The 55611-nt window shown below is 62.3% G+C and carries 60 protein-coding genes and 1 pseudogene (2 of these 61 cut by a window edge); 29 read left to right on the top strand and 32 right to left on the bottom strand.

Annotation, left to right across the window (positions count from 1 at the left end; translation table 11 throughout):
- Window positions 1–565 carry the 5' portion of an SH3 domain-containing protein gene (locus KYX69_RS23200; RefSeq protein ID WP_367280200.1) on the bottom strand. 200 nt of this gene lie to the left of the window's left edge, so 565 of the gene's 765 nt are visible here — the first part of the coding sequence; the start codon lies at window positions 563–565; its stop codon lies off the left edge, out of view.
- A gap of 107 nt (window positions 566–672) precedes the next feature.
- Between KYX69_RS23200 and KYX69_RS11655 the strand changes: the two genes are divergently transcribed.
- The 4 genes from KYX69_RS11655 (at window position 673) to KYX69_RS11640 (ending at window position 10728) form a co-directional block, all read left to right on the top strand.
- Entirely contained in the window at window positions 673–2499 is a 1827-nt protein-coding gene (locus KYX69_RS11655; RefSeq protein WP_300497416.1) for an AAA family ATPase, read from the top strand.
- Window positions 2496–3140, top strand: coding sequence for a 4Fe-4S single cluster domain-containing protein (locus KYX69_RS11650; RefSeq protein WP_367280199.1), 645 nt, complete (start codon window positions 2496–2498; stop codon window positions 3138–3140). The genes KYX69_RS11655 and KYX69_RS11650 overlap by 4 nt, the downstream gene beginning before the upstream one ends.
- 191 nt (window positions 3141–3331) lie before the next feature.
- Entirely contained in the window at window positions 3332–9415 is a 6084-nt protein-coding gene (locus tag KYX69_RS11645; RefSeq protein WP_300497414.1) for an AAA domain-containing protein, read from the top strand.
- Window positions 9412–10728: a hypothetical protein gene (locus tag KYX69_RS11640; RefSeq protein WP_300497412.1), complete on the top strand. Its 1317-nt coding sequence runs from the start codon at window positions 9412–9414 to the stop codon at window positions 10726–10728. The genes KYX69_RS11645 and KYX69_RS11640 overlap by 4 nt, the downstream gene beginning before the upstream one ends.
- Here KYX69_RS11640 and KYX69_RS11635 read toward each other — a convergent pair whose 3' ends face one another.
- Window positions 10729–11364 carry a thermonuclease family protein gene (locus tag KYX69_RS11635; RefSeq protein WP_300497411.1) on the bottom strand — a complete coding sequence of 212 codons (636 nt, stop codon included), beginning with the start codon at window positions 11362–11364 and terminating at the stop codon, window positions 10729–10731.
- A 74-nt stretch (window positions 11365–11438) separates the two neighbouring features.
- Here KYX69_RS11635 and KYX69_RS11630 point away from each other — a divergent pair, with 74 nt between their 5' ends.
- Window positions 11439–12428, top strand: coding sequence for a hypothetical protein (locus tag KYX69_RS11630; RefSeq protein WP_300497408.1), 990 nt, complete (start codon window positions 11439–11441; stop codon window positions 12426–12428).
- 29 nt (window positions 12429–12457) lie between these two features.
- Here KYX69_RS11630 and KYX69_RS11625 read toward each other — a convergent pair whose 3' ends face one another.
- Genes KYX69_RS11625 through KYX69_RS11615 form a run of 3 tightly spaced genes read right to left on the bottom strand, consistent with a single transcriptional unit; the run spans window position 12458 to window position 13862 of the window.
- Window positions 12458–12844 (bottom strand): nuclear transport factor 2 family protein, encoded by a 387-nt coding sequence (locus KYX69_RS11625; protein ID WP_300497405.1) that lies wholly within the window; start codon window positions 12842–12844, stop codon window positions 12458–12460.
- A gap of 53 nt (window positions 12845–12897) precedes the next feature.
- Window positions 12898–13377, bottom strand: coding sequence for a carboxymuconolactone decarboxylase family protein (locus KYX69_RS11620; protein ID WP_300497404.1), 480 nt, complete (start codon window positions 13375–13377; stop codon window positions 12898–12900).
- A 29-nt stretch (window positions 13378–13406) separates the two neighbouring features.
- Complete coding sequence (locus tag KYX69_RS11615) at window positions 13407–13862, bottom strand: carboxymuconolactone decarboxylase family protein (protein WP_300497401.1); 456 nt, start codon at window positions 13860–13862, stop codon at window positions 13407–13409.
- Window positions 13863–14026: 164 nt separating this feature from the next.
- On the opposite strand from KYX69_RS11615, the gene KYX69_RS11610 reads away from it, so the two are divergent.
- Complete coding sequence (locus tag KYX69_RS11610) at window positions 14027–14962, top strand: sigma-70 family RNA polymerase sigma factor (protein ID WP_300497398.1); 936 nt, start codon at window positions 14027–14029, stop codon at window positions 14960–14962.
- On the opposite strand, the gene KYX69_RS11605 is transcribed toward KYX69_RS11610, so the two are convergent.
- The 5 genes from KYX69_RS11605 to alr all read right to left on the bottom strand — a co-directional run bounded on the left by KYX69_RS11605 (window position 14927) and on the right by alr (window position 18683).
- The gene (locus KYX69_RS11605) at window positions 14927–15295 is read right to left on the bottom strand and encodes a group III truncated hemoglobin (RefSeq protein WP_367280198.1); all 369 of its coding nucleotides are present in this window, start codon (window positions 15293–15295) and stop codon (window positions 14927–14929) included. The two genes, KYX69_RS11610 and KYX69_RS11605, sit on opposite strands and share 36 nt — an antisense overlap.
- A 114-nt stretch (window positions 15296–15409) precedes the next feature.
- Window positions 15410–15721, bottom strand: a complete 312-nt coding sequence (locus KYX69_RS11600; protein ID WP_300497393.1) for a hypothetical protein — start codon at window positions 15719–15721, stop codon at window positions 15410–15412.
- 198 nt (window positions 15722–15919) lie between these two features.
- Window positions 15920–16267, bottom strand: a complete 348-nt coding sequence (locus tag KYX69_RS11595) for a RidA family protein (protein WP_300497391.1) — start codon at window positions 16265–16267, stop codon at window positions 15920–15922.
- A 20-nt stretch (window positions 16268–16287) separates the two neighbouring features.
- The gene (locus KYX69_RS11590; protein WP_300497389.1) at window positions 16288–17544 is read right to left on the bottom strand and encodes a D-amino acid dehydrogenase; all 1257 of its coding nucleotides are present in this window, start codon (window positions 17542–17544) and stop codon (window positions 16288–16290) included.
- Entirely contained in the window at window positions 17541–18683 is a 1143-nt protein-coding gene (alr, locus tag KYX69_RS11585) for an alanine racemase (RefSeq protein WP_300497386.1), read from the bottom strand. Before alr ends, KYX69_RS11590 begins: the two co-directional genes overlap by 4 nt.
- 120 nt (window positions 18684–18803) lie before the next feature.
- Here alr and KYX69_RS11580 point away from each other — a divergent pair, with 120 nt between their 5' ends.
- Window positions 18804–19250: an Lrp/AsnC family transcriptional regulator gene (locus KYX69_RS11580; RefSeq protein WP_367280197.1), complete on the top strand. Its 447-nt coding sequence runs from the start codon at window positions 18804–18806 to the stop codon at window positions 19248–19250.
- Here KYX69_RS11580 and KYX69_RS11575 read toward each other — a convergent pair.
- Window positions 19203–19661 (bottom strand): hypothetical protein, encoded by a 459-nt coding sequence (locus tag KYX69_RS11575; protein WP_300497384.1) that lies wholly within the window; start codon window positions 19659–19661, stop codon window positions 19203–19205. The two genes, KYX69_RS11580 and KYX69_RS11575, sit on opposite strands and share 48 nt — an antisense overlap.
- A 260-nt stretch (window positions 19662–19921) precedes the next feature.
- Here KYX69_RS11575 and KYX69_RS11570 point away from each other — a divergent pair, with 260 nt between their 5' ends.
- Together KYX69_RS11570 and rnk are read left to right on the top strand one after the other, a co-directional pair.
- Entirely contained in the window at window positions 19922–20254 is a 333-nt protein-coding gene (locus KYX69_RS11570) for a hypothetical protein (protein WP_300497382.1), read from the top strand.
- Between the two features lie 201 nt (window positions 20255–20455).
- Complete coding sequence (gene rnk / locus KYX69_RS11565; protein ID WP_300497379.1) at window positions 20456–20875, top strand: nucleoside diphosphate kinase regulator; 420 nt, start codon at window positions 20456–20458, stop codon at window positions 20873–20875.
- A 74-nt stretch (window positions 20876–20949) separates the two neighbouring features.
- Here the strand turns inward: rnk and KYX69_RS11560 are convergent, their stop codons facing one another.
- The 4 genes from KYX69_RS11560 to KYX69_RS11545 all read right to left on the bottom strand — a co-directional run bounded on the left by KYX69_RS11560 (window position 20950) and on the right by KYX69_RS11545 (window position 23967).
- Window positions 20950–21129, bottom strand: coding sequence for a hypothetical protein (locus KYX69_RS11560; protein WP_300497377.1), 180 nt, complete (start codon window positions 21127–21129; stop codon window positions 20950–20952).
- Complete coding sequence (locus KYX69_RS11555) at window positions 21126–22046, bottom strand: cation diffusion facilitator family transporter (RefSeq protein ID WP_300497375.1); 921 nt, start codon at window positions 22044–22046, stop codon at window positions 21126–21128. Before KYX69_RS11555 ends, KYX69_RS11560 begins: the two co-directional genes overlap by 4 nt.
- Complete coding sequence (locus KYX69_RS11550; RefSeq protein ID WP_300497372.1) at window positions 22043–22492, bottom strand: hypothetical protein; 450 nt, start codon at window positions 22490–22492, stop codon at window positions 22043–22045. The genes KYX69_RS11555 and KYX69_RS11550 overlap by 4 nt, the downstream gene beginning before the upstream one ends.
- Before the next feature lie 524 nt (window positions 22493–23016).
- The gene (locus tag KYX69_RS11545; protein ID WP_300497370.1) at window positions 23017–23967 is read right to left on the bottom strand and encodes a DMT family transporter; all 951 of its coding nucleotides are present in this window, start codon (window positions 23965–23967) and stop codon (window positions 23017–23019) included.
- 436 nt (window positions 23968–24403) lie between these two features.
- On the opposite strand from KYX69_RS11545, the gene KYX69_RS11540 reads away from it, so the two are divergent.
- From KYX69_RS11540 to KYX69_RS11525, 4 genes are all read left to right on the top strand, one after another.
- Window positions 24404–24601 carry a hypothetical protein gene (locus tag KYX69_RS11540; protein ID WP_300497368.1) on the top strand — a complete coding sequence of 66 codons (198 nt, stop codon included), beginning with the start codon at window positions 24404–24406 and terminating at the stop codon, window positions 24599–24601.
- 11 nt (window positions 24602–24612) lie between these two features.
- Entirely contained in the window at window positions 24613–25095 is a 483-nt protein-coding gene (locus tag KYX69_RS11535; RefSeq protein ID WP_300497366.1) for a hypothetical protein, read from the top strand.
- Window positions 25092–25916 (top strand): uroporphyrinogen-III synthase, encoded by an 825-nt coding sequence (locus KYX69_RS11530; protein ID WP_300497363.1) that lies wholly within the window; start codon window positions 25092–25094, stop codon window positions 25914–25916. The genes KYX69_RS11535 and KYX69_RS11530 overlap by 4 nt, the downstream gene beginning before the upstream one ends.
- Before the next feature lie 66 nt (window positions 25917–25982).
- A complete protein-coding gene (locus KYX69_RS11525; protein WP_300497360.1) occupies window positions 25983–26987 on the top strand; it encodes a rod shape-determining protein in 1005 nt (334 codons plus the stop codon).
- A gap of 126 nt (window positions 26988–27113) precedes the next feature.
- Here KYX69_RS11525 and KYX69_RS11520 read toward each other — a convergent pair whose 3' ends face one another.
- Window positions 27114–27332, bottom strand: a complete 219-nt coding sequence (locus KYX69_RS11520) for a hypothetical protein (RefSeq protein ID WP_300497358.1) — start codon at window positions 27330–27332, stop codon at window positions 27114–27116.
- Between the two features lie 71 nt (window positions 27333–27403).
- Window positions 27404–28015, bottom strand: coding sequence for a uracil-DNA glycosylase family protein (locus KYX69_RS11515; RefSeq protein ID WP_300497355.1), 612 nt, complete (start codon window positions 28013–28015; stop codon window positions 27404–27406).
- A gap of 132 nt (window positions 28016–28147) precedes the next feature.
- Here KYX69_RS11515 and KYX69_RS11510 point away from each other — a divergent pair, with 132 nt between their 5' ends.
- Together KYX69_RS11510 and KYX69_RS11505 are read left to right on the top strand one after the other, a co-directional pair.
- On the top strand, window positions 28148–28951 hold the full coding sequence (locus KYX69_RS11510; RefSeq protein WP_300497352.1) for a MarR family winged helix-turn-helix transcriptional regulator: 804 nt from the start codon (window positions 28148–28150) through the stop codon (window positions 28949–28951).
- Window positions 28944–29486 (top strand): DUF488 family protein, encoded by a 543-nt coding sequence (locus KYX69_RS11505; protein ID WP_367280196.1) that lies wholly within the window; start codon window positions 28944–28946, stop codon window positions 29484–29486. The genes KYX69_RS11510 and KYX69_RS11505 overlap by 8 nt, the downstream gene beginning before the upstream one ends.
- A 92-nt stretch (window positions 29487–29578) precedes the next feature.
- Here the strand turns inward: KYX69_RS11505 and KYX69_RS11500 are convergent.
- A pseudogene (locus tag KYX69_RS11500) lies at window positions 29579–29839 on the bottom strand (helix-turn-helix domain-containing protein); the annotation flags it as partial.
- Window positions 29840–30071: 232 nt separating this feature from the next.
- Between KYX69_RS11500 and KYX69_RS11495 the strand changes: the two are divergent.
- Complete coding sequence (locus KYX69_RS11495) at window positions 30072–30311, top strand: hypothetical protein (protein WP_300497350.1); 240 nt, start codon at window positions 30072–30074, stop codon at window positions 30309–30311.
- Window positions 30312–30831: 520 nt separating this feature from the next.
- Here KYX69_RS11495 and KYX69_RS11490 read toward each other — a convergent pair.
- The 5 genes from KYX69_RS11490 to KYX69_RS11470 all read right to left on the bottom strand — a co-directional run bounded on the left by KYX69_RS11490 (window position 30832) and on the right by KYX69_RS11470 (window position 36078).
- Entirely contained in the window at window positions 30832–31380 is a 549-nt protein-coding gene (locus KYX69_RS11490) for a thermonuclease family protein (RefSeq protein ID WP_300497348.1), read from the bottom strand.
- Window positions 31381–31670: 290 nt separating this feature from the next.
- On the bottom strand, window positions 31671–32522 hold the full coding sequence (locus KYX69_RS11485; RefSeq protein ID WP_300497346.1) for a hypothetical protein: 852 nt from the start codon (window positions 32520–32522) through the stop codon (window positions 31671–31673).
- Between the two features lie 65 nt (window positions 32523–32587).
- Window positions 32588–33904 carry a hypothetical protein gene (locus KYX69_RS11480; protein WP_300497344.1) on the bottom strand — a complete coding sequence of 439 codons (1317 nt, stop codon included), beginning with the start codon at window positions 33902–33904 and terminating at the stop codon, window positions 32588–32590.
- Between the two features lies 1 nt (window position 33905).
- Window positions 33906–34637, bottom strand: a complete 732-nt coding sequence (locus tag KYX69_RS11475) for a hypothetical protein (protein WP_300497341.1) — start codon at window positions 34635–34637, stop codon at window positions 33906–33908.
- Between the two features lie 100 nt (window positions 34638–34737).
- Window positions 34738–36078 carry a hypothetical protein gene (locus KYX69_RS11470; protein WP_300497339.1) on the bottom strand — a complete coding sequence of 447 codons (1341 nt, stop codon included), beginning with the start codon at window positions 36076–36078 and terminating at the stop codon, window positions 34738–34740.
- Window positions 36079–36286: 208 nt separating this feature from the next.
- On the opposite strand from KYX69_RS11470, the gene KYX69_RS11465 reads away from it, so the two are divergent.
- Window positions 36287–37321, top strand: coding sequence for a hypothetical protein (locus KYX69_RS11465; protein ID WP_300497336.1), 1035 nt, complete (start codon window positions 36287–36289; stop codon window positions 37319–37321).
- The gene (locus KYX69_RS11460; protein WP_300497335.1) at window positions 37321–38133 is read left to right on the top strand and encodes an SHOCT domain-containing protein; all 813 of its coding nucleotides are present in this window, start codon (window positions 37321–37323) and stop codon (window positions 38131–38133) included. The genes KYX69_RS11465 and KYX69_RS11460 overlap by 1 nt, the downstream gene beginning before the upstream one ends.
- 28 nt (window positions 38134–38161) lie before the next feature.
- Here the strand turns inward: KYX69_RS11460 and KYX69_RS11455 are convergent, their stop codons facing one another.
- Complete coding sequence (locus KYX69_RS11455) at window positions 38162–38827, bottom strand: NAD(P)H-dependent oxidoreductase (RefSeq protein WP_300497332.1); 666 nt, start codon at window positions 38825–38827, stop codon at window positions 38162–38164.
- A gap of 113 nt (window positions 38828–38940) precedes the next feature.
- Window positions 38941–39597 (bottom strand): Crp/Fnr family transcriptional regulator, encoded by a 657-nt coding sequence (locus KYX69_RS11450; RefSeq protein WP_300497329.1) that lies wholly within the window; start codon window positions 39595–39597, stop codon window positions 38941–38943.
- Between the two features lie 119 nt (window positions 39598–39716).
- Between KYX69_RS11450 and KYX69_RS11445 the strand changes: the two genes are divergently transcribed.
- The 9 genes from KYX69_RS11445 (at window position 39717) to ccoS (ending at window position 47875) form a co-directional block, all read left to right on the top strand.
- Entirely contained in the window at window positions 39717–40016 is a 300-nt protein-coding gene (locus KYX69_RS11445) for a hypothetical protein (RefSeq protein WP_300497328.1), read from the top strand.
- Between the two features lie 98 nt (window positions 40017–40114).
- The gene (gene ccoN, locus KYX69_RS11440; RefSeq protein WP_300497325.1) at window positions 40115–41773 is read left to right on the top strand and encodes a cytochrome-c oxidase, cbb3-type subunit I; all 1659 of its coding nucleotides are present in this window, start codon (window positions 40115–40117) and stop codon (window positions 41771–41773) included.
- Between the two features lie 11 nt (window positions 41774–41784).
- Window positions 41785–42519 (top strand): cytochrome-c oxidase, cbb3-type subunit II, encoded by a 735-nt coding sequence (ccoO, locus tag KYX69_RS11435; RefSeq protein ID WP_300497323.1) that lies wholly within the window; start codon window positions 41785–41787, stop codon window positions 42517–42519.
- A complete protein-coding gene (locus KYX69_RS11430) occupies window positions 42516–42677 on the top strand; it encodes a cbb3-type cytochrome c oxidase subunit 3 (RefSeq protein WP_300497320.1) in 162 nt (53 codons plus the stop codon). Before ccoO ends, KYX69_RS11430 begins: the two co-directional genes overlap by 4 nt.
- Window positions 42670–43632, top strand: coding sequence for a cytochrome-c oxidase, cbb3-type subunit III (ccoP, locus tag KYX69_RS11425; RefSeq protein WP_300497318.1), 963 nt, complete (start codon window positions 42670–42672; stop codon window positions 43630–43632). Before KYX69_RS11430 ends, ccoP begins: the two co-directional genes overlap by 8 nt.
- Window positions 43619–45163: a 4Fe-4S dicluster domain-containing protein gene (locus KYX69_RS11420; RefSeq protein ID WP_300497317.1), complete on the top strand. Its 1545-nt coding sequence runs from the start codon at window positions 43619–43621 to the stop codon at window positions 45161–45163. Before ccoP ends, KYX69_RS11420 begins: the two co-directional genes overlap by 14 nt.
- Window positions 45160–45597, top strand: coding sequence for a FixH family protein (locus tag KYX69_RS11415; protein WP_300497316.1), 438 nt, complete (start codon window positions 45160–45162; stop codon window positions 45595–45597). Before KYX69_RS11420 ends, KYX69_RS11415 begins: the two co-directional genes overlap by 4 nt.
- Complete coding sequence (locus tag KYX69_RS11410; RefSeq protein ID WP_300497314.1) at window positions 45594–47699, top strand: heavy metal translocating P-type ATPase; 2106 nt, start codon at window positions 45594–45596, stop codon at window positions 47697–47699. The genes KYX69_RS11415 and KYX69_RS11410 overlap by 4 nt, the downstream gene beginning before the upstream one ends.
- A complete protein-coding gene (ccoS, locus tag KYX69_RS11405; RefSeq protein WP_300497312.1) occupies window positions 47696–47875 on the top strand; it encodes a cbb3-type cytochrome oxidase assembly protein CcoS in 180 nt (59 codons plus the stop codon). Before KYX69_RS11410 ends, ccoS begins: the two co-directional genes overlap by 4 nt.
- A 320-nt stretch (window positions 47876–48195) precedes the next feature.
- On the opposite strand, the gene hemN is transcribed toward ccoS, so the two are convergent.
- From hemN to KYX69_RS11380, 5 genes are all read right to left on the bottom strand, one after another.
- Window positions 48196–49539, bottom strand: coding sequence for an oxygen-independent coproporphyrinogen III oxidase (hemN, locus tag KYX69_RS11400; protein WP_300497310.1), 1344 nt, complete (start codon window positions 49537–49539; stop codon window positions 48196–48198).
- A gap of 94 nt (window positions 49540–49633) precedes the next feature.
- The gene (locus KYX69_RS11395; protein ID WP_300497308.1) at window positions 49634–50332 is read right to left on the bottom strand and encodes a Crp/Fnr family transcriptional regulator; all 699 of its coding nucleotides are present in this window, start codon (window positions 50330–50332) and stop codon (window positions 49634–49636) included.
- Window positions 50333–50477: 145 nt separating this feature from the next.
- The gene (locus KYX69_RS11390; RefSeq protein ID WP_300497306.1) at window positions 50478–50777 is read right to left on the bottom strand and encodes a DUF1971 domain-containing protein; all 300 of its coding nucleotides are present in this window, start codon (window positions 50775–50777) and stop codon (window positions 50478–50480) included.
- Window positions 50774–51145 (bottom strand): group III truncated hemoglobin, encoded by a 372-nt coding sequence (locus KYX69_RS11385; protein WP_300497305.1) that lies wholly within the window; start codon window positions 51143–51145, stop codon window positions 50774–50776. Before KYX69_RS11385 ends, KYX69_RS11390 begins: the two co-directional genes overlap by 4 nt.
- A gap of 85 nt (window positions 51146–51230) precedes the next feature.
- Window positions 51231–51920: an alternative oxidase gene (locus KYX69_RS11380; protein ID WP_300497302.1), complete on the bottom strand. Its 690-nt coding sequence runs from the start codon at window positions 51918–51920 to the stop codon at window positions 51231–51233.
- 136 nt (window positions 51921–52056) lie between these two features.
- Between KYX69_RS11380 and KYX69_RS11375 the strand changes: the two genes are divergently transcribed.
- Both KYX69_RS11375 and fixJ read left to right on the top strand, forming a co-directional pair.
- Window positions 52057–53565, top strand: coding sequence for a sensor histidine kinase (locus tag KYX69_RS11375; protein ID WP_300497299.1), 1509 nt, complete (start codon window positions 52057–52059; stop codon window positions 53563–53565).
- Window positions 53555–54166, top strand: coding sequence for a response regulator FixJ (gene fixJ / locus KYX69_RS11370; RefSeq protein WP_300497298.1), 612 nt, complete (start codon window positions 53555–53557; stop codon window positions 54164–54166). Before KYX69_RS11375 ends, fixJ begins: the two co-directional genes overlap by 11 nt.
- Before the next feature lie 18 nt (window positions 54167–54184).
- On the opposite strand, the gene KYX69_RS11365 is transcribed toward fixJ, so the two are convergent.
- Window positions 54185–55207, bottom strand: coding sequence for a DMT family transporter (locus tag KYX69_RS11365; RefSeq protein ID WP_300497295.1), 1023 nt, complete (start codon window positions 55205–55207; stop codon window positions 54185–54187).
- Window positions 55204–55611: the 3' end of an FMN-binding glutamate synthase family protein gene (locus tag KYX69_RS11360; protein WP_300497293.1), read on the bottom strand. Its footprint extends 1191 nt past the window's final position; 408 of the gene's 1599 nt are visible here — the last part of the coding sequence; the start codon falls outside the window, past its right edge; the stop codon is at window positions 55204–55206. The genes KYX69_RS11365 and KYX69_RS11360 overlap by 4 nt, the downstream gene beginning before the upstream one ends.

Raw genomic sequence — 55611 nt, 5'->3', positions numbered from 1 at the left:
TCGCACCAGCGGCCGCGACGGTGGCACCAGCTCCGGAAGACATGAGTCCCTGGGCTTGAGGCGGCGATGAGTCCGATGATGTCGAAGCATCGCTGGGCGCGGAGGCGAGGAACGAGTTGAATACCCAGCAATCGCCGCCGCCTCGTGTGAGTCGCGCCCAGTCGCCGCGCCGTTCTGCAACAATGACTTGATCATTCCGTGCTAGCCCCTCCGATACGGCCGCCGAAGCGTCAGGTTCGCGTCGACAGTTTAGGCTTCGCGCTGAGACATAGGCCGGTTCAGAAAGTGCCGCTTGCGTCGAGTTGCTGGGCGCGTCGGAAGAACCGGATGTGCACTTCCCGATAAGGAAGAGGGCAACGACTATCGCGATCACCACGCCACATCCCCTGCCGAAAGCAGAATTCTGCTGCGCTGGCCCGGTGGTCCTCGCCTGAGTTGTTATGGGTCTTGCCGGCGTCGGCTGATGGCTAGACGCCCTGTTGATCCTAACGGGCTTTCTCAATGCGCTCTCCCCCCAGCCGCGATACCCGAACGGCCTAGTTTGCAAAGTGCCGAACTGGACCATTATGGGCAACAGGCGGGTGGCAGCATTGTGTTAAGCCGCCGACCCGATAGTCTGGGCTGCGGCGCACCGTTGGGAAGGTGCGTCATCCGGAACGGGGGATTGCAGCGGTGGGGGAAAAAGACGTGCGGCCGCGTTGGGTTCGCGACCTGACCCGGTTCCTTCCGCTCAAGAGCCAGTTTTTGCTCACCGGCAACATCAGAGACCTGCAGATTCGCGATATAGGCGGCGTGGCCGTTGCCGCACCGCTCTCTGACGTTCTAGCGGCCACGCTTTACGATGCAGGATACGCAGGCGTCGTTCGCTACGACCCTGTCGGGGGCTGCACGGTGCTGCCGCGTCCAGATGGATCGCCTGCGGATGCCGATGGCATTCTCGCCAGGCTCGGCCTGACCCCAGCCAATGGCCGAGCTCTAGCCGGCACCGATCTCTTCGGGGTCACGCTCGAGCGACTCGTCGCGCTCGACGGAGCGCCGATCGCCTTAGTTGCTGACTTCGCTTCGCGTCTCGTGGTTCGAAACGATGCGCTATCGCCGCAAGAGCAAGCGCTGTTCACCCGCGCGCTCGTGCTGAGCCAATCGGCCCAGGCCCAGCCCGTGGGGCCCGACCGCGCGCCTCGCTACAATTGCATTGTCTGGGTCGCTGAAAGGGAGGGGGACCTTCCCGATTGGCTCACGATTGAGAATCCGCGGCTCCGTCACATCCCGATTGCGCCGCCTGATCGAGCGGCCCGCGGCGCCGTCGCGCCATCGCTCGTGCGCGGCATGCCGGGTGCGCGCGAAGCCGAAAAGGCGGTGGTCGATGCCGCCGTGGCAGACTTGGTCGATGCCACCGAGGGCATGTTGCTGGTTGATTTAAGTGCTGTCGCCCAACTCGCCCGAACAGAAGGCGTCCAGGTGCAGGATGTTGGGGAGGCTGTCAGGCGCTACAAGGTGGGCGTCACTGAGGACGCCTGGCGCAAGATTGAGCGTGAAAGGATCCGCGGTGGGGCTGAAGCAATAAGGCGCCGCGTCGTCGGGCAGGATCATGCCGTTGTTCACATGCTGGATATCGTCAAGCGAGCGGCTACGGGGATAGGCGGCGGCCGACGCGGCGGCCGGCCACGTGGTATCGCGTTTCTTGCCGGACCTACCGGCGTGGGTAAGACCGAACTCGCCAAGACCGTAACTGAGCTGCTTTTCGGGGACGAGAGCGCATACATCCGCTTCGACATGTCCGAGTTCAGCGCCGAGCACGCTGACCAGCGGCTCATCGGCGCGCCGCCGGGCTATGTCGGTTATGACGCAGGTGGTGAGCTTACGAACGCCGTGCGCGAGCGCCCTTTCGCCGTCGTGCTCTTCGACGAGATCGAAAAAGCTCATCCGCGCATTCTCGACAAGTTTTTACAGATCCTGGACGACGGGGTGCTGACCTCGGGCCGTGGTGACCGGGTCTATTTTTCCGAGGCCCTGATCATCTTCACGTCGAACCTTGGCATCTACTCGACTGCGCCGGATGGCAGTAGGAAAGCGAATGTCACGCCGGACCAACCCTTCGAGGAGGTCCGTTCACGCGTGCGCGCTGAGATCGGCAATCACTTCAAGCTGGTTCTCAACCGCCCCGAGATCCTCAACCGGTTCGGCGAGAACGTAATCGTCTTCGATTTCATCCGCCCGGCGGTGGCCGAGGAGATTTTCGCATCGATGGTGCGCTCGGTGCTGGCAGACGCTGAGTCATCGGGCCACCGCGTGACGCTGTCGTCCGAAGCGTGGGACGCGCTTCGGCATCTGTGCACCGCGGACCTCTCGAACGGCGGTCGCGGCATCCGTAATCAGATTGAGGCTCACCTGATAAATCCGCTCGCTCGCGCGCTTTTCGATCGTGAAAGCGACGCGCCCGTCAAAGTGCAGCGAGTTGAGGCTGGCACGGTCACAACCCTCATCTTGGAGGACGCGTGACGCACGCGTTTATCTCAAGGCTGCACTATCCGGTGAGTGCGCTTGGGCCAGGCCAACGGGTCGGCTTGTGGTTCCAGGGATGCTCCATAGGGTGCCCTGGTTGCATCTCAATGGACACATGGAAGCCGGGCCTCGGTGCCGCCCTCATGGAAGAGATCCTGGGTCAGCTGAGCGCGATGGCCCACGAGGCTGATGGCCTAACAGTGTCCGGCGGTGAACCGTTCGACCAGCCAGATGCTCTGGCCGTTATTCTTGCGCATTGGCGCGCCATCGCCGGCACGACCACGCTCGTCTTCACTGGTCGGGAGCTTAGCGAGGTGGAAAGTTGGCTCTCCGATCATCCTGATCTGATCGATGCGGTAATTACCGGCCGCTTCCGTTCGGAGCTTCCGCAGACGCTCGCTTTGCGGGGGAGCGACAATCAGCGCATTCATGCGCTGACCGCCGCGGGTGCTGAAATGCTGTCCTATGATCGTCCGGCCACAGCTGCGGACCGCCGGCTCGATGTCACATTCGACGAGCAAGGTCATGCTTGGTTGGCCGGCATACCCGCGCGCGGTGAATTGGCCAGGCTGAGGCGAGTCCTCGCGGCCGCCGGTCATCAGACCGTCACGTCCGACATGGTGGGAGCTAATTCTTGATTCGGTTTTGCCCCAACTGCCGGTCGGAGCGGCCTCCCAGCGAGACCTTCTGCGAGGGCGAGATTGATGGTTCGCCATGCGACTGGCCGCTATCGTCGCAACCGCTTCGGCCCGAAGGCTGGCGGCCCGAGCAGGTCGCTCCAGTTGATCCGGTCGAGGCCCCAGCGACCCGCTGCGTAAACGGCCACCCAATGGATCTCGGCGACATCATGTGCGCCGAGTGCGGGGGCGATATCTCTGTTGAAGCCGATGCGGCTAATCCTTCGATAGTAGATCGGACGACCGGCGAGCCTGACGCCGTTGATGAAAAAGCTGGTGCGAACAGCGAGGGCGACTCCGAAACCGTTGTCGCGGATTGGCGGCTGATCCGGCGTCTGCCGAGCACCAGCCATGTGCGCGAGCGCTATGAAGCCATTCACAGTGGTGATGCTCGCGCGGCGGTGCTCACCCTCTACGCAAACGGAAGCGAGCCGGACACTGAAGTTTATGACGCTCTTCGCGCGCTGGACCGCGACCATGTGCCTGAGATTTACGAGACCGGGCGCTGGGAGGACCGTGCCTACGAGGTAGCGGAAGATGTGCGCGGCGGCACGTTTGCGGATCTAGGGCTGCTGGCAGACGATGATGCGACAATGTCGAGCATCCTGCGCGAAGTCGGGGGAGCGCTTGCAGCCTTGGGTGAATGCGGGCTGCGTCACCGTGACCTTCGTCCAGGAGCGATACTAGTCCGCCAACGCGAACCACTTGATCTCGTGATTGGCGGGTTCGGTTCCGCTCGCCTTTCCGAGTATGATTTAGACGTCGTCTCGCCGTTGGAGATCACGCGCTACACCGCGCCAGAGGCCGTCGCGGGCGGCGTGGCCGCTGCCAGCGATTGGTGGAGCCTGGGGATGATGATCCTCGAGCAGGTCACCCGAGGGGAATGCTTCGCTGGTGCTGACGATCAGACGTTCCTGATCACCGTGTTGACCAATGGCGCGCCCATCCCTGAAGGTCTGACCGCACGGGTAGATGCTCTGTTACGAGGTCTGCTCTCGCTTGACCGCCACGTGCGCTGGCAATGGGCTGAGGTTCAGCGTTGGCTTGCTGGCGAAGTTCCGGATGCGCCGGCGGCCCTTCGGCAACTCGGCGATCACGAAAGCAAGCGGTCGATCCGTCTGGCCGGTGTGCGGCACGCGAGCCCCGAGCGTTTCGCACTGGCTGCTGCTGATGCCGGCACATGGGACGAGGCGCGCTCAATGCTGCTCGGCGGCGAGGTCGCCACATGGCTTGAGGAGGCCGGGCAGCACGCCCAACTTCGCGCGGACATTCGTTCGATCGCTGCGCTCGAGGACGTATCGGACGATCTGCGCCTCGCGCTGGCACTAAAGGCGCTTAACCCGTCGATGCCATTGGTGGTGCGTGGCGAGATCGTAACGCCTGGCTGGCTCCTCGAACATCCCAACGAGGGTTACGCGCTCATTTCTGGACCTGTTCCGGAACGGCTGGAGCGCGATGACGATGAGGTGTGGTTGGCCCGCCTCAAGCGCCGCGAGGCCCGCGTTCGCGAGCGCGCGCGTCAGCTGGACGTCGAGCTCGACGAGGCTCAGATGCGCGTTGTTGCGCTCTCGACTTCCAAAAGTCGCCTGGCAGCCGTCTGGGACGAGCGTAGGCGCATACTTCCAGACACCGACCATCCCGGATTGCTAGCAATCGTCGAGCGGCGTGTGACTGAGGAAGAGGATCTGATCCTGCTGCTCAGCGCGGCCACGTCGCAGTTCCGAGCCGCAGATGCCATTGTGGACGAGGCGGAGCAGGCCGCCAGGCGGGCTGGCCTTGAGACGTTCGACCGAGACGCCGCTTTGGCTCGAACGGCGACGCCGCGGCGCGCGCTGCATGCTGAGATCGAAGCGCGGCTTGAGGGCTTCGCTCGGTGTGGCATTGATCGTATCGACGAGTGGGGCGACCAATTTCGGCTCGAACGGCGCCTGCCGCTGGCGCGCGCGCTAGCGCTGCTGGCGGTGTCGCCGGAGGCTTGGCGACAGCCGCCGCGCCAAGCCTATGTCGCCACGCTGCTCGACTTCTATGCGCGACGCATCACCGGCGCGATCATGCGTGGCCCTCTGACAAGGCTCATCGTTGGGAAGACGACTGCGCGGATCGACCTAGCCGAGCTCGACAGTCCGCGTCGGACCGCAGGGTCGCTCCTTGACCATGTGCTGCTTCGCAATGAACAGGTAATTGACGTCGACCCACACGCGTTCGCCGAGGATGCGCGTGTCGAGCGGCGGCTGCGGACACTGCACTCTCACGCGACGCTCTACCGCCGCGACACTGGCATCGACGGGCTCTACCTGGGCTTTCCCTTCCTTGTGATGCAAGAGGCCAGCCGCTCGACACGACCGCGGATCGCGCCGATCTTGTTGTGGCCCGTAAAGCTTCATCCAGAGACAGGCTCGCGTGGTCGAGTGACGCTGGCCTTCGACCGCGACCGCGAGGAGGTTCGTCTCAATCCTGCTTTCGAGACCTTATTGGGCATCGACGCCGCACAGCGCTGGCGCGAGGTGGCCGACGAGGTGCTGGGCAGGGCATCTGCAACCGCCGCGGAGGTGATTGAAGCCTTCGGCGAATTGGCGGAGGTTCAAGGACGAACCCTGGTTCCGCTTCCTTCGAAGGACCTGCGCGTAAATGCGGGCGAGGACCGGGTCTTCTGTTCAGCCGCGCTGTTCCACCTGGGATTCATGGGTCAGGCCGTCATGGAGGACCTGCGGCAGCTAAAGGCGATGCCGCCCGCGGGCAGCAGTCTCGAAACGGCGTTCCGCGTGGGCGATGAGATTGAGCGCACGCAAGTGCCGCGGGTTGCCGAACGTGAGCGTTATTTCACCGCCGATAGCGATCCTTCCCAAGAGGCTGCGGTGCTCGAGGCCAGGGCAGGGCGTGGTCTCTTGGTCGAGGGGCCGCCGGGGACCGGCAAGAGCCAGACAATCGTCAACATGGTTGCCGACGCGATCGGCACCGGGCGCAGCTTGTTAGTGGTCTGTCAGAAGCAAGCTGCCCTGGAAGTCGTGCATAAGCGCCTTGAGGCGGCTGGGCTGGGCAATCGCGTCGTCATGGTGAACGATGTCAACAAAGATCGGGAGCCGGTCATCCGCGCCGTTCGCGAACAGCTGGAAGAGATCTTTCAGCGGCCGCATGGCGCATCGGGTTGGCGGCAGCAGCGCGAGCAAGCCGCAGCGCGCATTGAGTCTCTCGAGCGCGACCTGGACGGTCAGCATCGAGCTCTGCACGCGGTCGATGGTCAAACGGGGCTGTCGTATCGCCTCGTGCTGGGCGACTTGATCGGCTTGGCTCGAGAAGGCGTAACGCCCCCGCTTCCATCACTCCGGCATACGTTGGCGTCGCTTGATCCGGGAAGGCTCGCCGTGCTCCAGGAGGTGTGCGCGCCAACCGCACGGCTCTGGCTACCGGCGAGATATGAAGACAGCCCTCTGGCGGAGACGCGTGCGTTCGGCACGGACGATGGCAGCGTCGAGACCTTCAGCGACGACCTGCGGGCCTTCCATGGCGCAGAGACATCTCGGGAAGAGGTGACGGAGCGAACGCCGGACGCACTGGCAATCGAGGATCCCGAGCCCCATCGAGCTTGGTCAGGCGCGAATGGCAGGACGCTGCTTGGCCTGGACGAGAGTGCGAGGGCACGTCTGGCGCGCTGGCTTGACCGGTTTGCGGGTGTTGTTGATCGGGAGCCCGGGACCACAGCTACGCAGGTGGAACTGAGTGAACTCGAGCGGGCGATGCTCGCCTTGCCGGCCGACGATGCGCCGGTGGACGCCGTCGAAGTCGCGCGCGCCATGGACGATGTCGAGCTAAACGATTGGCTCGCGATTTCCGATCGCCTCTTGGCTCGTCCGACGCTGTTCCAGAGGCTGGCCCCCAGCCGCTGGATGGCTGCTTGGCGCCGCCGGAACTTGATGAAGCAGGAAGGTCTAACGGACCGGCAGGCCTTCGGCGCGGCGCTGCACCGTGAGGTTGACCTGCGGCCGCTTCGCTCGAGACTCGTCGATGTGACCGTGGAGGTCGGAGAGCCAGGTGGTCATCTGCCGCCGTTGCGCGTCCCGGATCTGCTGTCGCACGCCCGGACGCTTCAGTCGGAGCTTGCCGCTGCGGAGTCGCTCGTGGCGAGGCTCGAAGCGTATCCTGAGCCGCAAACCGCTAGGGCCATGGCGCGCGCGGCTACCCGTGGGGCGGTCGAAGACCTCATGGAAGGCATCGACCAGGGTCTGGCGCGCCACGCAGCTCGAACCGCGTCGCGCGCTGCGCTGACACGATTGCAGCCATGGATGCAGGACGACTGGGTAGAGGCCCGTGAAGCCGCAATCGCGGCTAACGGTCCCGGTGCTGCAGCTGCCGCGCCGCTGGTAGAGGCATTGCCGCACGTCGCGGCCTACCAGCGTTTCCGTGCCAGGGTGCCGCAGCTGGGCGAGGACGCGATGGCCGTCTTCGCCCAGCTCGCGAGGATACGCGAACGGCTTGAGGATCTCCTCCGGCCCGAGTTGGAGCCGACCGTGCGGCGCATTATGGGTATGGAGGCGCGGCTCGCCTGGAAGTCGCGGATGGAGGCGGCCGACCCCACATTGATGCTGGAGGCCGACGAGCTTGAGGCGAAGGCGGCTTCGCTGAAGACAGCCGACAGCGAAATGCGTGGCCTCAACCGCCGGCTGTTGGTCGACGGGTTAGATGCAAGCAGGCTGCGGCCGCTTCGTGAGTGGGAAGATATTACGAGGTTGCGCGGCGTTCGGGCCCGGCGGTTGCGCGAATTTGTTGAGCGCGGTGCCGACCTCGGCTTGATGCAGCTACGCCCGGTTTGGCTGGTCAACCCCGATGTCGCAAGCAGACTGCTTCCGCTGCGCAAGGCGCTGTTTGACACGGTCATCTTCGACGAGGCCTCACAGATGCCCGTCGAATATGCGCTCCCTACCCTTTACCGAAGCGGCACGATGATCGTGAGCGGCGATGAGAAGCAGATGCCACCCACTGCCTTCTTCTCGAGCCGCGTGGAGAGCGACGAAGCGGAGGTTTTCGAAGGACAGGCGGCCGAAGAGGACCTACCTGAGGAGGAGCGCGAGGCGCTCGAAGAGACTTGGAACCGCCGCGAGATCAAGGACTGTCCCGATCTCCTGCAGCTCGCGAAGACCGTGCTGCCGTCGACCACGCTGCAGATCCACTATCGGTCTGCTTATCGTGAACTCATCCAGTTCTCCAATGCGTCATTCTATGTAAATCGCCTGAGCGTCCCAGCCCGTCACCCGGCGGATGAAGTCCGGCGCAAGCGGCCTGTCGAAATGATCCGCGTCGACGGGACTTATGTCGATCAGACCAACCCGGAAGAGGCCGAGCGGGTTGCCGACGTCCTGCGGGACATCTGGGCTGGCACAGGCATGGGCACAGCTCCGCCCACGATCGGGGTGGTGACCTTCAACCGTAAGCAGGCAGACCTGATTGAAGAGGTGCTCGAGGAGCGGGCCGAGGGTGATGCTGCCTTCCGCACGGCGCTCACGCGTGAGCGGGAGCGCGTCGAGGCCGGCGAGGACATGGGCCTGTTCGTCAAGAACGTCGAAAACGTGCAGGGCGATGAGCGCGATGTGATCATCTTTTCGTCGACGTTTGGCCGTAACGCGCAGGGAACCTTCAGGCGTTCGTTCGGCGTGCTAGGGCAGACTGGCGGCGAGCGGCGCCTAAACGTTGCCGTCACCCGCGCGCGACAGAAGGTGATCCTTGTCACTTCGATGCCGATCCCGCTTATCTCGGATATGCTTTCAACTCGGCGGCAGGCGGCCAGTCCGCGCGACTTCCTGCAAGCCTATTTCGAATATGCCCGGGCGCTCTCTGACGGTGACCTGGATGCAGCCGACGCCCTGCTCATGCGGTTGACGCCTGAGCAGCGTCGTCAACGCTTGCGTCACGAGGGCGGCGACGGGCTGGAAGCGGCAGTGGCCGATCAAATCCGCTCGCTTGGTTGGGAGCCGGCATCGGTGGGTGATGACGGAGCCTTTGGGCTCGATTTCGCGATCGAAGATCCTCGCACGGGCCTTTATGGCATCGGGATCGAATGCGATGCTCCGCGGCATCCGTTGCTGGAAAATGCGCGCGCCCGCGAGATGTGGCGACCGGCCGTGCTGCGGCGCTCCATCCCCAGGATCCACCGTGTCTCATCGCACCGCTGGTTCCATGAGCCGGAACTGGAAATAGAGCGGCTACGCGTGGCGATCACCGCGGCGATGGGAGTGCAGGCGTGAGCGGACCGAAAGTCGTGCGGATCGTAACGCGCGAGGAAATCCTGGAAATCTGCCGGGGCCATTTGGCGCGGGTCGACGCGGCATTGGAGGAATGGACTAGGGTCGGGCGAAGAAACGAATGCATTGATGAGGATGCATTAGCCATAGCCACCCGACGGCGGGACGCATTGGCGGCTCTGATCGCTGCGGACCGGTTCATGGATGTCCAGAAGCAGGCACCAATCGAAGAGGAGTTTTTGCGCGCTGATATGCAGCGCAGGCTGGCAGCCGTCGTAGCTGAGCAGGCGGCAGCCCGCTCAAAGGAACGCCGCGACCGAGACGCTGCAGCTTCGCTCCTTCGACGTTTGCGTGAACTTGAGATTCCGCTTGAACCTGAGCTAACCTCCAAGTTGGAGCGGGGCGACGCGCAGGCGCTGACCACCGGGTTTGCCATGCTGGCGGACGTGGCGGTGGAGAAGCGAGCGGCCCATGGTCTCGCAGCGAGTCTCAAGGACAATTCGCCCGCGCAAACGTTTGCCGATTGGCTTGCTTCGCAGCCGGCGGGACCCGCCGACCCGGCAACGGAGAAGATAGCGGCAAGGCTAGACGAACTCGACACGATCGGTGAGGTGGACACGGCGAATGCGAGAATGCGTCTTGAAGAGGCAGCCTCGGCGGCTCCAAGCCGACGGAAGTTGTTGCTCGACGGCCTGGAAGTAGAGACCGGCCGCGGTCTCACTGAAGCTCGTCTGCGGGCATCGCTTCGTGGCGAGCTCTTGCTGCTACGCGCTGAACTGTCAGCGGCTGGGGGTATTGTTTCAGAAGGCAGCGTTGATGGCTTGAACGCTGCCACGCTTGAGGCCGAGATCGCTTCGGTTCGTGCTGCTATTGAGGAGTTGCGTGCCAAGCGTGCCGCCGCTGCGCGCCGCTTGGCTGTGCTCGAAGGGCTAGCCAGCCTTGGCTATGAAGTTGCCGAGGGCATGTCGACATCCTTGGCAACAGATGGCCGCCTCGTGCTTCGGAGCGCCGCGCGGCCGGACTATGGCGTCGAAGTCAGCGCAGTCGCAGGGGCTGAGCGCATGCAGATGCGCCCTGTTGCATTCGAGGCGGGCGGGATTGGGCCCGATCCAAGTCGCGATCGAGATGCCGAGACGATATGGTGCGGCGACGTCTCGACCCTTCAGGATGCGCTGGCGAGTGCAGGTGGCGGTCTCGTGATCGAGCGTTCGCTTCCAGTCGGCGCGACTCCGTTGAAGCGGGTTGGAGTCGAGCGGCCGGGCGGGGCCACGTCCGGGGCTGAGGCGCCCGTTCGCCGGGAGCGCACGTTACGTTGATCAGCGGACAGGGCGCCAGCCTGCAGCCGCTGCCTCGCTGGCGCTACAGAACCAGCGTTCGCCTTTCTGAGGATTGATGCGGACCTTAGGGTAGTCCCTTGATCCGGGCAGGTGGTAGATGCGAGCTCCGGTCGAGCCAACATTGCCTTTCACTAGGCACCGCGGGTTGGGCGGCGCCTCCGGAGTGACCTTGGCCGTCTTGGCTCTGCGATAAGCTTCGGGACGCTCGAAGCCGAGCGCCCAGATGCCGCGCCGCGCCGCCTTGGCGCGCGCTTCGGCATCTACGTATTGCAGCGAGTATTTGCGATAAGCGGTTGCCCAGCCGGCCTCCACGAGCGAGCGCCCGACGTCAACGCCTTGAACGCTGCAGCGAGCGACAATGCGCCCGTAGCGGTCTCGCTCCACGGCCACGCACTGCAGGGTCCGACCAGCTATATGCGCTCTTAGCCACTCTGACGCTTCTCGGCCGCAAGCCACCTTAGAAACTGCAGCATTGCACATCTGGGATGCTTCTGGAGCATCGACCCCGAACACGCGGACGAGCTCCCCTGAGATACGCAGCGTGTCGCCATCGACGACGGTCGCCGAACCTCCAAATGTTACCTGCGCAGCCAGTGCTAAAGTGATGAAGAACAAGCGCGACCCTATCTGGCCGTTGAGGCCCATTTGAATATAAGTGTCTGTGGGGAAGGCAAGTCTAAGGGGGAATGATGGTCACGTCGCGGCAGTTTGCCCGTGGAATGGTGCGCACGATGCGTGCGATGGACCGTGCAGCCAAGCAAGCCGAGCGCCAGCGCATTGCAAGGCAAAACGCGCTGCATCGTGAGGCGATGCTAGGCGCCTCGGCGCAGGCAGTTGCCGAATATGACGAGATGGTCGAGGCGCTCACCGGCGCGCATCGCGTAAACTTGAGGAAAAGGGATTGGCTCACCACGGCAACAGCACCCGATGAAGCTCCTCCACAGCGCAAGGACACGCACCAGCAGATCGCGCGGGCCAACCTTGACGCTTACAGCCCTGGTCTTCTGGACATGGTCTTTAGACGTCAGGCTAGGACCATGGCTGCGCTCGCGGATAAGGTCGAAGCGGCGCGGGCGCAGGATGAGGAGGCTCATGCGCGCGCAGTCGAGGCGGCTGCCGGCCGCAACGCGCAGGCTGCTGCGGCTCGTCGCGTTCAGGAGCGAGATCCCGATGCAATGGTCGCTGCGCTGGAGGAGCACAGCGATCTAGGCAGGCTCCCCTTCTCCGTAGAAGGAATCGACACGATGTTCCTTGATGGCCGCATCATTGCGGTCGTGGATGGACTCGACCTTGAGGACATGCCCGAGGAGTCCGTGACCTTGCTCAAGTCCGGCAAGGCGTCCTTTAAGGCCCTCGCGGCTGGTAAGCGGCTGGAGCTGCATCGAAGCGCGATTTGCTCGGCCGCTCTGCGGGTAGCGATAGAGTTCCTCGGGACGCTTCCTCTGGATGAGGTCGAGGTCCTGATGCTGACTGACCTGTTGGATGCGGCGACCGGTCATCTCGACGGCGCTCCGGTGCTACATGTTCGCGTTACCGAGCAGGCGCTGAAAGCCGTGAATCTTGGACGCACCGACGCCTACGCCCTGGTGGAGCGGCTTGGGGGGCACATGAGTTGGAGCCGTCGCGAAGGGTTCCGCGAAATTAATGCCGCCGCGTTTGGGATCGATCTAAGCTCGTGAGGCTCGGAGCCGGCATTGCCAGTTCAATGTCAGGAAAGCGTAACGTAGAGTTCGGCCTCAATGCACCAGGCGGCGCCAATTTGGCGCCATTTCGCTGAATAGATGCCACCGGATTGACGGATGCCGCTGGACGTCGTTCCGACCCAATCTCCCTGCTCGAACGCGATTGGTTCGACCGGGGAGACCGTGATCGTTTGCGGCGTGCGGACATAGATCGAGCGATCCGTTGCTGCGAACTCCCGCTTCCAAGCAATAAGTTGAGCCTTGCGCCCGGAGATGAGCGCGCTGTCGGTGCCGGTGACCAGTATCGCGGCCGGCGCAAGGATCGGTCCGATCGCAGGAAGATCGCCGGCTGCCAGCGCCCGATTGAAAGCGGCGCGCTGGAGGCGGATTTCAAGTTCGGCTCCGGTATGCATCGGCGCCAGCTACTACACGGCGTTCGGACCGCAAAGACGGCTGCAATGATCGATCAGGACAGGCCCGCCTTGTCCAACCCGAACGCCTTGTCCTGCGATCCGGGCACCGACCGGAACGCGATCGAGGCGCGGTTCCAGGCATTGATCACCATCACCATGTAGGTGAGGTGGACCAGTTCGTCCTCCGAGAACTGCGCGCGCGCTGCCGCGTAGACGTCGTCGCCCACGCCCTCCGGGGAGAGCCGAGTGAGCGCCTCGGTCCAGGCCAGCGCCGCGCGCTCGCGATCGCTGAACAGCGTTGATTCACGCCAGATCGCGACGTGGTGGAGGCGAAGCTCGCGCTCGCCGTGCAGTTTGGCCTGCTTGATGTGCATGTCGAGGCAGAAGGCACAGCCATTGAGTTGCGACGCGCGAATCTCGACGAAGCTCAGGATCGTCTGCTCTACTGTCCCCTTCTTGAGCGCGAAGGTGAGCTCGGTCAGCTTCTGCGTTAGTGCCGGAACTTGGCGCATGTGGTCGAGTCGTTCGGTCATGATGTTGATATCCATTCTGTTTGAGCGGGTCAGGGTTTGGCTTTGACCGGCAGCCGGAACGGCGCACCAAGGCGATTGAAGGCATTCATCGCGGCGATAGCGATGGTCAGATCGACCAGGTCGCGCGGCTCAAATGCCGCGGCTGCGGCGGCATAGGCCTCGTCCGAGGCATGGGTCTCGCTGACACGCGTGACTTCCTCGGCCCAGGCCAACGCTGCCCGATATCGCGGATCGAACAGGTGGGGCACCTCAGCCCAGACTGGCAGCAGCACCACCTTGTCGAGAGGCATCGTCTTGAGGAGGTCTCGCGTGTGCAGATCGATGCAATGCGCGCAGCCGTTGATCTGCGATATGCGCAGGAACACGAGATGGATCATCTCCTCGGCCAGATTGGTGCCGGTCGTGATATAGTGGTGCACGCCGAACAGCGCCTGCGCGCCTTTCGGGGCCACTTCGTGCCAGACCAGCCGCTTGATCTCATCCATGTCATCGTCCTTTTGTAGCAGCGTCCAATCGACGCTCGCTGCACTGACGAGGCGGGCTTCCGCGATGTGACACGCCGTCCATAATTTTCGCATCGCCGCCGGTCATGTCACACAGTGCCCGGCTGGCTCGTCAGATCAGGACGCAACCAGAGGAGCAACGCGAGATGGCGAGAGTGGGCAGCGTGGAGACGCCAGGAGCAACGGTCCGACCGGGGTCGCGTCTTGCGGACTTCCAGAGCGAACGGAAGCGTCTTGTTCGCTTAGCGTATCGGATGCTCGGTTCGTTCAGCGAAGCCGAGGATGTCGTGCAGGATGCGTGGCTAAGATGGGAGCAGACGGATGGTGGGATCGACTCCCCGGCCGCTTACCTGACCCGCATAGTCACGCGTCTATGCCTCGACCGCCTCAAGTCCGCTCGCTCGCGCCGCGAGACGTATATCGGACCGTGGCTGCCTGACCCGCTGGTGGGTTCGATAGACCCGGAGGAGACCATCGCGGACGATATCACGGTCACGCTCATGCTCGCCATGGAACGCCTGTCCCCGCTAGAACGTGCGGCCTTCCTGCTCCACGACGTATTCGACGTCGCGTTGAGCGACGTCGCTGTCACGCTCAACCGCGAACCAGCGGCGGTGCGCCAACTGGCTTCGCGCGCGCGAAAGCATGTCCAAGCCGCCCGGCGGCGTTTCAGCGTCGAGGCAGCAGAGGCGGACCGGATCACGCAGGCGTTCTTCGTTGCCGCGCGCGATGGCGATACTGCTTCGCTTGCATCGCTGCTTGCACAAGATGTCGAGATACACTCGGACGGCGGCGGCAAGGTATTGGCCTTCCGCAACGTCATTCGTGGAGCTGATCGCGCGCTGCGTTTGTTCGCTGGCCTGCGGCGCAAGAACGCGCCGACCGCTCAATTGCTGCGCACAGCGCAAATCGATGGTCTGCCCGGTTACATCAGCGTCGATCGTGGCATCGTGCAGACTACGGCCCTGGATATATGCGACGGCAAGATCGCAAGGATCTACATCGTTCGCAACCCCGACAAGTTGAGCCATTTGACGGGCAAGGCGCTAGGCAATACGAGCCCGATGGAATTGCACCCCTAGTTGAAGGCTCTCGGCAATTACGTTTGCCTTTTCCTGAAATATGGCTGCGGCGTCGGCTGAAAGAATGTCTGATGTGGTTTCACGCCACATGTTGAGCCAGCGCGTGAAATTTTGAGCCGTCATTGCCTGCTCATGCCGCAAATGAACAACCATCGGTTGTCCCTTGTAGCGCCCGGTCGAGAGGATCACCGAGGACCAGAACGCCTTAAGGCGTTCTAGGTGGTGTGGCCAGTCGTCAACGGCGGCATTGAAGATTGGACCGAGCTGCGGGTCGGCGCGGACCCGCTCGTAGAACGCTGGAATGAGGCGGGAGATATCTTCTTCTGTGATCATGCCTGACATCTCCGTGCCCCCTACCCTCGACCTTCGTCGGTGGGCGATCAAGTTACACTTCCATCGAGTTCGACACCTCCGTTCCCGCACTAGCAAGCCCGTCGGCGAAAACCTTCAGCGAACCGTCGCCCATAATAGCGCTGCGATCACCACCAGTGGACCGATCACGCCGAGAACACCCGGAACATGGTCGCTCCATTTGCCGTGCAACCGGTCGTAATGATCATCGACGAACGTATCGAACTGCTTGGGCCTGTTTACGTCGGCAGCAATCAGGTTGATCTCAACAAGGCTGAGACCCCGGTATAGGGCAATCATTTCATCGACGTCGACGGCCGTCAGGTTGGGATAGAGCCGTAATTTATTCATGAATTGAGCAGTCGCAGGGTTGAACGGCCGCTGGTGGGCGAGAACGGGTTCGGTCATATCGTTGGTTCCGGATCAGATCCAGCGGGCCGGCCCCGCGTGCGCGTTTCAGCCAAATGAGATGGCGCGACTTGCCGGACGCGCGGCCGGTGCGCGTCCGGCTTACCGGCCGAATTTCAGAGGATGATCCAAAAGCATGAATACGCTGCCACCCTGGCTTGCGACGGCCGTCAGTTCAATAAACTGCGGCGGTGCTGGTCAGGGCAGAGCAGCGGTGACGATGATCTCGACCTTATAGTCGGGAGTTGCGAGCTTGACCTCGCCAGTGGCACGCGCGGGTGCGTTCTCGCCTCCGAGCCACTCTTCCCACACTTCGTTCATCGCAGCGAAGTCTGCCATGTCGGCGAGCCAGATGGTCGCTTGCAGCAGCCGGCTACGATCAGTGCCGGCCTCGCTCAGAAGACGGTCGATCGAGGCGAGAACGGCGCGGGTCTGCGTAGCGGCATCTTCACCGGGTTCTCCGATCTGGCCTGCGAGATAGACGATCCCGCCATGGATAACCGCCTGGCTCATCCTTGCTCCGCTCTCAAAGCGTTTGATCGACATCTGGTGTTCCTTTCGTGCAGTCAGTTTGAGTAACGGTCGAGGCCGAGCCCGGCGATGTCGATCGCTGGTCGCTCTCCAGTCATCACGGCGGCAGCGACCGCGGCGGAGCCGCATGCCATTGTCCATCCGAGGGTGCCATGGCCTGTGTTCAGAAACAGATTGGGCAGCCGCGTGCGGCCGATAATGGGTGGCCCATCAGGCGTCATGGGGCGCAAGCCGCTCCAGAAGTTCGTTGGACCATCCTGAGCGGCTGAAGGAAACAGATCACGCACACAATGCAGCAGCGTTGTCTCGCGCCGCGACGGGAGTGAGCGATCAAAGCCTGAGATTTCCGCCATACCGCCGACGCGGATCCGCTTGCCCAATCGGGTGATGGCGATCTTGTATGTCTCGTCCAGCAACGTCGACACGGGCGCGGAGTCTGGGTCGGCCACGGGCAGGGTAATGGAATAGCCTTTGACCGGGTAGATGGGGAGCCGGACACCAACTTGGCGTGCGAGCAACGGCGAATGGCTGCCGAGAGCAAGAAGGTATGTATCGCCGCGGATTACACCTTTTCTCGTGCGCACACCGCTGATTGAGCCGTGCTCTTCTTCAAGGCCAAGGATCTCCGTCGAGTAACTGAATTCGACGCCTGCATTCGCAAGCCGCTCCGCAAGACGCGTGGTAAAGAGGTGGCAGTCGCCCGTCTCGTCGTTGGGAAGGCGCAGCCCGCCCGCGATACGATCTCGCGCAGCGGCTAGACCTGGTTCGGCAGCGACGCACCCTTGCCTGTCCAGCAGCTCGAACGGCACACCGTATGACCTGAGCACTTCCACGTCTTTGCCACTTGCGTCCAACTGCTTGGCTGTCCGGAAAAGTTGCAACGTCCCGCGCGATCGCTCGTCATACGCGATGCCCAGAGAAGCACGAATGTGAACGAGCTCGTCACGGCTGAACTCGGCTAGGCGAACCATGCGGCTCTTGTTCAGCGCATATCTGGCCTCCGTGCAGTTGCGGAGCATCGCAGCCAGCCAAGTGACCATGGCCAGATCGGCTGCGGGCCGGACAATAAGCGGAGCGTGCCGCATCATCAGCCAGCGGATCGCTTTCATTGGGATGCCCGGGGCTGCCCATGGAGACGCATAGCCCGGCGAGACTTCGCCGGCATTGGCAAAGCTCGTCTCGAGTGCCGCGCCAGGCTGGCGGTCGATCACGGTCACCTCATGCCCTGCTCGACGCAGATAGTGCGCCGCAGTAACGCCAATCACGCCAGCTCCCAATATGACAGCTTTCAACGTCCGTCTCCCGGTGTCGGCATGGCGCTGGTATTACCATCGAGGTAGACGCGCGCGTGGCGAGGCCCCAGTTGCGTCAGGATCTCGTAGGGGATCGTTTCTGCGTCGCCCGCTACATCCTCAAGGGACTGCATTGGACCAATGAGGTCAACGAAGTCCCCTTCATGAAGCTCGCCGAATTCGACAGCCGAGATGTCGATGGCCATGCTGTCCATCGATATCCTTCCAATGATGGGTAACCGGGTGTCACGGAACCAGGCGGCGCCGACGTTCCCAAGGCGGCGGGGCCATCCATCGGCGTAACCGACACCAATGGTCGCGACCCGCCGAGGACCTGGCGTTGCGTAAGTGTGGCCGTAGCCGACCGCGCTGCCGCCAGGAAGTTGCCGAATTTGGAGGATCCGGCTGCGAAGGCTCACGACCGGCATGATGCCCAGGCACTCGGACTGCGGCGGAACGCCGTAGAGCGCGATGCCCGGACGGACCAGCTCGAGATGGTAAGCCCCGGATAGGAATGTTCCGCAGCTGTTTGCGATGGAACGCGGGACACCGGGGAATCTGTCGGCGACTTTGCTAAAGCGGCGCAGTTGATCCTCGTTGACCGGGAGGCGAGGTTCGTCGGCACACGCCAGGTGTGTTAGCACCAGTCTCAGAGCGAGCTCCTCGGGCAATGAGGGATCCTCAGCTAGTTGCTCAACCACGGGCTCCGATATGCCCAGGCGCGACATCCCGGTTTCGATTTGAATCGCCGAGGGCAACGCGACGCCGCGCCGCCGTGCCTCGGATCGCCACCGTTCAATCTGCACGCGCGAATTGAGCACGGGCACAAACCCGGCGTTTGCACAGGCAGCCTCACCTCCAGGATCAAGACCGTTCAGGATGAATATGGTGCAATTCACCGGCAACGTTGGGTGCAAATCCAGCGCTTCGCATAACTGGGCGACAAAGAACGTGCGGCACCCTTCGAGATACAGTGCAGACACGACTGGTCGAGCGCCAAGACCGTAAGCATCGGCTTTGACGACGGCCGCGCACTCCGCCGGCGACACATCGTCGCGCAGCACGCGATAATTCGCACGCAAGGCGCTCAGATCGATGACGAGCTGGCTTGAGAACGTTGGGCAACCAGTCATGTTCATTACTTCCTCCCCGCAGCCAGTCTGGACGAAGCAGATGTAGTTTTGTGATCGATTCTGCGTAGAAGCCTGCTATTTTGAACGCACAGCCGCATAATCTGCGACAATCTGGGGAAACACGCGTTGATCGCAATCGATAGTCTCGACCGCAGGATATTGAACCAACTCCGTTTGAATGCGCGCGTCACGAACAGCGCGTTGGCCAAAGAGGTGGGTCTCTCTGAATCAGCTTGCCTCAGAAGATTGAAGCTTCTCGAGCGCAGCGGCGTGATCCGCGGATACACGGCAATCATCTCGGGCGGCGACCCGGACGAAGGGATCGATGCGGTCGTGCAGGTTGAGCTGGAAAGGCAAACGGAGGAGTATCTGACTCGTTTTGAAGCGGCAATGCGCAAGCATGCCGAGATCCGGGAATGGTATCTGCTGAGCGGCGCTGGAGACTACATGCTTCGTCTGCGTGTTTCCGACATGGAGGACTATGCGCTTTTCCATCGTGACGTGCTGTCACGGCTTCCTGGCGTTTCAAGGATCAACTCCAGCTTTGCTATGAGGAGCCATCGCAAGGCCTGAAGCCGCATAGGTCAAAACTGCCGCACTGGCGCGAGGTGAGAGCGGTTGTGGTCGGTGTTCCCAGAAAAGCCAGCACAGCAAAATGATCGTGATGATGGCGACGGCTATTTGGGCGGAATTGATCAGTCGCCGAGCGGGAACGATTTGGTGGTCGCACAGGAACTGGTCAAGCTTGCTGCGAACAACGTCACTGGACCGAAGCCGCCGAAGCTGTTTCGGTGTAGCTTTTCGAACGAAGGCGAGCACCTCCCGGAAGTCGGTGTGCGATAGCTCGGGATATCGTGCGAGGAGAACAGCGATGCGGCCGTCCGGATAGGCGGCGGCGCTGATGCCGAATTCATTATGCCGACGGCGCGCCTTCTTACGCCGCGGTTGCAGCAAGGATGTCCGCCGACTGATGCGGGATGACATTTTATGACTCCGGAAAAACCTCCGGCGGCTCGATCAGGGCAAAAGCGCCCTCTCCGCCCACTGGCGATCTACGGTGTCCGTTCAGATCGCGACCGTTAGCCGAACGCGGGATCGAACGCGCCCGGCGTCAGCCGCCGAATTTGAGGGGATGATCCGTGCCTTGGTGGAACCCGCATGTCATGCCGCTAAGGTTAGCCCTGCCGGGAATATAAGCAAGTATCGTGCTGCATCGTCATGAAACCACAAGGAATTAGCCATCCATGCTGAGGCTGCTGCTGTCCGTCATTGTCGCGCTCTTGATCACGATCGCTACGATCTGGATCAATCCGTCCACAGACGAGCGCGCTATGTATGGATTCGAAGGACCTTTGGAGCAGAATTGGTTACCGCGCGAGGTAGGTGGATGGCCTGCACCGTTCCTGGCGGACAACCCGAATACATCGGTCATCCACAAGATCGGAGTAGAGGATAACTTCCGCGCCGGCTCCTTTTTGGGCTCGCTAAGTTTTTGGCTCCTCGTCGTTTTGATGTCGCAGCGTTTCTGCCGCTGGGTCGCGCGAGCAGTTGGTGCAAGTGGTCGAGATGGCGTTTGACATGCGGTGGCCGCAGGCACATCTTGGGACGATGAAGCTCCGCGTGCGCCATCTCCGACGCCGCCTCCACGCAGGCCAACTCCTCGCGGGCATGTAGCCCCGGGCTCTCCCAAGGCATGTCCCGAAGAGCTCGGGGCCCCTCGCATCACGACACATCGGCTCGGCGCTCAATCTGGCGTCGGCAATCCCGGAGATTTTATCATGAGCGCTACAAAGGCGGCATCCAAGCGGCCGCAAATCCATATGATTGAAGAGGAGGCGGACAAGTTGTCCGACCTTGCACTCAGCGTCGAGGACCGGCTTCCGCAAGTTTGCGAGATGTTGATCCGGGAAACTTCGCGCGCTCGGTTGCACAGCGCAGCGACCATCCCCGTCGATGTCGTCACGATGGGTTCGTCCGTTGAATTCGTGGACGAAGGAACCGGTGCACGCCGCACAGTCCAGCTGGTCTTCCCGCCGGACGCTGACATTTCTGCAGGCAAGGTGTCGATCCTAACCCCTGTCGGAGCGGGGCTTATTGGATTGCGAGAGGGTCAGTCGATCCTTTGGCCCGATCGCGAGGGCCATGAGCGAACGCTCGTGATCAAGAAGGTCATTCAGAAGTCAGCAGCAGCTGCATGACTGAAAAGTGCCGGTTCGGAATTGGATCCTTCCTCAGCCGACCGGCACTCTCACTCGCCTGGCGCGGCTGATTGTTAGATGGCATGACTCTTCATCAGCTGGCGTAATTGCTTCCGAAGCGAGGTGCCGCTTAGGTAGGCGGAGATCGACGCGTAGCCTTCGGCGGCGAGCTCTCGCTCCAGGTCGGGAATGTCCCTGCACCCTCCTTCCTTAGCCAGTTGGATGGCGCGCTCGATAATCGGGGTCTCGCTCACGCTTTGTCCCCCTCACCGGGCACGAAGCTCACTTGAGCCAAGCGCCACGACTTGCCTGGATCGCCGGGCCATATTTCAGCCAGCTCCAGCGGTTGAGTAGGGACTGCTCCGTGCACTTCGGCATGAATAAATCGGCCTGTCGCGCGAAGACGGACGGATGATCCAGGATACATGCGCTCAAGCGTTGCCTTTAGCGCTCTTGCGTCATGTGCCAGTTCGACCTTCCCGAGCCTCCGCGGAGTGCCATCGACGAGCTCGGCTGTAGCGACGCGTAGTGACGTGATGCCGTCCTTGAGTATGCTGAACGAGATAAAGGCAGCAGCAGCGGCGTCCGCCCACCAGAGTCCAAACGCTACGCCGAGGACGCCGGCGATGCCTGCCAGCCCCGTCATCCAGTCAGCCTTCTGCATCATGGCGTCCGTATCGAGCACCTCGTCTTCGAGACGGCGCGCGATCGGCTGCTTCATCCTGCCCAAGATCATCGGTGGCACGACCGAGTAAACGAGAGCCGCGATCATGACCCAGCCTTGCCATATCTCATGGCCAAGAATGCGCACAGGCGGCATGGTCGGATGCTCGCGCGCGACTAGCGATGTCAGCGAGTCGAACACTAGAATTGCGCCGACGGAGCATAGAGCCACCGCTGCGATCAGCGATGATAGGCTCTGGACGCGGTGAAAGCCGAAGGGAAATGCTCGGGTCGCGTCCTTGCGCTCGAAGTGCAGCGCCACCAGGAAGACGATGGCTGGGACGAGGCTGAGCACGTCTTCGATCAGCGCGGTCTTCATCGCTTGGCTGGAACCCATCACCAGCCACATGACGAAAACAACCGAGGACATCCAGGCGAGTGTCCACCATTCTAAACTTCGCGCGTGTTGCAAGTCGCGGCGGACATATTCGGGAAGACGGTCGATCACTTCGCTACTCGCGTCAGGAACATCGCACGCGGGTGGATGAGCGCAATCCAAGCATTCTCCCCGTTGCGGACTACAGCTACCGGTTGTGGATCGCCATCTTTCGACTTCATCTGCTCTGGCGAAGGCATGATGGCAACACGGGTGGCCCAAGGCGTATCGCGCGCGAGCTCGCCGACGACGAGGTCGAGATCGCCTCGCTCGATCATGGGCAGCAGCGTCTCCGTCGAGCCTCGCACGATGTCGGGACGGCTTCCAGTGTCCGCGGCCACCAAGCCCACGAGTCGATCAAGCGACGGATTATGTGGCACATTGCCTTCCGCGATGACTCCGGCACGGAGCACCTTCGTCTGCCGGACGCGGTCGATGGTGCCTTCTGCATCTTTCGGGATCTCTGAACATCCGGCCAGCATGAGCAACAAGGCCGTGGCGAAGATGGTAGGTTTCATGGGGGCTACTCGCTGAGCGGGGGGCGTGGCGGTCACGCCCCCAGCGTGTCGAAATGCGCGGGTCAGACTGGGACCGCACCAACGATTCGGTAGGTATCTCGCCCGTCGGTCGGCGCGGACCCGCAAGTCTCGTCGAGCCTGGCGGCCCTTTCGGAATACAGTTGCGCGAAACGCCGGTGGATCAATGCGATGCCGGTATCCGACAACGCGGACTTGGCGAGATGATATCGAGCGCGCCGCCTGAAGTAGGCGATGGTCTTTTCCGTCACGGAAGATCCCTTTCTGATGCAAGCGGGGGCTGCCGCCCTCCGGGAAAGGGCGCCGCACGGCTTGGCGAGGGAGTGTTGCCTGTGACCGAACGGCGCCCAGTTGGCGGTCGCGTGGGGCGACCGACCGGAGATCCTAGGCGCTGACCTGCGCGCCTAGGGATTTAGGCGTGGGGTGCTGCTACCTGCAGGGATCGTTTCGATCAGGGCGCGAACGGTCGACATGACGCGATCAAGATGGACTAAGCCTTTGCGAAGTCAAGGTCTGGCGCGCCCACCAGCCCTGCGCATCGCTGCGCAGGCAATTCCAGCGGCGATCAGTGTCACGCCAGCGAAGTGGAACGGGCGAATAGCTTCGCCAAGGAATATGGCGGCGAGCAACGCTCCCATGACGGGCATGATATTGAGGTAGAGGCCCGCCGGCGCGGATCCGAGAAGTTCGACCCCTCGATTGTAACATAGGTAAGCAATCAAGGACGGGAACACACATACATACGCGATCGCCATCCAGCTTTCCGATCGATCCTCGATCAACCGGCCCGAGGCGATCTCGGCTATGTAAAACGGAAGGACCACGACTACGCCCACTGCTAGCGTTGTTGCCAGGAAGCTCAGTGGATGCACGGCTGGCCGCTTGCGAAGCAGCACCGAGTAGAGCGACCAAATCACCACAGCGCCAGAGATGACGAGATCGCCCGTATTCATCCTGAGTGCCAGCAGAGCACTCATCTGCCCCTTCGATATGATGACTAGCGCACCGGCGATCGAGAGGAGGATGCCAATGCCTTGTAGAAGCCGGGCTCGTTCAGAGAAAATCAGAATTCCGAGAAGCAGGATCAGGCCGGGCTGTAGCGATTGTAGGAGGAGACCATTGACGGCCGTGGTTGTCTGAAGACCTGTGTAGAGTAACGTGTTGAACGCTCCAATGCCCAGCGCCCCCAGGACAACCACCGTTCGCCACGACGCGCGCAAGGTGGGCAGGTCGCGGCGAAGATGCGGCCAAGCAATCGGCAGGAGGATCAACAGCGCGAGTGTCCAGCGCCAGAATGACAAGGCGACCGGCGGGACGAATTCCCGCGCGCCACGCGCAACGATGGAATTGCCGGCCCAGAAAAGCGCGGTGCAGGTCAGCAACAGATAGGGTGAGTGCCAAAGCCTGAGACGCCTTTTGGACGATTCGGCCTCGGTTTTGAAAAATCGCGAGTTCATGGTGCATGCGGCGCGGTTCGCCGCGCCTCTCGATAAGCTGGTCTGGTTGAACCCTATAGTGGGTTCGGCGCGCTGCGGCCGCACAGCGGCCGCGAGCTAGCGGGTCGGACTGCGTTCCGAACGCAGGTAAAGTGGCACGCGCGATGAAACGAAAGGCATCGGGCCTATCTAAAGGGTTCTCTCTTACCTCGGCAAGCTGCCCGCTGTGTTTGACTTTGCGTCTGAATGGGCCATGATTGGCACATGTCCTCGCAGGTCCTGATCCGGCACGTCGAAGTGCATCCCGGCAGCAGCACCGAGCGCCTGCCTGCCCTGGGCTGAACCTGCTAGCTGCAGGCATCTGACCTAGGGCACCCTCCCCAGCTCGAGCTGGAATCGTGATTTCCGATCGCGTGCGCCGACTTGGGTCCGGCCGCGATCGTGCGCGGAGGTTCAAATGGACAGGTTCGTGGTCGAGGCCGACCATCGGGTGGTAGGGATCGCCATTCGCGTTCCCGGAGGATTTAGGTTCGTGTGTTCGGATCCTGATTTCCAGGAGATGGACAGGAAAGTCTTCCCACGCGCGCGTGCATTGGCGAGCAGTGTTGCGGAGCTGGCAAAGGCGCGTCGCAGCGCGACCAACACGGTTCATTAGGGAGGGTAGACGTGAATGCTATCTGTCCCTCCGTCATCGACTCGCTAGTTCACATCTGGACCGCGCTTCACAAGGATCTCGATGTCGAGATCGATGCTGGCAATGCTCGTTATCTGCGTGGCGTCGTCCTGAGCATGGATGACGAACTCGTCGCGCGTCTGCTTTCGGCAAAGCTGGCGATGTCGCGAATGCCTGATGCTCAAAGCGACGGAACGCTCGCGCAATGTGGAAGCGACGTGGTCTACTCGGTCCAAGGCCGAACACTGCAGGCGACACTGGTGCACGGAACTGACGTCACTAAACGTCGCCTTGGCGTCGAAACGCGCTTTGGAGCCGCATTGTTAGGCCTCCGACCAGGTCAATCGTTGCTCTGGCCGATGGAGCGAGGGCGATTGGTAGAGGTCCGCGTGCTAAAGATCGCATCGCCAAATTTCTCTCGCCGGGGCCGTATCTCGCCGCTCTTCAGGACGGGGAAGCCATGCGCATTTGGGTGACCCGCACCGAACCGGACAATCGCTCCACGGCGACCCGCCTGAAAGCGCTCGGGCATGACGTTGTAAGCGTGCCGGTGCTCGGCGTGCGGCCGTTCTCGACCGAGCAGCCTGAGCTGCTGCCGGACGCCATCGTATTCACCAGTATGAACGGCGTTCGGCACCATCCCATTCGGGCGGAATACAAGACTTTACCTGTGTTTGCGGTCGGGAACGCTACCGCTGGCGCCGCTCGGGATGCCGGGTATTCCGACGTTCGTTCTGCCAGTGGCGACGTTCGAGACCTGCAACGACTGATCTTGAATGACCTGGCTCCACCTGCCCGCATCGTTCACTTTGGCGCGCGCGAAACGGCTGGGGACCTCAAGGGATTTCTCCGGCGCTTTGGCTATCTGGTGGAACGTCGGATAGTCTACACCGCGCAGGCCGTTGCGATACGCTGGTTGCTGCAAGTGAGAACAGAGCTGCCGTCGATCGACGGTATTCTGGTCCACTCACCACGGGCAGCGGAACGGGTCGCACGCGTCTTGGCGGGCACCTCATGGCGAGGAAATGTCTGGTGTCTGTCGGAGGCATGCGCGCTCAGATTGACGGACGTGCCGGGAATCCAATTGCACTTTACATCGCGTCCCGACGAGGCGGCGCTGATCGAAATGGTGCGTCAGGACCGAGTGATCAGGATGCCGTGCCGTGCATCGCTGCGCGCCGTCTCGGCCGCAACCAGACAAGCGTTCGCCGCCGGTCCCTGGCAGCCAGCTAATGACAACCCGGATTTTCCTGACGACGATGATGGGCCGGAGACGGATCCGCCCCCGGCCGCTTGAACCATCGGCCTCGACGGACCCTGGGCGTTGACCGTATTGGGCGCTCTCCTCAACGCAAGGCGACCAATGTTCGAAGAAGCACTCTCGTGGGCAAAGAAGAAACCGGACTTCGCCATCGATCTCGGCACCGCCAACACTCTGGTCGTTGATAAGGCTGGAGGCGTGATGTTTGAGCAGCCGTCGGTATGCTGCTTTGACGGCTCGGTCGGAGCCGACGGCAAGCTGTTTGCCGCCGGGGCCGAGGCGCAACCGATAGTCGGCCGTGAAGTCAAACGCCTGCGAACCGTTCGGCCGTTGCGAAACGGAGTCCTGGTGGATGTAAGGGCGACATGCGAACTGCTGAAGTTCGCGCTGAAACCGCTGACGCCAAGAAGGAGACTGCGGGCCTCCCGCGTCGTCATCGGCGTGCCAACGGACGCAACACAGGCCGAACGTCGCGCGCTTGGACGCGCCGCGCACGATGCTGGGCTTCCCGAGCCGATGCTCCTCGCCGAACCGATGCTTGCCGCCATTGGGTCCGGATTGGACGTGGCTGAAGCGCGCGGCCGGATGATCGTCGACTGTGGCGCGGGCACGACCGACATCGTCGTGATCTCGCTTGGCGGAATCTGCGTGTCACGATCGGTGCGGGGCGGCGGGGATGCGGTCGACGCCGCTCTGATCCACCATCTTCATCTGCGCAGGCAGTTCAACATCGGGCAGTCGACCGCCGAGGGGCCTAAAATCGCTCTCTCTGATGCGCTGATGTCGCCCGGGCGCTCGCATGTTGAGGTCAAGGGTCTGGACATGAGGAACGGTTTGCCGCGCGTCCTGGCGCTCGACGTCGAAGAGCTTCGCCCCATTGTCGAGAGGCACGCCGATGAGGTTGCGTCGGCCGTGCGGGCCGCTTTCGCGGCAACGCAGCCCGACCTTGTATCTGGGATCCTCGAGGACGGGATTACGCTGACTGGCGGTGCTGCTCTGACTGCGCTTGTGGCCGAACGTATTCAGCGCTCGACAGGGATAGCTGTCAGGGTGACGGATGCGCCGCAGCGCGCGGTGGCGCGGGGATTGGCGGTTGTGCTGAACTAGTCGATGGCTTCCTGCTTTCGATCCTGCCGCCTGAGCGGCCGGAACGACGGTGTTCCCGTCACGCCCGGGTCTGAGTTCTCGCGGTTCCGGCACTGCTGTCGCGCCCTGATCCCGCAGCATCGCCGATTACAGCCGGCGGAGAAGTTCACCGGTATCGACCACCTCAAAAAGGTCCAGAGCGATGTAGCGAACCGCCTCGCCAGTCGAGAGCGCCAATCGGATCGCACCGGGAAATGTGCGGTGCCCGCGTTTCCCTAGCACCGTCAGGGCGTGCCGAAACTCGATCACGATCAGCGGCGTGTCGTCGTCTCCCATGCATCGGAAGCGGGCCGTCTCCTCCTCCATCTCACTCCTCCCTCGTCCGGCCGGAGCTCAGCATATGAGGTCGATCGCGCCTTGAACTGGCGGGGAGCCATTCACCGGCGGAGCACTTGAGCGACCCGTCTGCGCACTACGGGAAGCACCTCTTCCTCGAACCACGGATTGCGCATCATCCATCCCCGAGAGCGCCAGGATGGATGCGGCAGTGGAAGATAGTTTGGGAGGTAAGCATCGAAGTTCCGCACGCGGTCGGTCATGCGTCCCCCGCCCAACACATGATCCTGCGCGTAGGTGCCCACCAGCAGGGTCAGCTCGATCTCGGGAAGCTGCTGAAGCAATCGGTCGCGCCACAATTTCGCGCATTCCGGCCGGGGTGGCGCGTCGCCGCTGTCGGCACGACCGGGATAGCACAAAGCCATGGGAAGGATCGCGACCAACGCCGAATTGTAGAATTCCGCATCCGTGACATCCATCCATCGCCGGAGCTGTTCTCCCGACGCGTCCGAGAATGGTTTACCGCTTCGATGCGCGCGGGTTCCGGGCGCCTGGCTTGCAACCAGCAATCGCGCGCCCGGCGCAAGCTGAAGGATCGGCCTCGCGCCGAGCGGCAGCTTCGTCTCACAGGCACTGCACGCCCGAACTTCCTCCATCAATCGCGCAAAATCGAGCGATGCTAACCCTGCCGCCGATCTGCCTTGGTCGAACACGTGACCCACCACCTTGCTTCAACGCCGAACCACACTATATATCGGATCACGATATAAATTTGCAATGAAGGGATCATCCCGCTGATCAAGGCCGCTGACAACGGCCCCGGCGACAAACTGAAGGAGGGTGTTATGGCTGCCGCGGAAGCTTCGGTTTGGCCGGTTCTGGCCACCTGCATCGGTCGCGATCTTGTGCCTAGCCCTGCTCAAATCGACCGATTGGCAAGCCGCATATGGCGAGAAACACATCCGAGCGCTTGTCCGTGGGAGGAGGTGGGGCTTGAAAGCGAGCAACACCGTGTCACCGTTGCTGTCGCGGAAGTAGCCGCGGGTGGTTCGACCGCCACAGCGCTCAAGGTTGAGCACCCGGTGAGCCCGGACGAATGGGACATCATGCACGTGCTGGGCGCTTTGTTTGCAAGTGGCGAGACCGCCGGCGATCAACGTTTAGGATCTTCGAACTTTGGAGTTCTCAACTACTTGGACGACGATGCATTCTCGGATAGCCACTACGCCGTCCTAGCGGCCTTCAGGCGCGATCTGCGCCGGTTTCTTCGTTTTAGCGAGAAGGCGGCTGAGGAGGCAGGCCTCACCGCGCAACAGTATCAGGTGCTGCTCGCCCTGCGCGCAACACCCGACCGACAGCTCTCGGTCGGGGAGCTTGCAGAACAGATGCTTTTGGCCCCGCATAGCGCAAGCGAACTGCTCAGCCGGCTTGAAGCCGCGGGTCTCGTCACACGTTTCAAATCGGACATTGACGGCCGCCGAGTGGACGTCTCCATCTCACGCATGGGTTCCAGGATCATCGCCTCGTTAGCTCAGTCGCATCGCGAAGAGCTCACACGGCTGCGCCCGATGCTTCAGGGACTGATCGATGGCTTGGATGCAGGCGACAGTCTGATGAAGCTGGATCGTGCGGACCAGTCCGATGCCTGAGATGCCTCCGATATATACGATAGGACATTCGACCAGAACGATCCCGGAGTTTGCGAGCCTCCTGCAAGCCGGTGGCGTGCGGCTGGTGATCGACATTCGCACCGTGCCGCGCTCACGCACGAATCCGAAATACAATCTCGATGCGCTCGCGGCTGAACTCGAGCCTTATCAAATCGCACACAAGCGTATCGCCGAGCTTGGCGGATTGCGGAAGAAGTCTGAGGTCGAACCCTACGTCAACGGTTTGTGGCGGAACCAGAGCTTCCACAATTACGCGGATTACGCTTTATCGCCGGCATTTCGGCTAGGCTTAGCCGCTCTCTTGCAGGACGCAGCGGAGCGACCGACGGCGATTATGTGCGCGGAGGCCGTCTGGTGGAGGTGCCATCGCCGCATTGTCGCGGATTATTTGATCCTAGCTGGTCGCACCGTATTACATCTGATGGGCGAGAACACGGTCACACCAGCGAAGGTGACCCCTGGCGCTTTCGCTATTGCTCAGGAAATTCGCTATCCAGGTCCGGAGCCCGCTTAGGACTCACAATCATCCGTGTGTGGTTGCATCGGCGCTCGTAGGGGACATCAGCCGGGTCGACGCCGCGCTGCTCAGGCCGAGATTAGCGTCTCTCAGCTGACGGCGCACCCAACGCTCAGGTAGCTGCTGTCGAAGTCTCCAGCGCGAGCAAGCGCATGCCAATCGGGAACCCTGATGGCTTTGCCGGCGATTGAAATCAGACCAAGCGTGCGCAGTGCCTTGAAGGTGCGATTGACATGCGAGGAGGTCAGCCCGAGTGCATCGCCGACCTGCGTTTGGGTGGCGGTCAGCTGAAATGCGTTTCGCGTGCCGAGTCCTGCGCTTTCCATCCGCATTGCGATCTCGCCGACGAGATAAGCGAGGCGCGTCTGCGCAGTCGCTCGATAAACGACAGCATTGCGAACTGACGATCAGTGCGCATCCGTCACCCAGGTCGTCATCAATACAGTAACTCCCCTTCGAGCGAGCCTCGCCATCGCCAATGGAAGCGGGTCGCTGTGATCTGGATTAATATGTGCTATCATCTCCCTCACTAAACTCGGTCAAGTCTTGCAACCGATCGGACACGTCCGGCATTTTGGGCGCTTGCCGCGCTTTCACCTTCATCTGTTTAACGACATCGATGTCCCTGACGAGGATGGCAGCGACTATCCCGACCTCGCCACCGCTCGAGCGGAAGCGATACGTTCTGCGCGTGCCATGATGGCCGAGCATCTTCTCGCAGGACGGTCGATTGCGCTCGGCCACCGGATCAACGTTGCAGACGAGCAGGGCAAGGTGCTGGCCAGCATCCCCTTCCGCGAGTTGATCACGGTTGTAGACTGATCCTTGCTCTGCACGTGCTGCTGATGGGAACTTTTGTTTTTAGTGGATTGCAGTTGACCTAGCTGGGGGCGGTCGAGCGGATGCTCGCCGCGTGCTGGATCTTCAGCTGGTGTATCGCCTGTCACTTCGAGCATTCGCTAGGATGCCAAGTCTGATCCAGATCATTGATTTCCGAAGCGTTTTTTGAAATTGGTTCCCCCGGGGGGACTGCATGGGACACTACCGAGTATACAAGTTGGACGACGCTTCGCGACGCATCGTGAAGGGCAAGGACGTCGAGGCGCCCAGTGACGATCAGGCAATGAGGTCGGCCAAGGAAGATCCGGACTGCCCTGTTTGCGAAGTTTGGAAGGGTGCAAGGCCGATCGGGTGGGTCGAGCGCAAGGGCTAAGCCAGGCAAGCAGAACCGGTGTGGTGGTCCTTCACAGATCAGCAGTGTTGAAGCTAGAGTCGTCCAGCACATGAGCAAGCCACATAGCGCACGATATCACCCGGGCAGAAAGGGATCGCGAGAGTGTGTTCAGCACCACGGTTGCCGCGCACCCTCCCAGCGCCGCGCCAGACCTTCCGCGACAAGCTGCTCTCCTAGCGAAGTCCCGTCTCGCATCAGAACCCGCAGTTGGCGACCATACCTGTCCTTCGCACGACCTTGGACCATTTGATCAAACGGGCCGAGGTTCATTAACTCGGCGAGGCGCTCAGTGGCCCTGCTTCCCAGCCGTGCCTCCTCATCGCACCTGGGCGGGTGCGTCTCTGGCGCATCGATGTCGGCTATCCGGATCTTGATGCCCTCGATCCAGACAGTATCGCCGTCGACCACACAGTTCCGTCCGCCTCCAGTATGGCAGATCGTGAACTCACCCACTTGATCGACGCTGCGCTCATTCGCTTTCCTGAGTTCGGGCTGCATTTCAGCAATCGTCGGTTCTTCTGCAGGAGCCACTTTGTCACTGCGCGCAGCTGCCTGGATCGATTGGGAGGCTTGGAACGAGGATCGCTGCCTCTCGCCACGGTGATAAACCATTACCAGAACGCCGATGAACGCCAGGCACGCGATGACGAGCAGCACGCGCTCGGACGCGCTCGTGACCGGGCCGGATCGTCTACGCTGGCCGGATCCGCGTGTGCGCAGGCTGCAATCATAACTGCGACGCATGGCTAACCGCCGAACAGACGCGCGAGCCAGCTGCGTGGCGTTTCTGGGCTCTCGATGAATGTAGGTGGAATATTTGAAGAAGAATCAACCAAGGATGCTGCTCCGGCTGGTTGCTCGATGGGTGCCGGAGCTTCAGCCCGCCGGGCTCGCTCTGCCACTGCAGCCTTTAGCGCGGCGAGATTTAGATCGAGCTGATCCATTCCTCACCGCCTCATCGATGGTGAGGCCTGCTGCGTCGATCGCCGCATGCGGATCTCGATCCGGCGGCGGCGCTGATCATCACCACGGGCAGTCCCGTCGGCCACTCGGTCCACCGGAACGATCATCTGGGCGCCGGACAGCGGCAGGATCGATACGCGCCGCAGGCGCGGATCGGCGCGAAGCACGTGAACCACGGCGACGGCGCGAGCCATTGCAAGCCCGGCATTGTCGGTGGACCGTAGTTGAGCGATCGAGGTTCGGCCTACTGAAGCCGCGATGAGAGATCCATCCAGGTTGCTGGTGCCGGACATCGGAACCTCGTCCGTGTGCCCAATTACTTCCACCACATCGACGTCGTAGTCGGAGACGCTCTTGGCGAGCATGGGGATCACCTCATCGCGAAGGTTGCGATCGAACTCGGGGCGCAAGGTCGCCTTGCCGCTATCGAAGAAGTAGCCCCCCGCCTCGCTCAGACTGAAGAATGGCGGCCATTGCCCTTTGCGTCCCCGGGACGAGGCTGCCACGACCTCCTTCACGAACTGCTCTGAATCCTTGACCCCGCTGGACGCCGCTGCCTCGCGAACCTGACGGCCGACCTCGGCGTCTGCCATCAGGTTATCGGCGCCCCGCTCCACGCTTGCAGCCTCGACTTGGCGACGTGCTTCGATCGCGCGCGTCAGTTCCTTGAAATAGTCGTCGCTGTTCCTCGCCTGAGGGTAGGCCCGCTGCAACTCCTCGACGAGTCGAGACGCGCCGCCACCATCCAGAGCTTGGATGCGGGAGTCGCGGTTCTGCAGGGCGGCGGCGAGGGCCATCAGGAGAACGAACAGCAGGAGGATCATGATTTCGGCCATCGTCAGGCCTAGAACGAGGCCTCGCCGATATGACTTATCCTGTCGAAGGTCGAGTTGCTGTTCGCTCACGCTTCGGAGGCCTGCACACGGGTGACCAGCGACCCGGTCATCTCCACAAGCGCGGCATGAACTTTCCCTACGTTCTCACGCGAGCGGTCGAGGTCCGTCTCGAGTGCGGCGTTGTGACGATCGAGCATGGCCACGCCCGCTTCGGTCCGCTTTTTCAACTCATCGACGAAACGTTCCTGAGACTTCGTTATCGCTGTGAACTGCTCCTCCATAGCCTGAGCAGCCTGCGCGAGGGCGTCTGCAGTGCGGCCTGCGATCTTCGTTGGCGCACCTTCGATCCGCTCCAGTCGTTCGGTAACGTTCTTATCGAAACGGGCAGCCGTCTCATCGAAGCTCCGGACCTGGGTTGCGATATCGGCAACGGCTTGGCGAAGGTCCTCCCCGGCCGCGACGAGTGAGGTGTGGGCGCCGGCAAGCTGCTCCGCGCGGCGGGAAAGCTCACCCAAGTTCTCCTGGGTGCGTTCGGCAGCACCCTGGAGAGTTGTGAGACTCGTGCTGATGGCGCCGGTGGATCGCTCGATCCCTGACATCGCTTCTGCGTGCTTCTCGATGCTTTGAACGACCTTGTCTGTTGCGGTGGACATCCGCTTTCCGCGCGAGACCGCCTCGTTGGACTGCTGGGTCACGGTCTCCGTAGCGGAACTCGACATCGCCGCCATGGCTTCCGTTGCCCTCGTCGCCACAGAGCCAATTGCCTCTGCTGCGGCAGTCGCCGTTTCGCTCATTGATTTCGCAGCATCCTGCTGGACGTCGCCGAGCGCCTCCACTACCTGCGAGCGAAGCTCCTCGAGCGCCTGCCTTGTCTCACGCCCGTAATCGCTCATGCTGATGGTGATCGCCTGGAGTTCGGCTTTCAGCCGCCCGGCAGCGTCCGCAAGCTCGATGCGGGCCGTGTCCTCGGTTTCGACAAGATCCACCCGGCTTTGATTGAAGAAGACGCGAAGCACCAAGCCCATGATTGTCGTGGCGAGGGCGATGCCGAATCCTTGAACGATGGTGGTCGCAGTCGTCGCGGGATCGAAGAAGAAGATGGCGTAGGCGAGACTGATCAGCGTGTAGATGAGCCCGAGATAATAACAGTTGTCCCCCGCCTGATCGGCGCGGAGGCGTCCCGTGCCGGATGTCTGCACGATTGCTGCATACGCGACCATCGCCACGGCCGCGAAGGCCGCCACCGGGATGGCGGTCAGCCCGATGGACTTGGCAAGCAGAATCGCGGCGCCGCCTCCGAATGCGAAGAGCAGGAAGCCCCACCGATCGATCCAGCCCCGCTCCTCCAGTAGATCCCGATGAAATTCCGCCCCTTGACCCATGTCATCCGCTCACGTTGTAGATCCGGCGCACCTCGCCCCCCTCGGCGTCGATGATGCGCTCCCAAAGCTCCGCCAGCGACCGCGGCTGCGTCTGTGCTGCGTCCGGCCGCTCAAGCATCCAAAGCTCGACCGCGACGCCGCGGAGGTCCGTCCGCATCCGCCTGAATAGGGGGCTCTCGACGAAACTTCTTGGTGCAGGCAAGTCACGATAGAAGCTGACGTCAGCAGTATTTTGGAGCAGATCCGACGCGACCACGAGGCGCTTTGGCATCTTCTCGAGTCCCGGCCTCTGCAATTCGGTCAAGGCGACGGACTGGATGCTTTCAAGAATGGGGGATCTATCGGCACCGCTGGCACGCTGTAGCTGGGCGAAAGCCTGTTTGAGAGGGGCGTCGAATTGCTCGTCCCACTGCTTCTGCACAGCGCCCGGGTTCCCGGTTGCGGAACTGACATCCTCGGCAGTGCCCGGATTGCAGCGCGTGATGACTGGCGAGAGCAGCCGATCACCCGTCGCGTCCACCTTTGCCACGACGAGCTTGCCGTAGCGCGGAATGGAGTTCTTCAGCCTGGTGAGCTGGTTCTCGAAGTCCTGTCGCTGAGCCATGTTCATGGGGTCGGTCACGTCCACAAGCAGGACCGTGATGCTGTCGGGCGTCGTAGGACACAGCCGATCATCCAGCTGACGCTGACCCGATGCCACTGTGAAATAGACGCCGCCCATCACCAGCACCACGGCAACGACGCCTATGATCTTGAGGAGGGCGTTGCGAGATTGCGCCGCTCCGCGGTTGGCGCTCCCATTTCTTCCGCGTTCGGCCCTGCGGTCGCGAGTTCTAGCCATCCTCGATGCGCCTCTTCAGGTCGTCAAGCGGCTCGAAGCTGTCGATGGCCTCGTCGAAGGCCCGCGCGATGTGGGACACGGTCGCTTCTAGGTCATGCTCGGCTGCATCGATCGCTGAACGTGGAATATCTTCACCAGGCGCTGGCGGAAGTGGCTCATAGGTCAGCTTCCAGATTTGATCGAAATGCACGGGTTCGGGCGTTGTCCGACTTGCGCGGTTAGCGGAGCGGTATTCCTGCAGCAGCGCGTTCCCCGTGGCTTCGAGCTGTTCGACATACTCCTCGTAGCGCCGGCGGAAGGCATCTCGCGCCGCTAGGATCTGGTGCCGCTGGCTCAACTGCCTTCCAAGCTCCAGACGCACGTCCGTGGCTTCGCCGATCGCCTCGTCGCGGATGTGCAGCAACTCCGCCGAGGCGTCTTCGACACCTGCCACATAGTCTTCGCAGCGGCCGGCGTGCCGCCGCCAGACCGGACCATAGCCGGGGAATGGATCGTCCATCTTGTAGGCGGCCATTGCAGCGCCGATCGCGAAGACAAGACCTAGACCGAGCAGACCATATGAGTAGAGGCTGTCGAGGGAAGAGGTAAGCATGCCCAAGGCCGCAGTTTCCGGGCTCTCGATCCCGAGCGCTTTGGCGTCGCGATAGTGACCTGCCAGCAAATTCCATACGACCGTCAGCACCAGCCAGGCTGTGATCCCCGTCCAAGCAAGTGCGCGCATAGGCACGGAGCGGTGATGCACCAGTGGCCAGACCTTGCGGCCCACCGCTGCGGCGATTCCGACGTTGATCGCACCGACGGCAGCGGCGGCGAAAACGCCGCCTATCCAGCCCATATCGTCGCCCAGCCGGAGGAACATGGAATTCAGGATGGTCTCAAGCAGCCAGAATACGAGCATGGAGCCGATGGTCACCACGTCCGGTGGGACGTCATGTGCAGGCCGACGCAGACCGTTTTCGCGGCGGAAGTCCCGAAGCTCCTCGTAGCTGTCGCGGATGGCATCGCGCCTGGTCGAAAGCCTTCCGCGGCGGTTGATCACCTCGGTCTTGAAGTCGCCCACCGCTACGCTCGCCTGAGTCCGGATCGAGCTCAGATTGGCCAGCAGCTCCAATCCGCCAAGCCTCGAGTCGTATGTCCGTATCGCGTTGGCTGCATCGATCTGCGCCCGCTTGAAATGGTCTCGGATCCGAACCTCGACATCAGCCTCGACGGAATCGGGAGCCTGCGCGGTGGAAGGTGGCAGCTCCAAGGTCCCCTGCTCGCCCCCACGTTCGCGAAGTCGGAGCTCGCGAGCGAGCGCGTCGCGATCCAGCTGGATGAACGGATCGTCCATCGGAGCGCGCAACGGCTCGCTCCGATCGAAGAACCCCCGCATCTTCGACCATGCCCCCATGAGTCGATCACTACCGTCAGAAGCATTACGAATCCAAGCGCCTTTCGTCCGCGTATGACCCGACGACAATTGAAATGGGAAAGCAAAACCCCGATGCAGAGCAAGATCATGGGATCGAGTTGGGCGGCGGCCTCGTGCGAGGGGAAAGATGAAGCGGAAATTTTCGGGCCTGGCGCTTGCGACGCTGGCGCTGATCGCGTCGAGCAAGGCGTCGGCTGCTGTCAACTGGTGCGCAATCCCCGACCTCGTTCCGAGCTCCGAAAGCGACTTCGAGCGCTTGGTCCCGCTTGTCGAGGGCGCAACCGGGTGTCAGCGCAGTCTTACCGACAGCGCTCACGATGCAGAGTGGAAGTGCGACAGCCCGAGGGAGAAGGCGTCGGTGAAGATCAAGATGATCCGCGCTCCGGGGGAAGGGATAAGCTTGCTGATTGGAAGCTGGGGCATGCAGTCGCTCGATCCAATCAGAGCCTGCGGCAAGGACAAGGTGACAACCGGGAGCCGGTTTGAGGCGGGAAACGTATCCCACCGAGACCAGATCACGTTCCGTCATGCTCTAAAGACGTTGACCCTGCTCAACCTTGGTCCGCAGAGCATCGGTGTGGCATATTCGGGGCCGCGGTTCGGCCGCGACCAGATGGGGCCAGATTTGGCGCAGGCCCTCTTCGGCATTAGCACAAGGACTTACCCGACGACGCGTGTAAAGCTCGCAGGAACTGATCCTCTGCGAACAGACGTCTTCGATCTCGTCGCCGCGTTTGAGTCGCGAGGGAGCTCCGTCACGTCTTCGGAGAATCTCGACAATTCACTCCCAGAATGGACACTCACCGCCCCCACTGGCCTGCCTGGTGTCACCAGCGTGGAGATCCAAGGGTTCGTGCGACATCTGCTGCGGGCCACCTACACCATGGCTGCTGTTTCGGACTACGAGAGGTATGTCAGCCTGCTCGATGGCGAATATGGGGCGTCGAAGCGCACCGTCTCCGGTTCCTGCACCGTCCGCTACTGGTCTGCCGGCGACGTCTCGCTGACCGGCAAGCATTGTCCGGCAGATGGCCGCAGCACCCTCATGTTCTTCAACGACGTCGCAAGTGACCAGCTGGATCAATATGCGAAGCAGCTCGAGAAAGAACGAAGTGAGAAGTCGAGCCCACAGAAGCCCACGATTGACCGGGACAACTTCTGATGCCGGGTGATAACCGGATCGACGACCTGCAAAGGCTCAGCCGCCTCCGCTCCGAGGGTGCGTTGACCGAGGAGGAGTTCGGGGCAGAGAAGCGCCGCGTCCTGGGGCGGGACCAAACTTCTGCGAGCCGACCCGCTGCTCTGATGATCGTCGCCGGCGTGCTGATCTCCATGATGGGCGCTTTGGCCTTCTGGTGGCTATGGACCCCCACGAATGGCGATATAAGGCCCATAGAGGGCAGTTCGCAGGCGCCGGTGCGATCCCCAGCAGCGATGGCAGCGGGGCCTTCTCCCACTTCAACCCCGACTGTCGTCGCGCCCATGAAGGTAGCCGTCCTCGATGACGCCCTGGTCTTTTCGTCGCCGGCGACGTGCGTGGCGGGCGAAACGTTGGCTGGCATCTACGACATGATGGACAAAGCGATGGAATCTGGTGCTCCGAACACCGTGAAGCTCGATGCCTTCAGCGAGCCGATCAAACTGATCTCGAAGTCCGGCAAGGATAAGGACGGCGGGTGGAGTGGCTCGGCCGAACTGCGGATGCCGTCAGGAGCCACTTGGCATGGGATGCGGCTGTCCCGGGTCACATCGGGCTGGTATCGCCCGCCGGAGACCGACAGTGTCCATGAGCGAACCATCACGTTCCACGAGGAGCCTGCCAAGCTGCTGCGAACGTTGAACCGCCTCGGCTTCAAGGCCGTCCTGGCGCCATCCTACTCGGAGCTGCCCGACACCTACAACAGCTGCGGCGGCAGCATGAGCGTAGAGAGGCGGCCCGGCGGAAGCGCGCTCAGCTGCAGCTGGGGCTGCTGATAGCGCCGACGTCCTCCGAGACGGCTCTTCAGAAGTCGGGCTGCCTCATCAGGCGCGGTGGGAGATTACCGTATTTAAGGACGGCACCGCGCTCTCGCGCCGTCTGACGCACCACTTCCAAATGCTCATTGACGAAGCGCTGCTTTAGCCCCGGCACGATCGCGTCGAAATGGACGTGATGGCAGTCGGCGAAGCCGAACGCGCGAGTGAGATAGGTGTCGAAGGCCTGCTTCAAGGCAAGCCACTGGCCGCGCTCCTCAAGCCACGGACGGGTAGCCGCCGACGTTGAAATGATCGTCAGTCGTTTCCCGCTGAGTTCGGGATTGGGCAGGTTTGCCTTCACCTCCTCGGCCGAGAAGTTGGCGCCGAGCACGCGATCAACATACCCCTTCACGATCGCCGGCGGCATCCCGAACCAGATCGGGTAGACGAGAACCAGCATATCCGATGAGGCGATCTGAGTAAGCGAATGGGACACGTCCCATGGCACAAGGTAGTCGGGGCCGGGCATCTCCTTCGCCTTCAGCGCTGGATCGAAACCCCGCTGATAAAGGTCGTCGACGACGGCAACCTGACCGAACTTTTCTGCTTCCTCGCACCAGGTCTTTGCAATGGCATGATTGAAGCTGTCCGCGCGAGGATGACCTAGCACTACCAGATGTCGAATCTCGCGGCTGGATTTGCCCTCAGTCATTGCATTCTCCTAACAAGATGCGTGTCGGTGGTTGACCATTGCTCTTCGGCCACCCCGTTTCTGGGGCAGCAGCTTGGTGACAGGCCGATACGGGTTACCCGGCATGGCTCCTCTCAACCGCAGACCGGATCGGCGCGCTGAGCTAGGCCCGACCGGTCGGCTATGCGGATCCGACGGCGCCCGGCATCGACGAGTCCATCTGCCTCCCAACGGCTGATGATCCTGCTCACTGTGTGAAGCGTGGTCGCCGAGAGCTCGGCCAACTCCTGGCGAGTAGCGGGTGTAAAGTTGGCTGGTTCGGGAGCCACTCTGAGCAACGTCCGCGCAACCCGTTGTTCCACGGGCTGCGTCGAGACTTCATGCAAACGCTGCAGCATCTCCTCATTGCGGTGCGCGATGATCTTGAGAACGCTGCTGGCGAGCCACGCGTTCTCCTGAAGCATGTTCTCCGCTCGCTCGATCGACCAGCCTAGCGTCCTGACGTCCGTAATGGCGGTGGCGGTTGCTGGATAAGCCATGCCGCCGAATACGGCAGCAGCGCCAGGCAGGTCGCCGGGACCGAGCAAATGGACGGTCATTGCCGCGCCGCGGGGCGAGGTTCGCCATACTCGGACACGTCCCTCGACAATCGCTAGCAGCTGATCGGCGCGGTCTTCCTCGTAAAATAGCGTTTCGCCCGGCGCGAATGTCCGCAGCGACCCAGTGCGCTGAAGCTCCTGCAGGAGGTCTGCAGGCATGTTCTCGAAAAAAGGGCCGCTCGGCTGGGACATGCGCCCTTGTCGCCAGCGAATCGTCGCCCTTCTTTGACGGATATCAAATTCAGCGCGCTATATTCGTTGCAAACGTGACGCCGAAGCAGGGCTGATGCTCCTGCAAAAGAGGCGACCGTATGCCGATTGGTGGGTTTGCTGCGCTGTTTGCGCTGCTAGTGCTGTCGACACTTGCTTCAGGTTATCTCGCGCTGTTTCGCGCCAATGCCATCGCACGCGACCTGGAAACGCCAGAGCGCGACATCACGCCAGGCAAGACCCGCCCGCCCGGCCAGCGCGTAACGCGGCGAGCCGGCCGCTTCGCGCTGGCGTGGTTCGTCCTTTCGAACATCGCGCTGGCGACGTTTCTTCTGCTCTACATAACCGGAACCATCGATCCCGGTTGGACGCGTAATGATCCTACTGTGCAGCGGCCCTGAAGCGATGAAGCTTTGCATATCACCAACGGAGCGCGTGCGGCCAACTTCTCCGGCGTGCGCCTGCACACACCTAACATTCTCCACTCTGCCGAGGCATTATGGATAACACGGTTTCGAACGCCTTCGCCTGGTTGATCCTCGGCATCCTGGCTATATTTGGGGCCGCCGCGGCAGCCGACTCCGGCTTCAGTTTCCACATGGCAATCATGGCGGCGGTGGCGCTCGGGGTCGCCTTCCTAACGATGTCCCGGGGCGATTGGTCCGAGCGCACGACCCCGACTGTTCCCGTTGGGCGCTACTATGACGAGGTCATTCGCTGGGGCGTGATCGCGACTGTCTTCTGGGGAGTGGTCGGCTTCCTGGTAGGCGTCGTTATCGCGTCGCAGCTCGCCTTCCCCGACTTGAACCTGAGTGAACACACCAATTTTGGTCGTTTGCGACCGTTGCATACGTCGGCAGTCATTTTCGCCTTTGGCGGCAACGCGCTGATCGCGACCAGCTTCTACGTCGTGCAGCGCACGTGCCGCGCGCCCCTGGCATTCCCTGCGCTCTCGCGCTTCGTGTTCTGGGGATACCAGCTGTTCATCGTCCTGGCGGCGACCGGCTATGTGCTCGGCATCACGCAGTCGAAGGAATATGCCGAACCAGAATGGTATATCGACCTTTGGCTCACGATCGTCTGGGTCGCCTATCTCGTGGTCTTCGTGGGCACCGTAATCCGCCGTGCCGAACCGCACATCTACGTGGCGAACTGGTTCTACCTCGCGTTCATCCTGACGATCGCGATGCTGCACATCGTCAACAACTTGGCGGTGCCGGTCTCGCTGCTCGGTGCCAAGAGCTACTCGGCGTTCGCCGGGGTGCAGGATGCGCTGACCCAGTGGTGGTATGGCCACAACGCGGTGGGGTTCTTCCTGACCGCCGGCTTCCTCGCCATGATGTATTACTTCGTGCCCAAGCAGGCCGAACGGCCGATCTACAGCTACCGGCTTTCGATCATCCACTTCTGGTCGCTGATCTTCCTCTACATCTGGGCTGGCCCACACCACCTCCACTACACTGCGCTGCCCGACTGGGCGCAGACGTTGGGAATGGTGTTCTCGGTCATGCTTTGGATGCCGAGCTGGGGTGGCATGATCAACGGCCTCATGACGCTGAACGGCGCATGGGACAAGATCCGCACCGACCCGATCATTCGCATGATGGTATTCGCGCTGGCCTTCTATGGCATGGCGACGTTCGAAGGTCCGCTCATGTCGATCAAGAGCGTCAACTCGCTGAGCCACTACACCGAGTGGACGGTAGGCCACGTTCACAGCGGCGCGCTCGGCTGGAACGGCATGATCACGTTCGGCGCCATCTACTATATGGTCCCGCGCCTGTGGGGTCGTAGCCGGCTCTATTCCCTACGTATGATCAACTGGCACTTCTGGCTCGCGACGCTGGGGATCGTTCTCTACGCCTCCTCGATGTGGGTGGCGGGCATCACCCAAGGGTTGATGTGGCGCGAATATGGCGAGGACGGTTACCTCGTTTACGCCTTCGCAGAGGTGGTCGCGGCGATGAAGCCCTATTATGTGATCCGCATCGCCGGCGGCCTCCTCTATCTCGCCGGCGCCCTGGTAATGGTCTGGAACGTGTGGATGACCATCGCAGGTCGCCTGCGTGAAGAGGCGCCCCTCAGCACTGCTTCCTACGACCCTGACAAGGACCGACCGCTCGTGCCCGCTGGCCCGCGCTCGGCCGTAGCCGCCTGAAGGATCGCGCCATGTCCACCAAGCTCCTCGATCACAAAAAGATCGAACGCAACGTCACGCTGCTAGGCGTGCTGTCTCTGGTCGTCGTCGCGACCGGCGGCATCGTTGAGATCGCACCACTCTTCTGGATCGACTCGACGGTCGAGAAGGTCGAAGGCGTGCGTCCTTACACCCCACTCGAGCAGGCTGGGCGTGACATCTATGTTCGCGAGGGCTGCTACAACTGTCACAGCCAGATGGTTCGGCCGTTCCGCGATGAAGTGGAGCGCTATGGTCCTTACAGTCTCGCTGCCGAGAGCATGTATGATCACCCATTCCAGTGGGGTTCCAAGCGGACCGGGCCGGACCTTGCTCGCGTCGGCGGCCGCTATTCGGACGAGTGGCACGTGCAGCACCTCAAGAACCCCCAATCGGTGGTCCCGGAATCGATCATGCCGCGCTACGCGTTCCTCGCACAGCGGGACCTTGCAGGGTATGATGCGAAGGGATCGCTGACGGCTCTGTCGCGGGTCGGCGTTCCCTATTCGAAGGACGATATCGAGAAGGCGGCCGCCGACATGATCGCGCAGGCGACGCCCTTCTCGGACACCGCCGACCTTATGAAGCGCTATCCGAAGGCGCAGACTCGGGACTTCGATGGCGATCCGTCGCGGGTGACCGAAATGGACGCGATTGTCGCCTACCTGCAGATGCTCGGCACCCTTGTCGATTTCGAGTCCGCCAAGCCGCAGGAGCAGGCGCGGTGAATTACGACCAGATGCGACATTTCGCGGACAGCTACGGGCTCGTGTTTATGGGCATCGTGTTCCTGTGCCTGGTCGGCTGGACATTCCGCCGGGGCGCTCGACGAGATCTGGATCGGGCCGCCACGATGATTTTCGATGAGGATCGCCAGGATGGCTGACGGCAAGCGGATCGACGAGGCAACCGGCACCAGCACGGTAGGTCACGAGTGGGATGGTATCGAGGAACTCGATACACCCATGCCGCGCTGGTGGCTCTACACGCTCTACGCGACGATTGTCTTCGCGATCGCCTACTGTGTGGCTTATCCGGCCTGGCCGCTGATCGATCGCGCAACGCACGGGATCCTGAACTGGACCAGTCGCTCGGCTCATGCTGAGGAGATGCAGACCGAGGGTGCGCGCCGTGCACCCACCATCGCAGCGCTCGCGCGCATACCGATTGAGCGCCTTCCAGAGGACTCGAAGCTGCTCGACACCGCGGTAGCAGGCGGCGCCTCGGCGTTCAAAGTCCATTGTGTCCAATGCCATGGGTCAGGCGCGCAAGGCTTTAAGGGCTATCCTAATCTCAACGATGACGACTGGTTGTGGGGTGGCGACTTAAAGGCGATCGAGCAAACTCTACGCAACGGCATCAGGCAGCCGGGCAACGACGAGACTCGCACTTCGATGATGCCAGCGTTCGGGCGCGACCAGATCCTGACGCCGGCGCAGATCGAGGAGGTGGTCAGCCACGTGCTGACCTTGTCCGGACGCGAGAAGCCCAGCGCTGCCGCTCGTCGCGGCGCCGCGCAGTTCGCAACCAATTGCGCCGCTTGCCACGGCGCTGGAGGAGAGGGGAACCGGACGCTTGGTGCGCCCAAGCTCACGGATGCGATCTGGCTCTATGGTGGCGATCGGGAGTCGATCCGCCAGACTATCCACAACTCGCGCAACGGCGTCATGCCGGCTTGGGGTTCTCGATTAGATCCCGTCACAATCAAGATGCTGTCCGCCTATGTGCATTCGCTAGGCGGTGGCGAAGATTTCGTTCCACCAGCGCCGAAGCCGAGCACGGCAGCGCCAAGCGCGGAGGCGGCGGCCACGGCCGCGCGAACCAAGAATGGCAAGCCCTGACGACCTGACCGGTCCCAAGATCAAGCTCTTTGAGGCGCGGGAAAAGATTTTCCCGAAGGCCATCAGCGGGAACTATCGGCGGCTGAAGTGGGCGATCATGGCGATCACCCTCGCCATCTATTACGTGACGCCGTGGTTGCGCTGGGATCGCGGCCCCTATGCACCTGACCAGGCGGTGCTGGTCGACATAGCGAACCGCCGGTTCTTCATGTTCTCCATCGAGATCTGGCCGCACGAATTCTACTATGTGGCAGGCCTGCTCATCATGGCCGGCATCGGCCTGTTCCTCGTGACGTCCTCAGTTGGTCGTGCCTGGTGTGGCTATGCCTGTCCGCAGACAGTATGGACCGACCTGTTTCTGCACGTTGAGCGGCTGATCGATGGTGATCGCAATGCGCAGATACGTCTTCAGCGGGCGCCGTGGACCGCTGGTAAGGTGGCCAAGCGTGTCACCAAACATGGCATATGGCTGCTGATCGCAGTTGCAACTGGCGGCGCCTGGATCTTCTATTTCGCCGACGCGCCCACCCTCGCGCGCCAGCTGTTTGCCGGCGACGCGCCGTTCGTAGCCTATGCCACGGTCGCCATTCTCACGGCGACCACCTATGTGCTCGGCGGCCTAATGCGCGAACAGTTTTGCATCTACGCCTGCCCCTGGCCACGTATTCAAGGCGCGATGCTCGACGAGAAGTCGCTGATCGTGACCTACAAATATTGGCGGGGCGAGCCACGGACGCACGGGACAAAACGGGCGGGGGAAGCTGCCCGCCGCCCGGAAACCGACCATGGCGGCGATCCGCAGCCGGGCGTGCCATCGCTCGAACCGATCGACGTTGCTGCGCAGATGACCGCGCGGATCGGCGACTGCATCGACTGCAATGCCTGCGTGTCGGTATGTCCAACAGGGATAGATATTCGCGAGGGATCGCAAATCGGGTGCATCACCTGCGGCCTGTGCATCGATGCCTGCGACGAGATCATGGATAAGATTGGGAGGCCGCCGCGGCTGATCGGTTATTCGACCGTTGCGGATGAATTTGCAGCCGCCGAGGGACGTCCAACCGAGAGCGTCGCGCGTCGGCTCTTCCGCCCTCGAACCATCGTCTACTTCCTCATATGGGGTTCGATTGGCCTTGCCATGCTGTTCGCGCTGGGCACACGTGAGCGGCTCGACCTCTCCGTCAGTCAGAATCGAAACCCCGTCTATGTGCGACTGTCCGATGGGAGCGTCCGCAACGCATTCGAGCTGAAGGTCCGCAACATGCAGAGCCGGCCACGCGAGGTCGAAGTGTCGGTCAGTGGGGTGCCTGGTGCGGTGATCTGGTCCGCGAATGGCAGCAGGGCGAACGGCGCGAGCACATTGCGTATGAACCTGCCGGCCGACCAGGTCGCCAAAACCAGACTGTTCCTGGCAGCTCCGGAGGCGGGGCCGGCGCGAAGCGAGCTGACCTTCTCCGTCCGAGCACTCGACGCAGAGGGAGGGCAGGCCAGCCAGACCAGCTTCTTCGAGCGGCCTGAGGCAGGGCAATGACACGCCGCTTCACCGGATGGCACATGCTCGCCGCGATGCTGCTGATGTTCGGCACGATCATTGCGGTCAACGTCGTGATGGCGAGCGTTGCGGTCTCGACATTCGGTGGTCGCGTGGTCGACAACAGTTATGTTGCGAGCCAGCGCTTTAACGGCTGGCTAGCACAGGCGCGGGCACAGGAAGCGCTCGGCTGGACCATCGAGTTGTCGCGCTCGAAAGGGGGGCGGCTCGAACTGCGAACCAATGCCCCAGCTGGCGCGGTCGTCACGGGCATCGCCGAGCACCCATTAGGACGTGAGGAGAGCCGAGCGCTCCGTTTCACCGGCAACAATGGCTCGTTCAGCGCCGCAGCGCCCCCCGGCCGGTGGCTCATCAAGCTGGAGGTGAAGCACGGCATCCGCGTAGCCAGATACGTGCGCGAGATTCGTGCATGAACGCCGTGACCACGTTCGCCGTCGAGGGCATTCACTGCGCCGGTTGCATTGCGAAGCTGGAGCGCGGGTTGTCGGGCCATGGCGGCATCGCAGACGCTCGGGTGAACTTCACCACGAAGCGACTTCGTATCGAGCATGACGAAGCGGTCGGCTTGGAAACGTTGAAGGAGGCCATCGGGCGGGTCGGTTTTGAAGCGCATCCCTTCTTGGGCGAGGCTGATACCGGGGCAAGTCGCGAAACTCGTGAGTTGGTGAAGTGCCTTGCTGTCGCGGGCTTCGCAGCGATGAATGTAATGCTGCTCTCGGTTTCCGTGTGGTCCGGGGCCGATGGCGCGACGCGGCAGCTTTTTCACTGGCTTTCCGCGCTGATCGCCATACCGGCGGTAGCCTATGCCGGCCGGCCTTTCTTCAAGAGCGCCTGGCGAGCGTTGCGGCACGGCCGCGCCAACATGGACGTTCCGATCTCGATCGGTGTGATCGTTGCGTGCGGCATCAGTATCTATGAAACCTCCATCTGGGGGAAGCACGCCTATTTCGACGGCGCGGTCACCTTGCTGTTCTTCCTGTTGGCCGGCCGCACCTTGGATTCGGTGATGCGTGCTCGAGCGCAGGACGGGGCGGCTGCGCTGTTGCGTCAGACGGCGCCGGGAGCGCTGGTCGTCCAAGCTGACGGCACGAGCCAATGGCGCTCGACCGAGGAGCTTGCGCCAGGGATGCGCATTCTCGTCGCGGCGGGCGAGCGGCTAGCTGCGGACGGTGAGGTCCAGGACGGGGTGAGCAGCATCGATCGCGCGCTCGTCACTGGCGAGAGCAGACCGGAGGCGGTCGCACCGGGCAGCTCGGTTTTGGCTGGCACAATCAACTTGGAGGCCCCAATCACCGTCCGAGTCACCGCGGCGGGCGAATCGACAGCGATCGCCGACATCGCGCGCTTGATGAACGCGGCGGGTGGCGGCAAGTCGCGCTACGTGCGGCTCGCCGACAGGGCGGCGCGCATCTACGCTCCTGCTGTCCACACGTTGGCTGCGCTCAGTCTGGTGGGTTGGATGATCGCGGGGGCTGGCTTCCATCAGGCGATAACCATCGCCGTAGCCGTGCTCATCATCACCTGCCCATGCGCGCTGGGCCTAGCCGTGCCGGTTTCCCAAGTGGTGGCCTCGGGGTCGCTGATGCGAGCCGGCGTGCTCATAAAGGATGGCTCTGCGCTGGAGCGGCTGGCCGAAGTCGATGTGGTGTTGTTTGACAAGACGGGCACACTCACTCTCGGCCGTCCGGAGCCTGCCGGTGAACTGCCGCTGACGCCGGATGAGCGTCCGCTGGCGCTGGCGCTGGCGAGAGCCAGCCGGCATCCCCTGTCAAAAGCGCTCGCATCGGCATTGAATCGCGCGGGCGTCACTGCGGCTGAACTCACCGAATTGGGAGAGCAAGCCGGACGCGGAGTCGAGGGCGTCTGGCAGGGATTATCGGTCAAACTGGGCAATCCCAGAACATCCGGCATGAAGGTGGACGACGCCAACTTGACGACGGCTTTCCAAGTCGAGGGCCGGCCACCGAGACTGCTCCAATTTCGTGACACGCTCCGGCCTGATGCAAGAGAAGCGGTGGAGCGACTGCGCGCACAGAGTCTGGAAGCGGCGATCGTGTCGGGGGATCAGCCCAATGCGGTTGCTGAGATCGGCCGGGATCTTGCGCTCTCTTCCAACGCCGAGCTGTCACCGCGTGACAAGTTTGACGCGATAGAGGCCCTGACGGCGCGGGGCCGCCGCGTCCTGATGGTGGGCGATGGGCTGAACGATGGACCGGCGCTTAAAGCGGCACATGTCTCAATCGCGCCGTCCTCGGCAAGCGATGTCGGGCAGACTGCCGCCGACGTGCTGTTCCTCGGCGATCGGCTGATTCCTATACCGATCGCTATCGCGGCTGCGCGGCGCACGATGCGGGTGGTGCGCCAGAACCTCGTCATGGCCATCGGCTACAATGTGATTGCAGTGCCACTCGCGCTTGCCGGGCAGGTCACGCCGTTGATCGCAGCATTGGCGATGTCCGGTTCTTCGATCCTTGTGGTGGGCAACGCCATGCGGCTGCGGACTGCCGCGCGTTGAACGGGCTCGCGCTCCTCATTCCCCTCGCTCTCCTACTGGGGCTGCTCGGGCTGGCCGCATTCTTCTGGTCCGTCAGGAGCGGGCAATATGAGGATATGGACGGCGCCGCGATGCGAGTTCTCATCGATGATGACGAACCTACAATAACGCGCTCATCGAGTAACGGACCGGAATGATGCTGCTCCTTCGCCAGACGCTGGCCGCTCCGCGAGGGAATACACTGACGTCTTGCGATGCACGGCGCCTGAGGTCGGATGCCGCGATATGGGGATGATGGGAGGCTTCGCGGGCCGACTGCTCGCAACTGGCGGTGCTTTCGGCCTTGGCTTGGCCGGGGTGGATCTTCCTGCTTCCACGATGCAGGTGGCGATGTGTGGGGGCGGAAGTGTTCGGCTGCCCATCGGTCCCGACAGGAACGAGCCTGCGAGCAAATGCCCTTCCGTCTGTCACCTAGGGGGCGAGCGCAAGCGCCTCGATGACGATGGCGACGATAAGCCTAAACCGCGCGACTGAAGCGGTTCTGCCCGCCGCCACGATAGCTGTCGAACGCGGCGGCGGCGATGCGCGCGTATGGCCGCCCCTCGGGCAGCAAGGTCACACGCCATTGGTCGAGCTTGACAAGGCGATGCTGCTCCATCGCCCGTAGCCGCTCCAAACATGGCAGCACTTCCCTTAGAGGGCGGTCATGCTGGCGCGAGACCTCGGCGAGGTCTACGCTACCGTCACACAATAGCCTCTCGATCAGCTCCCCGCGAAGGCGGTCGGCCGGCGTGACCAGGACGCCTCTTGCGCCCGCAAGCCGTCCATTAGTCACCCGCATGCGGTATTGCCCCACATGTTTCTCGTTTTGCACGAGCACGTTGCCGAACTGGCTGATTGCCGACGATCCCAGTCCGATAAGCACGTGAGCCGGATCGTCTGTGAATCCTTGAAAGTTGCGCTGGAGGCCGCCGCTCCGGGCAGCGCGTGTAAGGCTGTCCTGAGGCCGTGCGAAATGATCGAAGCCGATCGCCTCATAGCCCGCCTCAATGAGGATGTCATGAGCAAGTGCGCTCTGCCAAAAGCGCTGCTCCGCGCTGGGGAGCGTGTCGGCTTCGATCATCCGCTGCCGCGGCAGCATGTTAGGAACATGGGCGTAGCCGAACATCGCGACCCTGTCGGGCTGGAGCGTGAGGGCGGACGAGATGGTCGCCGCGATATCGTCCAGCGTCTGGCCGGGAAGCCCATACATGAGGTCCAGGTTCAGATGCTTGACCCCCGCCCGCTTGAGCATGGCGGCGCCATTTGCGACTAGCTGGAATGGCTGGACGCGGTTGATCTTTGCCTGAATGTGATGAGAGAATGTCTGAGCGCCGAGGCTCGCACGATGGAAACCTGCAGTGCCGATGATGTCGGCAATTGCTGCGTCTAGGTCGCGTGGATCGAGCTCGACGGCCCATTCTGCCGAGTTTGAGATATCGAAGGCCGCCCTTAGGCTATGCACCACTTGAGCGAACAGCGCGGGACCTAATGCATTCGGACTGCCTCCGCCGAAATGCACTGATATCGCCTGCCCTTGCACGAGGGGAGCGACCAACGCCATTTCCGCCTCGAGGGCATCGATATATTGCGTCAGACGCTCAACGCGGCCAACGGCACCGGTGTTGCACCCGCAATACCAGCAGATCTGGTGGCAATACGGGACGTGAACGTAGATCGAGATGGGCTCGGCAACACTGATCTGGCTCAATGCCTCGAACTGCTGCTCGGCGCCCACCGAGCTGCCGAATTCCGCTGCAGTGGGATAGCTGGTGTAGCGCGGCGCGTTTAGCTTCGCGAACTCAGGGATGTAAACATGCATGGCCTGCCGTGACAGGCTCCGATCGCTTGCGCTTTGCGCTTTGTCAAAACACGACCGTTCAGGGTGGGGCAGCGGCAAGTCGCTTGCTGTGCGTTCAGGCGGCATGCGCTGCCAAGATATCTAAACTACGGATCAGGATTCCGTGACTTCCTTCCCGGCAAATTGCCTGCTCGTTTTCGAGCGAGGTCAGTGTGCGGCTTACCGTCTCGATAGACAGGCCGAGCAACTGCGCCATCTCTCCCCGTTTAAGCGGAAGATCGAAAGCTATTTCACTTGGATAAGAGGCGTGACCAGCTGCCCGGAAGAACGACAGGATCAGTGCTGCAACCCGACCCTTTGCATGACGTTTCGAGATGAGATCGATGAGGTTGCGGCTTTCAACGAGCTCACGGCTGACTTCAGCTAGAAGGCGCTTAGCGAGGGCAACACGCGCTTCGATCAAAGCCTCGAACTGGCCACGCGGGAAAAGACAGGCCTCGCTATCAGTCAGCGCTGTTACGTGCAGCGTCTCGGACGACGCGAGCGGTTGGCCGAGCAGGCCTGCGGGATGGATGAGCGCTACGATACGTTCAGTCCCGTCTTGATCGATCGTCGATATCTTGGCCGCGCCACGGGTCAGAGTGGCACATACGGTTGTGGCGTCCCCTGCCGCTACGATCGTCTCGCCGCGAGCATAGCGCCGTTGGTGACCCATGCGGACAAGATTGTCTCGGTCGTCCTGGGACAGCGCTGCGCAGACCGCTCGATCAGCGACGGGGCAGGCTTGGCAGGCGATCGGCGCAGACGAGATCATGCAAATGGCCTTTTACAGTGATAGGCGGCGCGCTGCGGCCGCAGGCATTGCGCAAGGATGCTCAGCAGCGAGATGGCTTCCTTGCCGCCCTGGCACCTGCAGGAACGGATCCACGGGGTCAGAACGCCCCAGAGACCTAGGTTGGTCACTCATCCGAGTGCCGAAAGAATTGCACATGAAACCGGACGGGACCCACCGGCGCCACGCGATGCTTGATGGTAGGTTCTACGATGCCGGGGGCAGTTGCAGGAGTGAGGATCCGTTCCGATCGCTCTCGCCTTGCGTCGTCGATGATGTAGTTTAGTTGCCCTTCCTCGACCACGATGACGCCCCAGGTCCCCGCCTTCGTGCTATGGTCGCCTAGTAATCCAGCCGGCACGTCGCTCTCGCAGAACGTCGGCGTGCGCTTGTAGGGGGCAGCGCCGAAAGGCAGTTGCGCCATCATCGCACACTCCGTTCTCGCGCATAGTGCACACCCAACTCCAGGCTTTCTGCGATCATCTCTGCCTTGGCCTGCACTGAGGCGGCTGTATCGGGTTCGAGTAGCTCCGTGCTGGTGGCTTTCCACAGATCCAGCCAGCGCGCGAGATTTTCCGGGGTCATCTCGTGTGCATGTCGAAGGTGTGCGATCATCGGTTGCCCCTTGTAGCGGCCGCTCGTCAGCATCACCGAAGACCAAAACGCTTTCAGCCGCTCAAGATGATGCGGCCAGTCCGCGATGGCGCTTTCAAAGATGGGGCCCAAGATTGGATCTGTCCGCACCCGGTCGTAGAATGTCGGCACCAGGCGATCGATATCGTCTTCCGTGATCATCTTGCTCTCCGGCCACGTTCAAGTCGAAACGCCAAACGCCGCTCCTAAGCGCGAGTGAGGGACGCGGATGGCCGCGCCCCTAGGTTCACGCCGCCTTCTTCCAGATCGGCTCGAGCGCGACGTGCGGCGGGCAATCGGCGACGGGACCGCTCGGCAGGCCGGCGAGTTCGTTGGCGAAGCCGTGATTGACGTCGCGGTGGTGCGCCTCGTCGGCGCGCACCACCAGCACCACGTCGCGCAGCGTCGCGTCGTCGGGCAGGTTCCAGTAATCCTTCGCGATCTGCGGCGCCGGCACATTGGCGCTGCGGCCCTCGTCGATCTCCGCCAGATAGTGCGTGTAGCTGATCACCGCCTCTTCCTCGAAATAGCCGACGACGCGGTGCGCGGTCTTCGAACTGACGAGGTAGAGTCCAAAGAAGAACAGGTAGAACACCCATTGCACGCCGATGATCACCGCGCGCTCGAACCAGGTCGGCTTCGAGATCTCGATGAACGTCATGAGGTGCATGCGCTCATTCTCGGCCTCGTCCATCAGCGTCCTGATCCAGCCCTTGTCGTCGCAGATGCGGCGCAAGCACGACAGGTGCGTGATCGTCGCGCCGACCATGCCGGGCACTGCGGCGACCGTCTCAAGCACCACGGCGCGGTGGCCATAACGCTCGGCGAAGAAGGTGTCGGCGGTCCAGCGCAGCAGCTTGGTGAAGCCATAGGCGATGCGGTCGGACAGGCCCTTGGGCTGATGATGGACGCCAAGGTCGATGAAGGGTGGGGTCATGGGTCGTCTCCGGTTCGGTCTGCGTATCTTGTGACGCCGAATTAGGCCGAATGCCCCACGAGCCGAAATTCGGATCATGTCCCTACGTAGTTTCCCGGAGGTGGCCTTCGGGGCGTCAACGCGGCATGAGTGGCGCGTGAACCCGCCGCGCCTGCCCCTGCGCCATACGATCATTCCATCGCCCCCGCTGCTGGTGACGCTGGCGCTGGCGGCGGTGACTGTCGCACTGGGCGCAGGCGTGCGGATCGCCTTCGCAGCCGAGCTGGGGCAGCGCGCGACCTATATCTTCTTTGTGCCTGCCGTGGTGCTGGCAAGTGCACTCAGCGGTCTGCGGGCGGGCTTTGCGGCCAGCGTCGCGGGCGCAGCTGTCGGGCTGTGGTGCGATCGCATGATTGGCCCGGTCGCTGCGGGCAGCTGGATTGCCGCCAGCGCGTTCGTCGCAATTGGCGGCGCCATTGCGCTGGGCGGCGAGTGGTTCCAGCGCGCGCGGGCCGAAGCCGAGCGCGTGACAGACGGGCTGGCGCGGCGCGAGGCGCATCTGCGCTCCTTGCTTGACACCGTGCCCGACGCGATCGTGGTGATCGACGAGGCGGGGCTGATCCGCGACTTTAGCCCGGCCGCTGAACGAATGTTCGGCTGGGACGCGGAAGAGGTGCGTGAACGCAACGTCAGCTTACTGATGCCCGATCCCTATCGCAGCGCGCACGACGGCTATCTCGCGCGCTATTACGACACCGGGGAGAAGCGCATTATCGGCAAGGGTCGCGTCGTGGTCGGCGCGCGCAAGGACGGATCGACCTTCCCGCTGGAGCTGGCGGTGGGTGAGATGCGGGTCGGTGGCCAGCGCCACTTCACCGGCTTCATCCGCGACCTGACCGAACGGCAGCAGGCTGAGGCGCGCCTCCAGGAACTGCAGGCCGAGCTGGTGCATGTCTCGCGGCTGACCGCGCTGGGCGAAATGGCCTCGGCGCTGGCGCACGAACTCAACCAGCCGCTCTCGGCGATCGCCAATTACCTCAAGGGCAGCCGCATGTTGTTGGCGCGGGACGAAGTGCCGGTCGAGCGGGTGAGCGACGCGGTCGAACGCGCCGGCGAGCAGGCATTGCGCGCGGGCGACATCATCCGGCGGTTGCGCGAATTCGTTGCCCGCGGCGAGACCGAGCGGTCAGTCGAAAGCCTGCCAAAGCTGGTCGAGGAGGCAAGCGCGCTCGCGCTGGTCGGGGTCAAGGAGCATGGTATCCGCGTGCGCTATGATTTCAGTCCGGACGTCGATCTGGTGCTGGCGGACAAGGTGCAGATCCAGCAGGTGCTGCTCAATCTCGTGCGTAACGGGGTCGATGCGATGACCGCGGGAGACGGCACCGTGCGCGAGCTGACCATCACCATTTCGGCGGCCGAGGACGATATGGCGCAAGTGACAGTAGCTGACACAGGACCCGGGATTGATCCGGAAATCGCCGAACGCTTGTTCCAGCCGTTCGTCACGACCAAGCGGACCGGTATGGGGGTCGGCCTATCAATCTCGCGCACCATCGTTGAGGCGCATGGCGGCCACATCTGGGCGGCGGCGCGTGAGGGCGGCGGGGCAGTGTTCGGATTGACGCTGCGGCGCGTCGGGCAAGAGGAGCTGTATGATGGCGAGTGACCCCATCGTCTATGTGATCGACGACGACGAGGCGGCCAGGCATTCGCTCGAATTCCTGCTTGATTGCGCGGAAATCCGCGTCCGTGCATTTCCCTCCGCCGATGCCTTCCTCGCCGCTTCGCCACCATTGGCGGGGGCGTGTATCGTCACCGATGTGCGTATGCCGGGGCGCAGCGGGATCGAGCTGGTCGAGGAAATGAAGCGACATGGCGCAGATGTTCCTGTGATCGTAATTACCGGTCATGCCGATGTGCCGCTGGCGATCCAGGCGATGCATGCCGGGGTGACCGATTTCATCGAAAAGCCTTTTGACGATGAGGTCATGCTGACCGCGATCCGACGCGTCATGGCATCTCAGGCGGATGAGGCTGCCCAGCAATCCGAACGCCGCGCGATCCTCGACAGAATCGCTAGCTTGAGCGGACGGGAGCGCGAAGTGATGGAGGGGCTCGCGCGCGGCGACGCTAACAAGGCGATCGCCTTCGACCTCGGCATTAGCGCGCGCACGGTCGAAGTCTATCGCGCTAACGTGATGCTCAAGATGCAGGCGAAGACGTTGTCCGATCTGGTGCGGATGGTGACGACCGCACGGCTCGGCTGATCGCGAGGATTCAGGCGCTCAGGCCGGCTTTGGTGCACGCGTGACGAGCCATATGCCGCCGCACACCATGACCAGAGCCGCCAGGTTTTTCCAATGCCAGATGGATTCGCCGAGGAATGCCGCCGAGAGGCCGACGCCGAACACAGGCACAAGGAAGTTGAACGCGGCGATCAGACCCACCGGGTTATGCTTAAGCAACAAACTCCAGATCGCGAACGCCACAGACGACAGCACGACAAGATAAGTGAGCAGCGCGCCGGATCGGAAGTTCAGGTAATCGATGTGCCCGCCGAAGACTGTCCCGGCAATCGTAAGCAGAACGCCACCGACCAGCAGTTGCCAACCCGTCATAACCATCGGATCGAGCGATTGCGATAGCCGCTTGCCGTAGATCGAGGCGGCCGCCAGCACGAAGGCGGCAATGACGACGAAACCTTCGCCCAGCAGGGTAAAGTCTAGACCAAGCTCGTTGCTTCCGCCGATGTTGACAACGATCACGCCAAGAAAGCCGATCAGGCAGCCGAGGGCTTTGCGTCCGCTCATGCGATCATCGGCGTAGATGAAGTGCGCCAGCGCAACGCTGAAAAAGACCCCCGTGGCGTTCATGATCGAGGACTTAACGCCGGTTGCATGCGCCAGACCGACGTAGAAAAACACATATTGAATGGCCGTCTGGGTCAGACCGAGCAGCGTCAGCTGACCCGCATAGCGGACGCCGTGGACGAACACCGGACGACCCACCGCAGCAGCGAAGATCAGCAAGCCGGCGCCGGCGAGGGTAAAACGCCAGCCCGCGAAGAGCACCTGGCTCGCAATGTCGGTCTTGCCGATGCCGAGCATCGCATAGCCGCCTTTGATCGCGGGATATGCGCTTCCCCACAGCAAGCAGCACAGCGTCGCTAGGACGAAAACGCCTATGCGGCGTTCGTAGAGGCTTCGGCGATCGGGTTGCACAGCGGCCCCGGACGGAACACGCGCCGCCTCAGTCCCGGCAGGCGCCGTGGGCTCAAACGGCCGTGTGGGATTGTGTCGCTCCGTCATCGCGCCAGCTCGAAACTGTCGGAGCGTGCCAGCCGCCATGCCGCGCTGTAGAAGTCGCGGTCGTGCGAGCCGGTCAGCAACTCGCCATCTTCGAGGAAAATGTGCAGCTGAGAAAAAAGCCGGATTTCGGTCAGGGACACGCGACGGACGAGGTGGTGAGGGCCAAGCTGCGAAGGATGATTTAGGCCTGCCGCAGCGATCATCTCCGCCAGAGCCTTCATGGTGTTGCGATGAAAGTTGAAGACGCGCTCGGCCTTGTCCGGAACCACGAGCGCGCGCTGCCGCATCGGATCCTGAGTGGCGACACCGACGGGGCAGCGGTTCGTGTGGCAAGAAAGCGATTGAATGCAGCCGAGTGCGAACATGAAGCCACGGCCCGCGTTGGTCCAGTCTGCGCCTAAGGC

It is taken from the genome of Sphingomonas sp., from assembly GCF_030145815.1.
Taxonomy (GTDB): Bacteria; Pseudomonadota; Alphaproteobacteria; order Sphingomonadales; family Sphingomonadaceae; genus Sphingomonas.
Note: the sequence above shows the minus strand (reverse complement) of the source record. Positions and strands in the feature narration are given on the sequence as shown.

What these genes read in the sequence shown, in the direction of transcription:
- KYX69_RS11450 (WP_300497329.1), bottom strand. Translation starts at nt 39,597, where the DNA reads ATGTCCCAGCCGAGCGGCCCTTTTTTCGAGAACATGCCTGCAGACCTC.
- KYX69_RS11395 (WP_300497308.1), bottom strand. Translation starts at nt 50,332, where the DNA reads ATGATCTCGTCTGCGCCGATCGCCTGCCAAGCCTGCCCCGTCGCTGAT.
- ccoO (WP_300497323.1), top strand. Translation starts at nt 41,785, where the DNA reads ATGTCCACCAAGCTCCTCGATCACAAAAAGATCGAACGCAACGTCACG.
- KYX69_RS11385 (WP_300497305.1), bottom strand. Translation starts at nt 51,145, where the DNA reads ATGATCACGGAAGACGATATCGATCGCCTGGTGCCGACATTCTACGAC.
- ccoN (WP_300497325.1), top strand. Translation starts at nt 40,115, where the DNA reads ATGGATAACACGGTTTCGAACGCCTTCGCCTGGTTGATCCTCGGCATC.
- KYX69_RS11460 (WP_300497335.1), top strand. Translation starts at nt 37,321, where the DNA reads ATGCCGGGTGATAACCGGATCGACGACCTGCAAAGGCTCAGCCGCCTC.
- KYX69_RS11480 (WP_300497344.1), bottom strand. Translation starts at nt 33,904, where the DNA reads ATGGGTCAAGGGGCGGAATTTCATCGGGATCTACTGGAGGAGCGGGGC.
- fixJ (WP_300497298.1), top strand. Translation starts at nt 53,555, where the DNA reads ATGGCGAGTGACCCCATCGTCTATGTGATCGACGACGACGAGGCGGCC.
- KYX69_RS11620 (WP_300497404.1), bottom strand. Translation starts at nt 13,377, where the DNA reads ATGACCGAACGACTCGACCACATGCGCCAAGTTCCGGCACTAACGCAG.
- KYX69_RS11605 (WP_367280198.1), bottom strand. Translation starts at nt 15,295, where the DNA reads ATGATCACAGAAGAAGATATCTCCCGCCTCATTCCAGCGTTCTACGAG.
- KYX69_RS11540 (WP_300497368.1), top strand. Translation starts at nt 24,404, where the DNA reads ATGGACAGGTTCGTGGTCGAGGCCGACCATCGGGTGGTAGGGATCGCC.
- KYX69_RS11520 (WP_300497358.1), bottom strand. Translation starts at nt 27,332, where the DNA reads ATGGAGGAGGAGACGGCCCGCTTCCGATGCATGGGAGACGACGACACG.
- KYX69_RS11365 (WP_300497295.1), bottom strand. Translation starts at nt 55,207, where the DNA reads ATGACGGAGCGACACAATCCCACACGGCCGTTTGAGCCCACGGCGCCT.
- KYX69_RS11420 (WP_300497317.1), top strand. Translation starts at nt 43,619, where the DNA reads ATGGCAAGCCCTGACGACCTGACCGGTCCCAAGATCAAGCTCTTTGAG.
- KYX69_RS11380 (WP_300497302.1), bottom strand. Translation starts at nt 51,920, where the DNA reads ATGACCCCACCCTTCATCGACCTTGGCGTCCATCATCAGCCCAAGGGC.
- KYX69_RS11570 (WP_300497382.1), top strand. Translation starts at nt 19,922, where the DNA reads ATGCTGAGGCTGCTGCTGTCCGTCATTGTCGCGCTCTTGATCACGATC.
- KYX69_RS11445 (WP_300497328.1), top strand. Translation starts at nt 39,717, where the DNA reads ATGCCGATTGGTGGGTTTGCTGCGCTGTTTGCGCTGCTAGTGCTGTCG.
- KYX69_RS11610 (WP_300497398.1), top strand. Translation starts at nt 14,027, where the DNA reads ATGGCGAGAGTGGGCAGCGTGGAGACGCCAGGAGCAACGGTCCGACCG.
- rnk (WP_300497379.1), top strand. Translation starts at nt 20,456, where the DNA reads ATGAGCGCTACAAAGGCGGCATCCAAGCGGCCGCAAATCCATATGATT.
- KYX69_RS11645 (WP_300497414.1), top strand. Translation starts at nt 3,332, where the DNA reads ATGGATCTCGGCGACATCATGTGCGCCGAGTGCGGGGGCGATATCTCT.
- KYX69_RS11390 (WP_300497306.1), bottom strand. Translation starts at nt 50,777, where the DNA reads ATGATGGCGCAACTGCCTTTCGGCGCTGCCCCCTACAAGCGCACGCCG.
- KYX69_RS11410 (WP_300497314.1), top strand. Translation starts at nt 45,594, where the DNA reads ATGAACGCCGTGACCACGTTCGCCGTCGAGGGCATTCACTGCGCCGGT.
- KYX69_RS11575 (WP_300497384.1), bottom strand. Translation starts at nt 19,661, where the DNA reads ATGTCATCCCGCATCAGTCGGCGGACATCCTTGCTGCAACCGCGGCGT.
- KYX69_RS11625 (WP_300497405.1), bottom strand. Translation starts at nt 12,844, where the DNA reads ATGCATACCGGAGCCGAACTTGAAATCCGCCTCCAGCGCGCCGCTTTC.
- KYX69_RS11615 (WP_300497401.1), bottom strand. Translation starts at nt 13,862, where the DNA reads ATGGATGAGATCAAGCGGCTGGTCTGGCACGAAGTGGCCCCGAAAGGC.
- KYX69_RS11630 (WP_300497408.1), top strand. Translation starts at nt 11,439, where the DNA reads ATGGTCACGTCGCGGCAGTTTGCCCGTGGAATGGTGCGCACGATGCGT.
- KYX69_RS11465 (WP_300497336.1), top strand. Translation starts at nt 36,287, where the DNA reads ATGAAGCGGAAATTTTCGGGCCTGGCGCTTGCGACGCTGGCGCTGATC.
- KYX69_RS11470 (WP_300497339.1), bottom strand. Translation starts at nt 36,078, where the DNA reads ATGGACGATCCGTTCATCCAGCTGGATCGCGACGCGCTCGCTCGCGAG.
- KYX69_RS11485 (WP_300497346.1), bottom strand. Translation starts at nt 32,522, where the DNA reads ATGGCCGAAATCATGATCCTCCTGCTGTTCGTTCTCCTGATGGCCCTC.
- KYX69_RS11525 (WP_300497360.1), top strand. Translation starts at nt 25,983, where the DNA reads ATGTTCGAAGAAGCACTCTCGTGGGCAAAGAAGAAACCGGACTTCGCC.
- alr (WP_300497386.1), bottom strand. Translation starts at nt 18,683, where the DNA reads ATGAACATGACTGGTTGCCCAACGTTCTCAAGCCAGCTCGTCATCGAT.
- KYX69_RS11550 (WP_300497372.1), bottom strand. Translation starts at nt 22,492, where the DNA reads ATGAAACCTACCATCTTCGCCACGGCCTTGTTGCTCATGCTGGCCGGA.
- KYX69_RS11505 (WP_367280196.1), top strand. Translation starts at nt 28,944, where the DNA reads ATGCCTGAGATGCCTCCGATATATACGATAGGACATTCGACCAGAACG.
- ccoP (WP_300497318.1), top strand. Translation starts at nt 42,670, where the DNA reads ATGGCTGACGGCAAGCGGATCGACGAGGCAACCGGCACCAGCACGGTA.
- KYX69_RS11415 (WP_300497316.1), top strand. Translation starts at nt 45,160, where the DNA reads ATGACACGCCGCTTCACCGGATGGCACATGCTCGCCGCGATGCTGCTG.
- KYX69_RS11510 (WP_300497352.1), top strand. Translation starts at nt 28,148, where the DNA reads ATGGCTGCCGCGGAAGCTTCGGTTTGGCCGGTTCTGGCCACCTGCATC.
- KYX69_RS11600 (WP_300497393.1), bottom strand. Translation starts at nt 15,721, where the DNA reads ATGACCGAACCCGTTCTCGCCCACCAGCGGCCGTTCAACCCTGCGACT.
- KYX69_RS11545 (WP_300497370.1), bottom strand. Translation starts at nt 23,967, where the DNA reads ATGAACTCGCGATTTTTCAAAACCGAGGCCGAATCGTCCAAAAGGCGT.
- KYX69_RS11455 (WP_300497332.1), bottom strand. Translation starts at nt 38,827, where the DNA reads ATGACTGAGGGCAAATCCAGCCGCGAGATTCGACATCTGGTAGTGCTA.
- KYX69_RS11595 (WP_300497391.1), bottom strand. Translation starts at nt 16,267, where the DNA reads ATGTCGATCAAACGCTTTGAGAGCGGAGCAAGGATGAGCCAGGCGGTT.
- hemN (WP_300497310.1), bottom strand. Translation starts at nt 49,539, where the DNA reads ATGCATGTTTACATCCCTGAGTTCGCGAAGCTAAACGCGCCGCGCTAC.